This is a genomic window from Achromobacter sp. 1011791174 (genome assembly GCF_059760925.1).
Map to the genome: position 1 here is coordinate 167,685 of NZ_JCBANH010000001.1, position 42,154 is coordinate 209,838.

Annotated in this window: 38 protein-coding genes and 1 pseudogene (1 of these 39 running past the window's edge); 25 read left to right on the top strand and 14 right to left on the bottom strand. The window is 67.7% G+C overall.

Annotated elements, in window-relative coordinates:
* The 3 genes in view from AC6LJ5_RS00820 to AC6LJ5_RS00830 are tightly spaced (at most 34 nt apart) and all read left to right on the top strand, a layout consistent with a single transcriptional unit that may run on beyond the window.
* Nucleotides 1-331, top strand: the 3' portion of a protein-coding gene (locus AC6LJ5_RS00820; protein ID WP_103271699.1) for a shikimate kinase. Its footprint begins 311 nt before the window's first position; 331 of the gene's 642 nt are visible here — the last part of the coding sequence; the start codon falls outside the window, past its left edge; it ends in the stop codon at nt 329-331.
* Complete coding sequence (gene aroB / locus AC6LJ5_RS00825) at nt 328-1,404, top strand: 3-dehydroquinate synthase (protein WP_498139571.1); 1,077 nt, start codon at nt 328-330, stop codon at nt 1,402-1,404. The genes AC6LJ5_RS00820 and aroB overlap by 4 nt, the downstream gene beginning before the upstream one ends.
* 34 nt (nt 1,405-1,438) lie before the next feature.
* Entirely contained in the window at nt 1,439-2,566 is a 1,128-nt protein-coding gene (locus tag AC6LJ5_RS00830; protein ID WP_103271697.1) for a deoxyguanosinetriphosphate triphosphohydrolase, read from the top strand.
* Nucleotides 2,567-2,702: 136 nt separating this feature from the next.
* Here AC6LJ5_RS00830 and AC6LJ5_RS00835 read toward each other — a convergent pair whose 3' ends face one another.
* Nucleotides 2,703-3,896: a M20 aminoacylase family protein gene (locus AC6LJ5_RS00835; RefSeq protein ID WP_498139572.1), complete on the bottom strand. Its 1,194-nt coding sequence runs from the start codon at nt 3,894-3,896 to the stop codon at nt 2,703-2,705.
* 40 nt (nt 3,897-3,936) lie between these two features.
* Nucleotides 3,937-4,944: a tripartite tricarboxylate transporter substrate binding protein gene (locus AC6LJ5_RS00840; protein ID WP_498139573.1), complete on the bottom strand. Its 1,008-nt coding sequence runs from the start codon at nt 4,942-4,944 to the stop codon at nt 3,937-3,939.
* Between the two features lie 109 nt (nt 4,945-5,053).
* On the opposite strand from AC6LJ5_RS00840, the gene AC6LJ5_RS00845 reads away from it, so the two are divergent.
* Nucleotides 5,054-5,956, top strand: a complete 903-nt coding sequence (locus AC6LJ5_RS00845; protein WP_392411021.1) for a LysR family transcriptional regulator — start codon at nt 5,054-5,056, stop codon at nt 5,954-5,956.
* Between the two features lie 74 nt (nt 5,957-6,030).
* On the opposite strand, the gene AC6LJ5_RS00850 is transcribed toward AC6LJ5_RS00845, so the two are convergent.
* A complete protein-coding gene (locus AC6LJ5_RS00850; protein ID WP_498139574.1) occupies nt 6,031-6,660 on the bottom strand; it encodes a glutathione S-transferase N-terminal domain-containing protein in 630 nt (209 codons plus the stop codon).
* Between the two features lie 26 nt (nt 6,661-6,686).
* Complete coding sequence (gene uvrA, locus AC6LJ5_RS00855; protein ID WP_498139575.1) at nt 6,687-9,545, bottom strand: excinuclease ABC subunit UvrA; 2,859 nt, start codon at nt 9,543-9,545, stop codon at nt 6,687-6,689.
* Nucleotides 9,546-9,676: 131 nt separating this feature from the next.
* Here uvrA and AC6LJ5_RS00860 point away from each other — a divergent pair, with 131 nt between their 5' ends.
* From AC6LJ5_RS00860 to AC6LJ5_RS00895, 8 genes and pseudogenes are all read left to right on the top strand, one after another.
* The gene (locus AC6LJ5_RS00860) at nt 9,677-10,861 is read left to right on the top strand and encodes an MFS transporter (protein WP_498139576.1); all 1,185 of its coding nucleotides are present in this window, start codon (nt 9,677-9,679) and stop codon (nt 10,859-10,861) included.
* Between the two features lie 292 nt (nt 10,862-11,153).
* Entirely contained in the window at nt 11,154-11,669 is a 516-nt protein-coding gene (gene ssb / locus AC6LJ5_RS00865) for a single-stranded DNA-binding protein (RefSeq protein ID WP_103271690.1), read from the top strand.
* 337 nt (nt 11,670-12,006) lie between these two features.
* Entirely contained in the window at nt 12,007-13,017 is a 1,011-nt protein-coding gene (locus AC6LJ5_RS00870) for a hypothetical protein (RefSeq protein ID WP_498139577.1), read from the top strand.
* Between the two features lie 93 nt (nt 13,018-13,110).
* A pseudogene (locus tag AC6LJ5_RS00875) lies at nt 13,111-13,551 on the top strand (glycosyltransferase family 4 protein); the annotation flags it as partial.
* Between the two features lie 117 nt (nt 13,552-13,668).
* Entirely contained in the window at nt 13,669-14,256 is a 588-nt protein-coding gene (locus AC6LJ5_RS00880; protein ID WP_498139586.1) for a glycosyltransferase, read from the top strand.
* A 228-nt stretch (nt 14,257-14,484) separates the two neighbouring features.
* Nucleotides 14,485-14,790 (top strand): DUF4148 domain-containing protein, encoded by a 306-nt coding sequence (locus tag AC6LJ5_RS00885; protein ID WP_103271688.1) that lies wholly within the window; start codon nt 14,485-14,487, stop codon nt 14,788-14,790.
* A gap of 79 nt (nt 14,791-14,869) precedes the next feature.
* On the top strand, nt 14,870-15,175 hold the full coding sequence (locus AC6LJ5_RS00890; protein WP_498139578.1) for a DUF4148 domain-containing protein: 306 nt from the start codon (nt 14,870-14,872) through the stop codon (nt 15,173-15,175).
* 137 nt (nt 15,176-15,312) lie between these two features.
* A complete protein-coding gene (locus tag AC6LJ5_RS00895) occupies nt 15,313-15,915 on the top strand; it encodes a TetR/AcrR family transcriptional regulator (RefSeq protein WP_103271686.1) in 603 nt (200 codons plus the stop codon).
* Nucleotides 15,916-16,017: 102 nt separating this feature from the next.
* On the opposite strand, the gene AC6LJ5_RS00900 is transcribed toward AC6LJ5_RS00895, so the two are convergent.
* The 3 genes from AC6LJ5_RS00900 to AC6LJ5_RS00910 all read right to left on the bottom strand — a co-directional run bounded on the left by AC6LJ5_RS00900 (nt 16,018) and on the right by AC6LJ5_RS00910 (nt 20,133).
* Complete coding sequence (locus AC6LJ5_RS00900; RefSeq protein WP_498139579.1) at nt 16,018-16,872, bottom strand: cysteine hydrolase family protein; 855 nt, start codon at nt 16,870-16,872, stop codon at nt 16,018-16,020.
* A 248-nt stretch (nt 16,873-17,120) separates the two neighbouring features.
* Nucleotides 17,121-17,738 (bottom strand): TetR/AcrR family transcriptional regulator, encoded by a 618-nt coding sequence (locus AC6LJ5_RS00905; RefSeq protein ID WP_103271684.1) that lies wholly within the window; start codon nt 17,736-17,738, stop codon nt 17,121-17,123.
* Between the two features lie 220 nt (nt 17,739-17,958).
* A complete protein-coding gene (locus AC6LJ5_RS00910) occupies nt 17,959-20,133 on the bottom strand; it encodes a malate synthase G (RefSeq protein ID WP_498139580.1) in 2,175 nt (724 codons plus the stop codon).
* A 247-nt stretch (nt 20,134-20,380) separates the two neighbouring features.
* Here AC6LJ5_RS00910 and glcC point away from each other — a divergent pair, with 247 nt between their 5' ends.
* Nucleotides 20,381-21,145 carry a transcriptional regulator GlcC gene (gene glcC, locus AC6LJ5_RS00915; RefSeq protein WP_103271682.1) on the top strand — a complete coding sequence of 255 codons (765 nt, stop codon included), beginning with the start codon at nt 20,381-20,383 and terminating at the stop codon, nt 21,143-21,145.
* A gap of 87 nt (nt 21,146-21,232) precedes the next feature.
* Here the strand turns inward: glcC and AC6LJ5_RS00920 are convergent, their stop codons facing one another.
* From AC6LJ5_RS00920 to AC6LJ5_RS00940, 5 genes are all read right to left on the bottom strand, one after another.
* Entirely contained in the window at nt 21,233-22,351 is a 1,119-nt protein-coding gene (locus tag AC6LJ5_RS00920; RefSeq protein ID WP_498139581.1) for a saccharopine dehydrogenase family protein, read from the bottom strand.
* 223 nt (nt 22,352-22,574) lie between these two features.
* Nucleotides 22,575-22,958 carry a DUF4148 domain-containing protein gene (locus AC6LJ5_RS00925; protein ID WP_103271680.1) on the bottom strand — a complete coding sequence of 128 codons (384 nt, stop codon included), beginning with the start codon at nt 22,956-22,958 and terminating at the stop codon, nt 22,575-22,577.
* Between the two features lie 430 nt (nt 22,959-23,388).
* Nucleotides 23,389-23,787 (bottom strand): DUF1090 domain-containing protein, encoded by a 399-nt coding sequence (locus AC6LJ5_RS00930; RefSeq protein ID WP_103271679.1) that lies wholly within the window; start codon nt 23,785-23,787, stop codon nt 23,389-23,391.
* Nucleotides 23,788-23,895: 108 nt separating this feature from the next.
* Nucleotides 23,896-24,822 carry a 4-hydroxybenzoate octaprenyltransferase gene (gene ubiA / locus AC6LJ5_RS00935; RefSeq protein ID WP_103271678.1) on the bottom strand — a complete coding sequence of 309 codons (927 nt, stop codon included), beginning with the start codon at nt 24,820-24,822 and terminating at the stop codon, nt 23,896-23,898.
* 220 nt (nt 24,823-25,042) lie between these two features.
* On the bottom strand, nt 25,043-26,239 hold the full coding sequence (locus AC6LJ5_RS00940; RefSeq protein ID WP_498139582.1) for an aminotransferase-like domain-containing protein: 1,197 nt from the start codon (nt 26,237-26,239) through the stop codon (nt 25,043-25,045).
* Nucleotides 26,240-26,395: 156 nt separating this feature from the next.
* On the opposite strand from AC6LJ5_RS00940, the gene AC6LJ5_RS00945 reads away from it, so the two are divergent.
* The 12 genes from AC6LJ5_RS00945 (at nt 26,396) to clsB (ending at nt 39,827) form a co-directional block, all read left to right on the top strand.
* Nucleotides 26,396-26,881 (top strand): GAF domain-containing protein, encoded by a 486-nt coding sequence (locus AC6LJ5_RS00945; RefSeq protein WP_498139583.1) that lies wholly within the window; start codon nt 26,396-26,398, stop codon nt 26,879-26,881.
* 336 nt (nt 26,882-27,217) lie between these two features.
* Nucleotides 27,218-28,111, top strand: coding sequence for a 4-hydroxy-tetrahydrodipicolinate synthase (dapA, locus tag AC6LJ5_RS00950; protein ID WP_103271675.1), 894 nt, complete (start codon nt 27,218-27,220; stop codon nt 28,109-28,111).
* Between the two features lie 144 nt (nt 28,112-28,255).
* Nucleotides 28,256-29,032 (top strand): sterol desaturase family protein, encoded by a 777-nt coding sequence (locus tag AC6LJ5_RS00955; RefSeq protein WP_103271674.1) that lies wholly within the window; start codon nt 28,256-28,258, stop codon nt 29,030-29,032.
* The gene (locus AC6LJ5_RS00960; RefSeq protein ID WP_103271673.1) at nt 29,016-29,924 is read left to right on the top strand and encodes a fatty acid desaturase; all 909 of its coding nucleotides are present in this window, start codon (nt 29,016-29,018) and stop codon (nt 29,922-29,924) included. The genes AC6LJ5_RS00955 and AC6LJ5_RS00960 overlap by 17 nt, the downstream gene beginning before the upstream one ends.
* 28 nt (nt 29,925-29,952) lie before the next feature.
* Entirely contained in the window at nt 29,953-31,884 is a 1,932-nt protein-coding gene (locus tag AC6LJ5_RS00965) for a StlD/DarB family beta-ketosynthase (RefSeq protein WP_103271672.1), read from the top strand.
* Nucleotides 31,881-32,777 carry a DUF6999 family protein gene (locus tag AC6LJ5_RS00970; RefSeq protein WP_103271671.1) on the top strand — a complete coding sequence of 299 codons (897 nt, stop codon included), beginning with the start codon at nt 31,881-31,883 and terminating at the stop codon, nt 32,775-32,777. Before AC6LJ5_RS00965 ends, AC6LJ5_RS00970 begins: the two co-directional genes overlap by 4 nt.
* A gap of 214 nt (nt 32,778-32,991) precedes the next feature.
* On the top strand, nt 32,992-34,275 hold the full coding sequence (locus AC6LJ5_RS00975; protein ID WP_103271670.1) for a putative Na+/H+ antiporter: 1,284 nt from the start codon (nt 32,992-32,994) through the stop codon (nt 34,273-34,275).
* A 340-nt stretch (nt 34,276-34,615) separates the two neighbouring features.
* Nucleotides 34,616-34,921: an FmdB family zinc ribbon protein gene (locus AC6LJ5_RS00980; protein ID WP_103271669.1), complete on the top strand. Its 306-nt coding sequence runs from the start codon at nt 34,616-34,618 to the stop codon at nt 34,919-34,921.
* A gap of 15 nt (nt 34,922-34,936) precedes the next feature.
* The gene (locus AC6LJ5_RS00985; protein WP_103271668.1) at nt 34,937-35,584 is read left to right on the top strand and encodes a DUF502 domain-containing protein; all 648 of its coding nucleotides are present in this window, start codon (nt 34,937-34,939) and stop codon (nt 35,582-35,584) included.
* Between the two features lie 41 nt (nt 35,585-35,625).
* Entirely contained in the window at nt 35,626-37,410 is a 1,785-nt protein-coding gene (aspS, locus tag AC6LJ5_RS00990) for an aspartate--tRNA ligase (protein ID WP_392410468.1), read from the top strand.
* A gap of 345 nt (nt 37,411-37,755) precedes the next feature.
* Nucleotides 37,756-38,619 carry an endonuclease/exonuclease/phosphatase family protein gene (locus AC6LJ5_RS00995; protein WP_212312703.1) on the top strand — a complete coding sequence of 288 codons (864 nt, stop codon included), beginning with the start codon at nt 37,756-37,758 and terminating at the stop codon, nt 38,617-38,619.
* A complete protein-coding gene (gene clsB / locus AC6LJ5_RS01000) occupies nt 38,616-39,827 on the top strand; it encodes a cardiolipin synthase ClsB (protein ID WP_498139584.1) in 1,212 nt (403 codons plus the stop codon). Before AC6LJ5_RS00995 ends, clsB begins: the two co-directional genes overlap by 4 nt.
* Before the next feature lie 28 nt (nt 39,828-39,855).
* On the opposite strand, the gene AC6LJ5_RS01005 is transcribed toward clsB, so the two are convergent.
* Nucleotides 39,856-40,734 (bottom strand): DMT family transporter, encoded by an 879-nt coding sequence (locus tag AC6LJ5_RS01005; protein WP_103271664.1) that lies wholly within the window; start codon nt 40,732-40,734, stop codon nt 39,856-39,858.
* A gap of 13 nt (nt 40,735-40,747) precedes the next feature.
* Nucleotides 40,748-42,112, bottom strand: coding sequence for an MFS transporter (locus AC6LJ5_RS01010; protein WP_498139587.1), 1,365 nt, complete (start codon nt 42,110-42,112; stop codon nt 40,748-40,750).
* Nucleotides 42,113-42,154: the final 42 nt, after the last annotated feature.

Below are 42,154 nucleotides of genomic sequence, written 5' to 3' on the forward strand. Positions count from 1 at the left end.
GGAAGAGTGTACCCAACGGCGCAACATTATTCTCGCCACCGGCGGCGGCGCCATCCTGGCGCCGGAAAACCGCCAGCGGCTGCACGAGCGCGGCATCGTCGTCTATCTGAGGGCCAGCGTGGACGAATTGTTCCGCCGCACCTGCCGCGACCGCAACCGCCCGCTGCTGGCCACGGCCGATCCCAAGGGCACGCTGCGCGACCTGATGACCCGCCGCGAGCCTTACTACCGCGAAGTCGCCGACCTGGTGGTCGAGACCGGTTCCACGCCCATCCAGACCCTGGTCAAGGGTCTGTTGCCGCAATTGCAAGCTTTCGAGAAGCGCATATGAATGTAGTCGAGGTCGACACTCCCGGGGGCAGCTACCCCATCCATATCGGCCCCGGCCGCCTGGACCGCCTGGATCAATGCATCCCGGCCGACGCCACCGCCATCGCCGTGGTCACCAACCCGACCGTGGCGGCGCTGTATGGCGACCGCGCCGAGGCGGCGCTGGCGCGCACCGGCAAGCGCGTGCTGCGGATCGAGCTGCCCGACGGCGAGTCCTACAAGGACTGGCAGTCGCTCAACCTGATCTTCGACGCGCTGCTGTCGCAGCGGCTGGACCGGCGCTGCGTGCTGGTGGCGCTGGGCGGCGGGGTGATCGGCGACATGACCGGCTTCGCGGCCGCCGTCTACATGCGCGGCGTGCGCTTCCTGCAGGTGCCGACCACGCTGCTGGCGCAGGTCGATTCCTCGGTGGGCGGCAAGACCGCGGTCAACCACCCGCTGGGCAAGAACATGATCGGCGCGTTCTACCAGCCGGTGGCGGTCGAGATCGATACCGACGTGCTGAACACGCTGCCGGCGCGCGAAGTGTCGGCCGGTCTGGCCGAGGTGATCAAGTACGGCCTGATCCTGGACCCGGAATTCTGGGCCTGGTGTGAACTGAACGCGCCCAAGCTGCGCGCGCTGGATCCGGACGCCGTGACCTACGCCATCCGCCGCTCCTGCGAGCTGAAGGCGCAGGTGGTGGGCAAGGACGAACGCGAGTCCGGCCTGCGCGCCATCCTGAACCTGGGCCACACCTTCGGCCACGCCATCGAGGCGGGCCTGGGCTACGGCGCCTGGCTGCACGGCGAGGCCGTGGGCTGCGGCATGGTGCAGGCGGCCGAGCTGTCGGCCGATGTGGCGGGCTTTGCGCGCGCCGACGTCGCGCGCGTGCGCGCGCTGGTCGAAGGCATCGGCTGCCCGGTCACCGCGCCCGACCTGGGCGCCGACCGCTGGCTGGACCTGATGCAGGTCGACAAGAAAACCGAGGGCGGCTCGATCCGCTACGTGCTCATGACCCGCATCGGCGAGGCCGTGACCCGCGCGGCGCCCGACGAGGCGGTGCGCGCCGTATTGGCCCGGACCACCGGCTAGACCGACAACCGTGACAGGAGACGGTGCAGTGCAGATGAACGAATTGGCTTCCTATGCATCCGACCCGTCCCGATCGCGCGGTCGGACCCATGCCGAGCCTCCGCCGGAAAATCGGACCGAGTTCCAGCGCGATCGCGACCGCATCGTGCATTCCGGCGCGTTCCGGCGGCTGGAATACAAGACCCAGGTCTTCGTCAATCACGAAGGCGACCTGTTCCGCACCCGCCTGACCCACAGCCTGGAAGTGGCGCAGATCGCGCGCACGCTGGCGCGCAGCCTGGCCCTGTCGGAAGACCTGACCGAGGCCATCTCGCTGGCCCATGATCTGGGGCACACGCCGTTCGGCCACGCCGGGCAGGACGAACTCAACGCCTGCATGCGCGAGCTGGCGCCCGAGGCCGGCGGCTTCGAGCACAACCTGCAGAGCCTGCGCGTGGTGGACGAGCTGGAAGAGCGCTACGCCGACTTCAACGGCCTGAACCTGTGCTTCGAGACGCGCGAAGGCATCCTCAAGCACTGCTCGGCGGCGCACGCGCGCCAACTGGGCGCGGTGGGCGTGCGCTTCCTGGAGCGCACCCAGCCCTCGCTGGAGGCGCAGCTGGCCAACCTGGCCGACGAGATCGCCTACAACAACCACGACATTGACGACGGCCTGCGGTCGGGCCTGATCACGGTCGAGCAGATGCAGGATGTGGCCATCTTCGGCCGTCATCACGCCGAGGTGCTGGCGCGCTATCCCGAGCTGCCGTCGCGCCGCGCCGTGTCGGAAACCATTCGCCGCATGATCAACACGCTGATCACCGACCTGACCCGCACCTCGCTGGCGCGCATCGCCGAGCATGCGCCGGCCAGCGCCGACGACGTGCGGCGCGCGCCGCCGCTGGCCGGTTTCTCAGACGGCATCCGGCGCGAGGCCGACGAGCTGAAGAAATTCCTGTTCGACAATCTGTACCGCCACTACCGCGTGCTGCGCATGACCACCAAGGCGCGCCGCATCGTGCGCGAGCTGTTCGCGGCCTTCCTGGACGACCCGCGCCTGCTGCCGCCCGACTATCGCCGGCCGGCCTTCAATGAACAGGCGCGCGCCATCGCCGACTACATCGCCGGCATGACCGACCGCTACGCCATCCGCGAACACAAGCGCCTGTTCGAGATGGCGTAAACACACATTGGTTTCCACGGCGCGGCCGCAGCGCTTGCGACCGGTATTGTTGCATCGGGATGCCGCGGAGCCGGCTTTGCCGGTCCGCAGGCATGCCCCCTTGAGGGGGAAGCGCGTCAGCGCTTCGGGGGTGGGCCTACCCCTCCAAGAAGCGCTGCGTCAGCAGCACCCAGTACGCCGCGCCCACCGGCAGGCTGTGGTCGTTGAAGTCGTAGCCGGGGTTGTGCACCATGCAGGCGCCGTGGCCGCTGTTGAAGCCGTCCGGCGAGCCATCGCCGTTGCCGACCAGCAGGTACGAGCCGGGCACTTCCTCCAGCATGAAGGCGAAGTCCTCGCTGCCGGTCAGCGGCCGCGTCTGCGGCACGACCCGGTCCGCGCCCACCAGTTCCAGCGCCACCTGGCGCGCGAAATCGGTTTCGGCGACGGTGTTGACCAGCACCGGATAGCCGCGCTTGTAGTCGATGGTGGCGCGCACCTGGTAGCTGGCGGCCTGGTTGTGGACCAGCTCGGTGATGCGGTCTTCCAGCAGGTTGCGCACGTCGCGGTCCAGCGCGCGCACGCTGAGCTTGAGCGTGGCCGTCTGCGGAATGACGTTGTTGGCCTTGCCGGCGTTGAAGGCGCCCACCGTGATCACCGACATGTGCAGCGGATCGACGTTGCGGGCCACGATGCTCTGCAGGCCCATGACGATGGCCGCGCCGGCGACCACCGGATCGGCGGCGCAGTGCGGCATCGCGCCGTGCCCGCCCACGCCTTCCAGTGTGATGGTGACGTTGTCCGAGGACGCCATGGCCGCGCCGTCGCGCAGCAGCAGGTGGCCTTGCGGATGGCCGGGCATGTTGTGCATGGCGAAGATGGCGTCGCAGGGATACTTGCTGAACAGCCCGTCCTCCATCATGCGCTTGGCGCCGCCCAGTCCTTCCTCGGCGGGCTGGAAGATCAGGTTCAGCGTGCCGTCGAACTCGCCATGCCTGGCCAGATGATGCGCCGCCGCCAGCAGCATGGCGGTGTGGCCGTCGTGGCCGCAGGCGTGCATGATGCCTTCGTTGCAGCTGGCGTGTTCCAGGCCGGTGGCTTCCTGGATCGGCAGCGCGTCCATGTCGGCGCGCAGGCCCAGGCGCTTGCCGCCCTTGCCCCGGCGCAGCTGGCCGACCACGCCGGTGCCGCCCAGGCCGCGTTCGACTTCATAGCCCCATTGCGTCAGGCATTGCGCCACCAGGTCGCTGGTGCGGAATTCCTGGTAGCCCAGTTCGGGATGGCGGTGGATATCGCGGCGCAGCGCGACGAATTCATCGGCGCCTTGGGTGACGGTTTCAAGAATCGGATGCATGTCGGTGTGTCTCCGTTTGAGTAGGTGGCGCTTGGGGCGGTCAGGGCGCGTCAGCCAGTTTCACATGGCTGGAAATTTCGCGGAAGCGCACGGTCTCGGCCTGGTACATGGCGTCGGCCTCGGCCGGGGTCATGGGCGCCGACACCTCGATGTTCTGCGTCTCCAGGCCGCGCTTGACCTCGGCGTCCTGCATCGCGGCGTTGAGCGCGGCGTGCAGCCGCGCCACCACGTCCGCCGGGGTATCGCGCTTGACGAAGTAGCCGGTCCAGGTGGTGAAGTTGAAGCCCTTGAGCAGCTCGCCTTCGTTGACCGACGGCACGGCCGCCAGCGCGGGCAGGGCGCTGCGGCGCGGGCTGAGCGTGCCCAGCAGCTTGACGCGGCCCTGCTCGGCCAGCGCCACGTGCTGCTGCGCCAGCGGCAGGATGGCGAAATCGACCTGGCCGCCGCCCATGTCCTGCATCAGCGGCGCGCCGCCCTTGTAGGGCACGTGCATCATTTCCGCGCCGATGGTGCGCGCCATGTGTTCGCCCAGCACGTGATACAGCGAGCCCACGCCCACGCTGCCGAAGCTGAGCGGCTGCGTGGCCGCGCGCGAGCGCGCCAGCTTCACGAGTTCATCGGCGTTGTTGGCCGGCAGGTCCTTGCGCGCCACGATCACCAGCGGCGCCAGGCCGATCATCTGCACCAGTTGGAAGTCCTCGCTCTTGAGCTTGACGCTGGCGTTGGCGAGGGGCGCCAGGATCAGTTCGTTGGGCGAGCCCTGGAACAGGTAGTAGCCGTCGGCGCGGGCCGACAGCACTTTCTGCGCGCCCAGTGCGCCGCTGACGCCGCCCAGGTTTTCCACCAGCACCGGCTGGCCCAGCTGCCTGGACGTGGGCGCCGCCACGACGCGGGCGATGGCGTCCGACGCGCCGCCGGCGGGGTAGGGGACCATCATCATGACGGGGCGGCTGGGGTAGTCCGCCGCGCTCGCGCCCTGGCTCATCAGCGTGGCGCCGAGCGCCAGCATACAGCCGGCCAGGCGCAGGCATCCGGATAGCGTGCCCATACGTGTTTCCCTTGAAGTGTTATGAGTATCCGGAATCCTAGGGACAGTGCTCGCTAGTTGTCTAACGACTTGTTATTCTGGGATGTAGAAAAAATACTCATACCTGGACATGAACCTCAAGCAGCTCGAGCACCTGTTGGCCGTGGCCGAGGCCGGTTCGTTCAGCCGCGCGGCCGAGCGCCTGCATCTCACGCAGTCCGCGTTGAGCCGCAGCATCCGCCTGCTGGAGGAAGACCTGGGCACGCGGCTGCTGGACCGCATGGGCAAGCGCACCGAGCTGACGCCGTTGGGACTGACCGTGGCCAGCCGCGCGCGCCGCATCCTGTTCGAATCGGCCGAGCTGCGCCGCAGCACGGATCTGTTGACGCAAGGCGGGCAGGGCACCATCAGCATCGCGCTGGGTTCGGGGCCGGGCGTGCTGCTGCTGACGCCGCTACTGGTGCATGTGGCGCAGCAGCACCCGCAGCTGCGCATCGAGGTGATGCGCGGGTCGCAGGAAGCGCACCTGGGCATGCTGCGCACGCGCAGGCTGGATGCGCTGGTGGTGGATATCCGCGGCATCGCGCCGTCGGCGGACTTGCGCATCGAACCGGTATCGCAGATGCGCGCCGGCTTCATCTGCCGCAGCGGCCATCCGCTGGCGGCGCTGTCCAGGCCACCGCGCTTCGCCGAAGTGGCGGCGTACCCGCTGGCGTCCACCTTCCTGCCGGCAGACACCGCGCGGATCCTAATCGACCGCTACGGCATCGCCGCCGATCCCAAGACCGCCGTGCGCCTGCGTTGCGAGGAGATCGGCAGCCTGCTGGAGACGGTGCGCGCGTCGGACGCGGTGTTCCTGGGCATCGTGGCGGCGGCGCGCGAGGGCATTCTGTCGGGGGAGCTGATCGAGCTGATGCTGGATCCGCCGCTGGACAGCCATGCGCAGTTCGCGCTGGTGACACTGGCCGGCCGCACCGAGGCGCCGGCGATGGGACTGCTGCGCGCCTTCGTGAGCGACCGCCTGCGCGATTGAGGCGCGTCGGCCCGGTGCGCGAGCCGGCGCTGAGTTGCCTCGCGGCGAGGCGTCTCAGCGCGCCCGGGTTGCGGTCACGCGGCCGCTTCGGCCTGCGAGTCGCGGATCCATTCCTGCATGGCGGGGTGCGCCAGCACGGCATCCATGTAGGCGCGCGCGTCGCCGGTGACGCTGACGCCATAGGTGGTGAAGCGCGACACCACCGGCGCGTAGAACGCGTCGGCGATGGAGAAGGCGCCGAACAGGAACGGTCCGCCCTGGCCGAACTGCGCGCGCGCGTCCTGCCAGAGATCCAGAATCCGGGAGATGTCCTGCCGGACGGCGTCGGAGAATTCGGCGGCGGGCAGGCGCGCCGCCACGTTCAGCGGCATGGCCTGGCGCAGCGCGGCGAAGCCGCTGTGCATCTGCGCCGCCAGCGAACGCGCGCGGGCGCGCGCCTGGGGCTGTGCCGGCCACAGGCCGGCCTCGGGATGGCGGTCGGCCAGGTATTCGCAGATGGCCAGCGAATCCCAGATCGCGAATTCGCCATCCAGCAGCACCGGCACCAGCCCGGCGGGCGAAACTTCGCCCACGCCGCGGGCGAACGCCTCGGTGTTGAACGCCAGTTTCTGCTCGGTGAAGGCAATGCCCGCCGCGCGCAGCGCCAGCCAGGGGCGCATGGACCAGGAAGAGAGATTCTTGTTGCCGATGATCAGGGTGTACATGTGTCGCGTTCTATGAGGGTGAAAACTCAGCTGGCCGCGCGGCGCAGCACCTTGCCCAGGTAGTGGCCGGTATGGCTGGTCTTGGTGGCCGCCACGGTTTCGGGCGTGCCTTGCGCGACCACGCGCCCGCCGCCGTCGCCGCCTTCCGGGCCCATGTCGACCAGCCAGTCGGCCGTCTTGATCACGTCCAGGTTGTGTTCGATGATGAGTACGGTGTTGCCGCTGTCCACCAGTTGGTTCAGCACCTGCAGCAGCAGTTCGATGTCGCGGAAGTGCAGGCCGGTGGTGGGTTCGTCCAGGATGTACAGCGTGCGCCCGGTGCTGCGGCGCGACAGCTCCAGCGACAGCTTGACGCGCTGCGCCTCGCCGCCGGACAGCGTGGTGGCGCTCTGGCCCAGTCGGATGTAGGACAGGCCCACGTCGATCAGCGTATGCAGCTTGCGCGCGATGGCCGGCACCGACTCGAAGTATTCCAGCGCCTGTTCCACCGTCAGGTCCAGCACCTCGCTGATGTTGCGGCCGCGATAGCGGATCTCCAGCGTTTCGCGGTTGTAGCGCTTGCCGTGGCAGACGTCGCAGGGCACGTACATGTCGGGCAGGAAGTGCATCTCCACCTTGACCACGCCGTCGCCCTGGCAGGCCTCGCAGCGTCCGCCCTTGACGTTGAAGCTGAAGCGGCCCGGATCGTAGCCGCGCGTGCGCGCTTCCGGCACGCCGGCGAACAGCTCGCGGATCGGCGTGAACAGGCCCGTGTAGGTGGCCGGGTTGCTGCGCGGCGTGCGGCCGATGGGGCTCTGGTCGACGCTGATGATCTTGTCGAAGTGCTCCAGGCCCTGCATGGCCGCGTAGGGCGCGGGTTCGCTCTGCGCGTGGTACAGCTGGCGCGACACGGCCACGGCCAGGGTGTCGTTGACCAGCGTGGACTTGCCCGAGCCGGACACGCCGGTCACGCAGACCAGCCGGCCGGCGGGGATGCGCAGGTCCACGTTCTTCAGGTTGTTGCCGGTGGCGCCGGTGAGCGTGAGCCACGGCAGCTCGTCGTTGACCGGCCGGCGTTGCGGAATGGCGATGGCGCGCGCGCCGCTCAGGTACTGGCCGGTGAGCGAGGCGGGGTCGCGCTGCACCGCTTCGGGATCGCCCTGCGCCACCACCTGGCCGCCGTGCTCGCCGGCGCCGGGCCCCATGTCCACGACCCAGTCGGCCATGCGGATCATGTCCTCGTCGTGCTCGACCACGATCACGCTGTTGCCCAGGTCGCGCAGGTGCTGCAGCGTGCCGATCAGGCGGTCGTTGTCGCGCTGGTGCAGGCCGATGGACGGCTCGTCCAGCACGTACATGACGCCGGTCAGGCCCGAGCCGATCTGGCTGGCCAGCCGGATGCGCTGGGCCTCGCCGCCGGAAATCGTGTCGGCGCTGCGGTCCAGCGACAGGTAGTTCAGGCCCACGTTGTTCAGGAAGCTCAGCCGCGCCTCGATCTCGCGCACGATGCGCTGCGCGATCTCCTGCTTGGCGCCGGCCAGGCTCAGGTCGCGGAACCAGGCCAGGCAGGCCGACAGCGGCATGGCCTCGACTTCGTAGATGGCCTGGCCTTGGCGTTCGCCGCCGCGCGGATCCTGGCCGATCAGCACGTTGCGGGCCTCGGGCCGCAGGCGCGAGCCGCCGCAATCGGGGCAGGTCTTGATGTTGCGGTACTTGCCCAGCTCTTCGCGCACGGTGGCCGAATCGGTCTCGCGCCAGCGGCGCTCCAGGTTCGGGATCACGCCTTCGAAAGTGTGGCGCTTGACCGTGCTGCGGCCCTTTTCGTTCAGATAGACGAAGGAGATCTCTTCGTCGCCCGAACCGTACAGCACCTTCTGGCGCACGTCCTCGGGCAGTTCCTCGAACGGCGCTTCGATCTCGAATTCATAGTGCGCGGCCAGGCTGGTGAGCAGCGAGTGGGTGAAGGCGTTGCGGCGGTCCCAACCTCGGATCGCGCCGGCGGCCAGGCTCAGCTCGGGGAAGGCGACCACGCGCTTGGGGTCGAAGAATCCGACCTGTCCGATGCCATCGCAGCTGGGGCAGGCGCCCATCGGGTTGTTGAAGCTGAACAGCCGCGGCTCCAGTTCCGGCAGGCTGTGGCTGCAGACCGGGCAGGCGTAGCGGCTGGAGAAGACCTGTTCGCGGCTGCTGTCCATGTCCAGCGCCAGCGCGCGGCCCTCGGCCAGTTGCAAGGCGGTTTCGAAACTCTCGGCCAGGCGCTGCTTGCTCTCGGGCTTGATGCGCAGGCGGTCGATCACCACGTCGATGTCGTGCTTCTCGGATTTCTTCAGCGGCGCCATGCCGTCGATTTCCAGCAGCTGGCCGTCCACGCGCAGCCGCACGTAGCCCTGCGCCTGCAGGCTGGCGCATTCGTCCTCGAAGCTGCCTTTCTTGCCGCGCGCGATCGGCGCCAGCACGGCCAGCCGGGTGTCGGCCGGCCAGGCCATCACGGCGTCCACCATCTGGCTCACGCTCTGCGCCTGCAGCGGCAGGCCATGGTCCGGGCAATACGGTGTGCCGACGCGCGCGTACAGCAGGCGCAGGTAGTCGTGGATCTCGGTGATGGTGCCGACGGTGGAGCGCGGGTTGTGGCCGGCGGCCTTCTGCTCGATCGAGATGGCCGGCGACAGGCCCTCGATCAGGTCCACGTCCGGCTTGTCCATCAGTTGCAGGAACTGCCGCGCGTAGGCCGACAGGCTCTCGACATAGCGGCGCTGGCCCTCGGCGTACAGCGTGTCGAAGGCGAGCGAGGACTTGCCCGAACCGGACAGGCCGGTCACCACCACCAGCTTGTGGCGCGGCAGGTCCAGCGAGACGTTCTTGAGGTTGTGGGTGCGCGCACCCCGTATGCGTATCGTCGAGTCCATCGATTGCGTCCGTCGTCCTGGCATCGCAGGCCAACTTGGTACTATAGCGCGCCGAGTAGTCCCGCGTTCAAGGTTGGTCCGCCAGGTTTGCCGAGGGGCCGCTTCGAGGCCATTACCGTCCAATAATCCGCATGCCGGCAGAAACCAAACTGAAATTGACCCCTTCCGAGCGCCGCGCCAGCGTGGCGCTGGCGGGATTGTTCGCGGCGCGCATGCTGGGGCTGTTCCTGTTGCTGCCGGTCTTCGCGGTGGCGGCGCGCGGCCTGCCCGGCGGCGACGATCCGGCCCGCGTGGGCCTGGCGCTGGGCATGTACGGCCTGACCCAGGCCTTCATGCAGATTCCCTTCGGGCTGGCATCCGACCGCTGGGGCCGCCGGCCCGTGGTGATCGCCGGCCTTTTGCTGTTCGTGGCCGGCAGCGTGGTCTGTGCCCAGGCGTCGGACGTGTTCTGGATCACCATTGGCCGCGCCATCCAGGGCGCGGGCGCCATTTCCGCCGCCGTCACCGCCTGGCTGGCCGACGCCACCCGCGACGAGGTGCGCACCCGCGCCATGGCCATGGTCGGCGGCTCGATCGGCCTGTCCTTCGCCGTCTCGCTGGTGCTGTCGCCCGTGCTGGTGGGCTGGTGGGGGCTGTCGGGCCTGTTCTGGACCATCGCCTGTCTGGGCGTGGTCTGCCTGGCCGTGGCGCGCTGGGTCGTGCCGGTGGTGCCGCGCACCCAGGCCCGCGCCATGCAGGCGGCCCGGCCGCGCGAGGTGCTGCTGCATCCCGACCTGTTGCGGCTGAACTTCGGCGTGTTCGTGCTGCATCTGGTGCAGGTGGCACTGTTCGTGGTCGCGCCGGCGCTGCTGGCCAAGGCCGGCGGGCTGGACGCGCGCGAACTGTGGAAGGTCTATCTGCCGGTCATCCTGGTGTCCTTCGTGCTGATGGTGCCGGTCGTGTTCGTGGCGGAAAAGCGCCGCGCCCATCGCGGCGCGCTGCGCGCGGCCGTGGCCGGCCTGGCGCTGGTGTGCGCGCTGCTGCCGATGGCCAGCCAGAGTTTCTATGGTTTCGCCATGGCCCTGACCGGCTTTTTCGTGGTGTTCAACGTGCTCGAAGCCTTGCAGCCGTCGCTGGTGTCGCGGGTGGCGCCGGCGGCCTATAAGGGCCTGGCGCTGGGCTTCTACAACACGGCCCAGGCCGCCGGCCTGTTCACCGGCGGCGCGCTGGGCGGCTGGCTGGCCTCGCACTCGGGCGCCAATGCGGTCTTCATCACGGCGGCGGCCCTGGCGCTGCTCTGGCTGGCCGTTACCTGGGCGCTGCGGCCGCTGGCCTAGCGCCCGGGGCGGCGGATACGCCAGAAAGTCGCGGAACGCGCCGCCATCAGGCGCGAACATCAGGCAAATCGGCGGACCGCAGAGATAGATTTGTCACGAATGGCGTTGGCGCGGCAGGCGCTTTTCGTCGATAATAGCGGGATCAATTTACGGTTTCATACTGTGCCGCCGGTCATCATCATGGTGACCGGCGTGTTTCATGAAGCCGGTCTTCAACATCGTTTTTTTATGTTGTTGCCGGCGCGCTCGCGGCAACGCGTGGGCGCAAGGCCAACAACAGAGGGACATCGGCATGGCATCGGTCAACAAAGTCATACTCGTCGGCAACCTGGGTCGCGACCCGGAAGTCCGCTACAGCCCGGACGGGGCGGCAATCTGCAACGTGTCCATCGCCACCACCTCCCAATGGAAGGACAAGGCCTCCGGCGAACGCCGCGAGGAAACCGAGTGGCACCGCGTGGTCATGTACAACCGCCTGGCTGAAATCGCCGGCGAATACCTGAAGAAGGGCCGTTCGGTCTACATCGAAGGCCGCCTGAAGACCCGCAAGTGGCAGGACAAGGACACCGGCGCCGATCGCTACAGCACCGAAATCGTCGCCGACCAGATGCAGATGCTGGGCGGCCGCGAGGGCGGCGAAGGCGGCGGCGGCAGCTACGGCGGCGGTGGCGGCTTCGACGAAGCCCCGCGCCAGCAGCGCGCCGCGCCGGCCCCGCGCCCGGCGCCGCAGCAGCGTCCCGCTCCGCAGGCCGCCCCGGCCAGCAGCGGCGCCAACCTGGCGGACATGGACGACGATATTCCGTTCTGAACGTCATACGGTCGCATTCTCCAAACCCGGCAAGTCGATGACTTGCCGGGTTTTTTATTGCCCTGACGAGCGGCGGAGACTGCCTGTGCATATCCCTGTGGGCAAAGCGGTGGGTAGCCTGTGGAAACGCTGTGTATTCACTGTGGACAAGTCTGGCTCGGGTAGCCCGTATTCCCTTGCCAAAACGTAATCCCCGAGTTCGGCTCATGTCACCGGACCCTGCGTAGAGTGTTTCGGATTCGCCGGCAAGCCGGCGGCCCCCATTCGAGACTGCTACGCGTTCCATGCCTGATCCTCATGTCCTGCGCCGGCCTCGCCGCTATGGCAAGGACGGCCTGTGAAGACCTCTGCGTCGCCGGCTGCCGGGCAATCCCGGTCCATCGCGCAGCGCCTGCTGGCCAGCCGCGCCGTGGCCAGGATCCTGCGCAACCTGTACCGCTGGACCCACTCGCGCGCGCTGCGCCATAACCAGGTGCTGTGGCCGCTGTTGCGCATCGAGCGCGATGGCCAGGGAAGGCTGGCGCGTTGCGCCATGCGTTGGGGCGTCACGCCCGTCCAGACCGCCTTCTCCAGCATCCGGCGTCCCGCGGGCGATGTCGCCCACCTGATCCTGAGCGGTCCGTCGGTGGCCGATATCGGCTACTCCGAACTGGACCTGCCCGCGGTGATGGGCGTGAACGGTTCGATCGCGCTGCGGCGCAGCCATCCGCACCTGCGTTTCGCCTATTACGCGATGTTGGACGCCGGCTTCGTGTCGCGCCGCCGCGACCTGGTCGCCGACGTGCTGGCGCAAGACCTGCTGCTGTTCGTCACGCCGGAGGTGCTACGCGGGATCGCGCAGCTGTTTTCTCCGGACGACATTCGTTGCCGCATCGCGGTCTTCGAAGAAGTGCACCAGCGCGCGTACCTGCCCCGCGCGCAGCCGGAACAATTGGCGAGGACGCTGCGCGACGACCCGGATCTGGTGTTGTTCGACGCCCATGCGCCGATCCATCCGCTGGGTTTCAGCCTGGATCCGGCCCGAGGGCTCTTCGGCGGCGGCACGGTGGCCTATAGCGCCTTGCAACTGCTGGTCTGGTTGGGATTTCGCACGCTCTATCTGCATGGTCTGGACCTGCGCGGAGCGAGTGTTGCGCCGCGTTTCTACGAGTCCGCCGATGCGCGCCTGCCGAGCGCGCTGGACAGGCAGTTCGACTCACACATCCGGCCTGCCTTTCGCGACGCCAGCCGGTTGCTCGGCGCGCGCGGCCTGCGGATCTACAACCTGTCGCCCGGCAGCGCCCTGGACGAGAGCGTGTTTCCCAAGCGCCATTGGACGACGCTGAAACGGCACGCGCTTCCGTCCTGACCCGCCGCGCGGCGGCAATCCTCGTTCGTTCAAGGCCACTTCATGCGCATTCTCTATACCAATTTCCACTAGGCCGACGGCGGCGGCCATACCACCTACGTACTGTCGCTGGTGCGGGCGCTGCGGGCCGCGCACGACATCGTGGTTGCCGCGCCGGCCGGCAGCCGCCTGTTTCTGGAAGCCTCGGGCATGCCGGGCGTGCGTGTCGTGCCGATGGAGTTCAAGGGCGGATTGCTCTCTGCCTGGCCCCGGATCCGGCGCATGCGCTCGTTGCTGAAGATCGAGCGCTTCGACCTGGTGCATGTGAACGGCGCGGCCGATCATCGGCTTTGCATGCTGGCGAGCATGGGACTGCGGGGCGGGCGTCCGGCGATCGTCTACACGCAGCACACTTCGCGTTCCGGGCGCAGCCTGGGCGCGGCGTTGCGGGCTCGCCTGGCCACGGATCGCGTGATCTGCGTCAGCGAACATACCCGGCGCGGCCTGATGCGCTCTCACTACGCCGGCTGTGGCTTGCGCACGGTGAAGAACGGGGTCGACGTGGACTATTTCACGCCGGCCACGCCAGAGGAAAAGGCGCTCGCCCGCGAGCGCTGGCTGAGGCCATCGCAGGCAGGCTGCCTGGTGGTCGGCAGCAACGCCGGCACCGCCGTGTACAAGAACTGGCCGGACATGCTGGAGGCCGTGGCCATGTTGCCCGGCACGCTGCGCAGGCGGATCGTGGTGCTGATCGCGGGCGAGCCGCCCAACGAGGACCGGTTGCGTTACGTCGAGTCGCTGGGGATGCAGGATCGCGCGATCTTCGTCGGCTTGCTTGACGATGTGCGGCCATTCCTGGCGGCGTTGGACCTGGGTTTCGTATTGTCGTCCCGCCTGGAGACCATTTCCTTCGCCTGCCGCGAAATGATGGCCATGGGCTTGCCCGTGGTGGTGAGCGATGTCGGCGGCCTGCCGGAAAATGTGGAAGACGGCGTGGACGGCTGGGTCGTGCCGGCGTGCGCGCCGACAGCGGTGTCGGAGGTGCTGCGCGAGGCGCTGCGCGAACCCGAGGCGCTTGAGGTCATGGGCGAGGCCGCGCGCGCCAGGGCGCTGGCTGAGTTCGGATTGCCGCGTTTTGTCGCGCAGACGCAGGCTGTGTACCTGGAGGCGCTTGATCTGCCGCGGCCCAGCCGCCTGTGGCCCATCGGATGGTTCGCGTTGGGCGCCGCCACGTTCTGGATCCAGGACCTGTTCATCTGAGGCCTGTCTGGCGCGTCGGCATTGGTGAAATATGCTGTTTCATAATAGCTGCTTGCATCATCTATCTACTAGTAGGTAATATTCATCCATCGACGCAGCAGACTGAACAAGCCCGCAAGGTCGAATCCAGAAATACAGTGGCTAGCAGCAAATTTTTTTACCCTATTTATCTATCTATAAGTAGATAGCCGAGCAACAGCAAGACCAGATTCCAACCGGAGATTCCTCATGAAGACCCTCGTATCCGCCCTGATCCTTTCCGCTTCCTTCATCGGCGCCGCCCAGGCCGGCGAGCTGGACTATCCGCCCGCGCTGGACACGCATAGCAGCGTGACGCGCGCCCAGGTCCAGCAAGAGCTGGCCGCGGCCCGCGCCAACGGCGAGCTGGTGTCGGGAGAAGAAGGCTACGCCGTCGCCACGTTCGCCCAGACCGGCGACAAGACCCGCGCCCAGGTGCAGCAAGAGCTGGCTGCCGCCCGTGCGCAAGGCCTGACCGAAAGCGGTGAGCTGGACTACCCGCCCGTTCACGGCTGATCATTTCTCTTGATACCTATCTATAAATAGATAGTTTCATGCGCCCAATCATGCGCAACCCGCTTACCGGAGATCCCTCATGAAGACCCTTGTTTCCGCCCTGATTCTTTCCGCCACGTTCATGGGTTCGGTCTACGCCGGCGAGCTGGACTATCCGCCCGCCCCGGATACGCAGAGCAGCCTGACCCGTGTCCAGGTCCAGCAGGAGCTGGCGGCGGCCCGCGCCAACGGCGAGCTGGTGTCCGGTGAAGAAGGTTATCCCGCCACCGCCTACGCCCAAGCCGGCGACAAGACCCGCGCCCAGGTGCAGCAAGAGCTGGCTGCCGCCCGTGCGCAAGGCCTGACCGAAAGCGGTGAACTGGATTACCCGCCTGTGCAAGGCTGAGCACCATGCAAGCAAGCGCGAGCCTCGGGGGGCGGGATGGCTATCCCGGCCGGGGCTCGCGGGTGCGCTGTTTGCAGATCGAACGCGTAGCGTTTACGACGATGACGAACCGATCTATTAGTAGGTAATATTCAGCCATGGATACTCCGACCTCCGCCAAGTCTCCGGCCGCTTCCTCGGCGAATACCCGCGACCAATTGCTGGCCCACGCCGAAAAGCTGATCCGCACGCGCGGCTGCAACGGTTTCAGTTATCGCGACCTGGCCGAGCATGTGGGCGTGAAGACGTCCAGCATCCATTACTACTTTCCTGGCAAGGACGACCTGCTGTACGAAGCGGTCGAGGCATACAGCGCCCGCGCGCTGGCAGCCTTGCGCGCCATCGACCAGTCCCTGCCCGCGCGCGCGCAGCTCGAGGCCTACCTGTCGCTGATGGAGTCGCGCGCCTGTGATTCTGGCGAGTTGTGCCTGGGCGGTATGCTGGCCGCCGAAGTCATGACGCTGCCGGATCGGGTGCGGGGCGCGTTGCAAGGATTTTTCCGCGCGCACGAAGCCTGGCTGGCGCGCGTGCTGGCCGAGGGCAAGGCGCAGGGCACCCTGAAATTCAACGGCACCGCCGAATCGGCAGGCCGCGCGGTGTTCGCCACCGTGCAGGGCTGCATGTTGGTGTCGCGCCTGTTCCAGCAGCCGCCGGCATTCTGCGAGGCCATCGGCGCGCTCTACGTGCCGTGCAAGGACTGAGGCGCGGCGCGCCGCTACCGTCCCGTTCTTCCCTGATCCCGGCCGCGATGCGCATGCTCGCGGCCGTGCTCATTGGCGCTGCCGGTCCGGACGGCGGGCCACCTAGCGCAGCGATTGCAGCACGTCCGTGCTGCCGCGGGTCTGCATGCCCAGTTCGCGCATGCGCTGCAGAAAGGCGGTCTGCCCAGCGTTGAAGCCCGGTACCGGGCTCATGCAATCCGTCAGCAGCACGACGCGCGACAGCTTGCCGCCCGGCAGGTGCTGGGCCAGATCTTCGACCGTGGCCTTGACGCAATGGCTGCCCGCCTCGCCAGCGATCAGCAGCAATTCGGCGCGGTCCAGCGCATCGAGCAGGCCGCGATTGAGCTGGGTGCGCGGATCGTCCGGGTCCGGCACCTCGGCCATCAGCGCGCTGTAGTGCTCGGTCCAGGGATTGGTGCCCTTGGGCACCTTGCGCACGATGTGTTGGCCCGCGTCTTCCCAGCGGTTATAGGCCGCGCGCACGTCGGCATGGACGTTGTGGCCCCAGCTGCCGATCTCGCAGTGGATCGGCCACACCATCAGCGTGTAGCGGCCGCGTGTTTCCAGTTCCTGCAGATAGGCCAGCGTGCGCGGCAGATCGTCGTCGTGGCGGGGCAGGAAATCGCCCGCGCGCACCTGGGCGGCGGTAATGGACGTGAAGGGCGCCACCGGCCGGCCGTCTCCGGTGCGCCAGAAGGTCGGGTGCGCGATGTCCAGGCGATGATGTGAATCCAGCGTCACCGTGATGGCGGTGAGCGCGGGCGCGGCGGCATCGATGAAGCGGGCCAGCCGTTGCATGTCGGCGTGCGCGCCGGCCACGGGCAGCGCCGGTTTCACGGGCTGCCGGCTGAGCGGATCGACGGGCAGGTAGGCATCGGGAAGGTCGCAAAAATCATTTTGCGGATCGACGATCAGCAACTGTACGGAACGGGACATGACGCGGTTCGGAGGAGGAGTCCCTGCAATATAGAACGGGATGCGCGCCATGCGTCAGAACAGCACCAGGTGTTCCGGTCGATCCGGCAGCTGACGAGAGCGCGCGCGCAGCGCACGCCAGGCCTGCGCCAGCACCGCGAGGACGACGATGATCACAAGAATCCACATGGCGCTATCCTTCATAAATTCGCACGATCGTGCGAAATTGGTTGCGAGAAACGCCGGCACGGGCCGGCGCGGGTTGGGTCTTACTCGATGTAGCTGAAACTGCGATAAGTGGAGATCAATCGTTCATACGCCCTGCGCACCCGCTCGTGGGCCTGCGGATCGCGCAGGAAACGTGCGTCGTGCATCAGGCCCACCATCAGGCTGTAGATCTCGAACACCAGCTGTTCCGGGTCGGTGTCGGGCCGCAGATGGCCAGCTTCCAGCGCCTGCCCGGCGGTGCGCACCAGCGCCGCGCGCCACCGTCGCACATTGTTTTCCAGCAGCGGCCGCAATGGCGATTCGCGGTCGTCGTATTCGAAGGCGCCAGCCACGTAGATGCAGCCGGTCAGCGTCTCTACGTTGCAGGCGCGGTCTATCCAGTGCGTCACCATCGCGTTCATGCGCGGCAGGCCGCGAGGCTGTTCCAGCGCCGGGGTGAACACGGCGGCGACGAAGCGGCGGTCATATTCATCCAGCACGGCTTGCAGCAGCGCTTCGCGCGAGCCCACGCGCGAGAACACGCCGCTCTTGCTGATGCCCAGGTGCTTGGCGACCTGTCCCAGCGACAGGCTCTCCAGCCCCTGGGCGGCGGCCAGGTCCAGCGCGGCGTCGACGATGGCCGCGTAGGTGAGTTCGCTTTTTTCCGTTTTGGCAGGCATGGGCAGAATTTAGCACGACCGTGCTAAAAAAGCCGGACTTTAAATAGGGGCGGTTAGGAGCGGACAGCTGGCACGACGCACGGCCTTGGCAATGCGAGGCGCCCGGCGGGTGAGGCGGGACAGCGGAGACGCAGCGCGGCGACGATCGGCGCCGGGACGCTGGCCGACAAAAAAGCCGGACAGCTCGCGCCGTCCGGCTGTTGGGCCATTGCGCCGTCGCTCAGGCCTGCGCGGCCTTGAACTCCTGGCGGTACTTGTGCAGCAGCGGCTCGGTGTAGCCGTTGGGCTGGGTCAGCCCCTCGAAGACCAGCGCGCAGGCCGCCTTGAAGGCCAGCGAGGTATCGAAATGGCCGGCCATCGGACGATACAGCGGATCGCCGGCGTTCTGGCCGTCCACCACCTTGGCCATGCGCTGGAAGGTCTCCATGACCTGCTCGCGCTGCGTCACGCCGTGGCGCAGCCAGTTGGCGATGTGCTGGCTGGAAATGCGCAGCGTGGCTCGGTCTTCCATCAGGCCGACGTTATGGATGTCGGGCACCTTGGAGCAGCCCACGCCCTGGTCGATCCAGCGCACCACATAGCCCAGGATGCCTTGCACGTTGTTGTCCAGCTCCTGTTGGATATCGGCCGCCGACCACTTGCCGCGATCTCCGACCGGCACGGTCAGCAGTCCGCCGAGCAATTCGTCGCGCACGTCGGTCAGGCGGATGCGTTCAAGTTCCTGCTGGACGGCTTGCACGTCGACCTGGTGGTAGTGCAGCGCATGCAGCGTGGCCGCCGTGGGCGAGGGCACCCAGGCGGTGTTGGCGCCGGCCTTGGGATGCGCGATCTTCTGCTCGAGCATGGCGGCCATCAGGTCGGGCATGGCCCACATGCCCTTGCCGATCTGGGCGCGGCCGCGCAGGCCCGTGTCCAGGCCCACCAGCACGTTGTTGCGTTCATAGGCCGCGATCCAGGCGGTGGACTTCATGTCGCCCTTGCGCAGCATTGGGCCGGCTTCCATGCTGGAGTGCATCTCGTCGCCGGTGCGGTCCAGGAAGCCGGTATTGATGAAGGCCACGCGCGGCGCGGCGGCCGCGATGCAGGCCTTGAGGTTGATGCTGGTGCGGCGTTCCTCGTCCATGATGCCCATCTTGAGCGTGTGGCGCGGCAGGCCCAGCAGGTCTTCGACGCGGTCGAAGATCTCGCTGGCGAAGGCGGCTTCGACGGGGCCGTGCATCTTGGGCTTGACGATGTAGACCGAGCCGGTGCGGGAGTTGAGCTTGTTCTTGCGATCCTGCAGCGCAGCCAGGCTGGTGACCACGGCGTCCAGGATGCCTTCGGGAATCTCGCGGCCCTCGCGGTCCAGCACGGCGGGGTTGGTCATCAGATGGCCGACGTTGCGCACGAACATCAGCGAGCGGCCGTGCAGCGTCAGCGCCGAGCCGTCCGGCCGCGTGTACTGGCGGTCGGCGTTGAGCTTGCGGGTGAAGGTCTTGCCGCCCTTGCTGACCTGTTCGGTCAGGTCGCCCTTCATCAGGCCGAGCCAGTTGCGGTAGATATGGACCTTGTCCTCGGCGTCCACCGCCGCGACCGAATCCTCGCAGTCCATGATGGTGGTGAGCGCGGCCTCGAGCAGCACGTCCTTGACGCCGGCGGCGTCGGTGGCGCCGATGGCGTGGCCGCGGTCGACCTGGATTTCGAAATGCAGGCCGTTGTTCTTGAGCAGCACGGCCGACGGCGCGTCGGCCGGGCCCTGATAGCCGATGAGCTGCGACGGCGACTTCAGCGTCGTGGCGCCGCTGGCCAGCGTCACGCGCAGCTGGCCCTGGTCGATGGCGTAGCCGGTGGCGTCGGCGTGCGAGCCCTGCGCCAGCGGCGCGGCCGAATCGAGGAAGGCGCGGGCGCGCGCGATCACGGCGCGGCCGCGCTCGGGGTTGTAGCCCTTGCCGTCATCGCCGGGCGTGGCCGGAATGGCGTCAGTGCCGTACAGCGCGTCGTACAGGCTGCCCCAGCGGGCGTTGGCGGCGTTGAGCGCGTAGCGTGGATTCGATACCGGCACCACCAGCTGCGGACCGGCCTGCTGCGAGATCTCGGTATCGACGTTTTCGGTGGTGGCGCGCACCTGGGCGGGTTGCGGCAGCAGGTAGCCGATATCCTCCAGGAATTTGCGGTAGGCGGCCGGGTCGGCGATGGGGCCGGGATGCGCGCGGTGCCAGGCGTCCAGCTCGGCCTGCAGGCGGTCGCGTTCGGCCAGCAGGGCGCGGTTCTTCGGCGCCAGGTCATGCACCAGCGCCGAGAAGCCTTGCCAGAAGCTGGCGGCGTCCAGGCCGGTGCCGGGCAGGGCTTCCTGTTCGATGAACTGGTTGAGATTGGCCGCCACTTGCAGGCCGTGATGCTCGATGCGTTGCGTCATGCTGATCTCTGACTGAGGGGTATGGCTGGACGGCGCCGCGAGGGGCGCCGGACGGATCGGTCATCGCACATGATCGTCCGCGCGCGTGCCGATGTCCATACGAAAACCCGCTGGTCATACCAGTTTGTTTGCGCCAGTTTAGGCAAAAATCGATTTTTTATGGTTTCATATCAGCGACTTACAGAGGGATGATGCAAGGCGATCGTGCCGGACGATCGCTTGGTCATACCACTGGTCCGGAGTAGGCATGTACGCGGAAACCGAAGAAAAACCCCGCCAGGTGGCGGACGAAGTGGCCGAGCGCATCGAGCGCCTGATCCTGGACGGCGTGCTCAAGGCCGGCCAGGCCCTGCCGTCGGAACGGCGTTTGACCGAGAAGCTGGGCGTGTCGCGCACGGCGCTGCGCGAAGGCCTGAAGCTGCTGCGCGCGCGCGAGATCATCCATACCTCGCAGGGCAAGGGCTCGTTCGTGGCCCAGATCTCCAAGGTGGACGCCGGGCCGCTCATGCACCTGTTCAACTCGCAGCCGCGCACGCTGTATGACCTACTTGAGGTGCGTTCGCTGCTGGAGGCCGAGTCCGCCCGGCTGGCCGCGTTGCGCGGCACCGAGGCGGACTTCATCATGATCCGCCGTCGCTATGACGAGATGATGGCCTCCCAGGGCATCGAGACCGACGCCGCCACGCACGCGCATCTGGACCATGCCTTCCACCGCGCGATCTGCGAGGCCTCGCACAATCCGGTGCTGGTGCATACGCTGCAATCGCTGACCGACCTGCTGCTGGGCTCGGTCTTCGCCTGCGTCAACAATCTTTATCACCGCGAGCCGGAAAAAAAACTCATCGACCGGCAGCACGCGCGCCTGTACAACGCCGTGATCGCGCGTCAGCCCGAGCAGGCCCGGCGCGCCGCCGCCGAGCACGTGGACAGCGTGCGCCAGAGCCTGGCGGACATCGAGCAGGAAGAGCAGCGCCTGGTGCGCGCGACGCGGCGGCTGGAGGGCTGGGCCTAGGTCGGCGCGCGAAGGGTTGCGCTCCGGCTTGCGGCATTCGCCAGGCGCCGGATTGCAGCCGCCTGGCGAATGTCGTGACGCTGGATGTCAGCGGTCGTTCAATACCGCGCTGTCCAGGGCCAGGGGCTTGCCGGCATAGACGCGGCCAAAGCGGTTCTGCAGCAGGTTCTCCAGCGCGATCATCTCCTGCCCGACAAAACCGCGTTGCGGCAGCGCGCCCTGCGTCACCAGGTCCAACGCCGCGCAGATGCCGGCGGCGGTCGAGAGCTGGATGGCGCTGAGCCGGTGGCCGTCCACATCGGCGCCGAACACGCGGATCGGATACGACTCTTCTTCCAGCCGGCCGTGGCGGTGGCCGCTGGCCGAGGCCAGGATCACGATCACGTCCTGCTCGGTGGTCGGGATGGCGGTTTCGAAGATGTCCTTGAGCAGGTCGCGCCGGTCGCGCAGCCGCAGGTCGTTGAGCAGCAGCTTCATCAGGTTGCAGTGGCCCGGGTAGCGCACCGACTTGTAGTCCACGTTGCGCGCGCGGCCCAGCAGGGTGGCGGGCAGGGTGCCCAGTCCGCCGGAGGTGTTGAAGGCTTCGTACTCGACGCCGTCCAGCGCGAAGGTCTCATAGCCTTCCAGCGCGGGCACGCTGCTGAGCTGGCCGTCGACGATGGCCTCGCAGGGATTGCAGTATTCGTTGATCAGCCCTTCCGTGCTCCACGTCAGGTTGTAGCGCAGGCTGTTGGACGGATAGCGCGGCAGCGCGCCCACGCGCATGCGCAGGTCCAGCAGCGTGTCGAAACGGCGCGCCAGCGCGTTGCCGACGATGCCGATGAAGCCGGGCGCCAGGCCGCATTGCGGCATGAGCACGTTGCGCGCGTCGGCCGCCAGCGCCTGGATGGCGTGGGTGCTGGCTACGTCCTCGGTCAGGTCGAAATAGTGCACGCCGGCCTTGGCGCACAGGCCCGCGACCGCGATCGCGCGGTGGAAAGGCAAGGCGTTGAGCACCGCATGGCGGCCTTCGATGGCGCGCGCCAGCGCGTCGTCATCCGGGATCAACCGGGTTTCACAGCCCAGTTCGGCCACGGCGGCGAGCCGGGCCGGATCCTGGTCGGCCACCAGGACCGAATAGTCGCCGCTGCGTTCCAGCATCAGGGCGATGGCGAAACCGATTTTTCCGGCGCCCAGCAACAGGACGGGTTTGGTGGCGGTGGACATGAGGCGTCTCCTGCGGATAGGGAGCGGGTTGGGATGGCCTCATGCTATGCCTGGGTGCTGTCGATTTGTAGAGCACAAAATGCCGTAACGGCCATATGTAATGTTGTTTCGACGAAATCAGACATCAAATCGACAAAAACAAAGCCCTTCCGCCTTGCGGCGGAAGGGCTTCGCTGCGCCTGGGCCGGACCCGTGAGGGAAGGTCCGGCGCGCGGCGGTTGGATCAGCTGCCCAGGGGCGGGTAGTCCAGGTTGCCGTAGGTCACCAGGCCGGCCGTCTTGGCTTGGGCCAGTTCGTTCTGGACTTCGGCGCGGCTCAGCGTGCTGGCGTGCGACTGGGCGACGGGCGGGTAGTCCAGGTTGCCGAAGGTGACGACGCCGGCGGTCTTGGCTTCAGCCAGCTGGGCTTGCACCTGCTGCGAGCTCAGGCTCGACGCCTGGGCGATGGGGGCGGGGTAGCCTTCTTCGCCGAAGGTGTATTGACCCGAGACCTTGGCCTGTTGCAGCTCGGCCTGGACCTGGGCGCGCGACGGGCCGGTTTCAGCGGCTTGGGCGCCGGCGGCGATGACGGACATGGACAGCATCAAAGCGGTAGCAAGGGTTTTCATAGCAGACCTCCATTTGTCTTGAGCTTGGGATCCGAACCTCGGGCCTGATTGCGGGGGGTTCGCTTGCTGTGTCCCGATGAGATGCATTCTGTGCTCAATGTCTCCCCGGATAAACCCTGATTCCCTGAAAACATCTTTCCAAAACCTGTACTAATGAAGATAGATTTCACCAAATGGATCCATAGGTGGCGATATTTCCAATGAATGACACGTAAGGGATCCGCGATGCCGGGCGGGCCTCTGTCGTGTTGGAACGCAGGGATGGGGGGCGGGCGGCTGGATGACCGCCGGCAGGCTTCAAGCTGGCGCGACGGTCGGCGCGTTCAGCGCCGCCTTGCCTCTTGCCGCCAATGCTGGCGCGGGCGCTGCGGCAGCCATGCAGCGCCGACCGGCAATACCGGCCGGCGCCGAGCGCTGCGCGCAGTCGGGTTCAGCGGTTCAGGTCGGCCAGTGCGGCGTCGTATTCGGCGCGCGCTTCGTCCAGCTTGCGCTGGGCCTTGTCGATCTTTTCCGGCTTGCCCTTGGCGCGAGCCTGCTTGAGTTCGCCTTCGCGTTCGGCGACCTTGTTCTGTTTCTCGCGCACGTCGGCTTCGCGCTGGTTCTGCAGGCGGCTATCGGTGCAGTGCGCCTTGGCTTCGGCCAGCGCGCGGCGCAGGCCGGCTTCCTGGCGGCTGTTGCCGTGCGCCTGGGCCTGCGCGATGTCGTTTTCGATCTGGCAGAACTTGGCGGCGCAGCCACGCGCGGCCGAGCAGTCGGCCGCCTGGGCGGGGCCCGTGGCCAGCAGGGCAAGGGCGGCGGCCGTCATGAGCGTAGGGAACAGGGCACGCATGCGGAAAACTCCTGGATGATCGAAGGAGCTTTCATCATCGCGCGGCGCGAGGCGCCGGGCAATGTGCCCGGCGCAAAGCCGGCCGCGATTTCAGACGATGCTGATTGCTCAGCGGATCAAGGTGCCCGCCAGCGCGGCCGCGATCAACAGCGCGCCCAGCCACAGGTTGGCGCGGAACAGGCGGAAGTTGCGGGCGGGGTGCTGGATGTCGAAGACCTTGAGCTGCCAGGCCAGGTGCAGGGCCACGGCGGCGATGCCGACGTAATAGGCCCAGGACATGCCGATGGCGTAGCCGCCCCAGGCCCACAGCGCCACGGTGGCCAGGTAGAAGCCGCCAATCCACAGCTTGCCCTGGTCGCCGAAACGCATGGCGGTGGAATGCAGGCCCAGGCTGCGGTCGTCGCGCACGTCCACGTAGGCGTAGATGCTGTCGTAGCCGACCTGCCACAGCACCGCGCCCAGCCACATGGCCACGGCGGCCAGCGGCAGGTGGTTCTGCGTGTCGGACCAGGCCATCAGCATGCCCCAGTTGAAGCAAATGCCCAGCACCACCTGCGGCCAGTAGGTCACGCGCTTGCACAGCGGATAGACGAAGACGAAGGGCAGCACCGCCACCGCCAGCCAGCGGCTCATGTCGTTCAGGAAGAACAGCAGCGAGCCGCAGACCAGCAACTGGCCGATCAGGAACGCCACCGCCTGGCGCATGCTCAGCTGCCCGCTGGTCAGGGGGCGAAAGCGCGTGCGCTCGACGTGCTTATCGAAGTTGCGGTCGCACATGTCGTTGACCGTGCAGCCGATGCCGCGCATCAGCAGCGCGCCCAGCGAGAACACGATCAGCCGTTGCAGGTCAGGCAGCCCGCCCGCGGCCTGGACCAGCGCGGCGATGCACGGCAGCAGCGTCAGCCAGGTGCCGATGGGCCGGTCCAGCCGGCACAGGCGGGCATAGGGACGCCAGGACTTGGGCAGCCAGCGTTCGACCCAGTCGGTGAAGACGATGTCGCTGAGGTCGACGGGGGATTGGGGCGAGGCGCTCACTGTCACGGACTTGAGGAAGGGGGAAAACCGACAGCATAAAACAACAACGGCCGGGCATCCTGCCCAGCCGTGACTTCGATGCCGCGTAGCCCTGGAGTCGAGGCAGCCACGTTGCATGCAACAGGTGCTGCCCAAGATCCAGGCCGCACGGATCCGGCTCCGCCGGTCCGTAGCGGCGCCCCCTTGAGGGGGAAGCGCCGTAGGCGCCTCGGGGGTGGGCCTACCCTTCTTTCAGGATCTTGCCGAGAATGGCGATGCCCGTGCGGATCTTGTCTTCCGGCACCGTGGCGAAGCTCAGGCGCAGGGTGTTGGCACGGCCGCCGCCGCTGTAGAACGGCGCGCCCGGCACGAAGGCCACGTTCTGGGCGATGGCCTTTTCCAGCAGCTTGGCGCTGTCCATGTGCTCGGGCAGCGTGACCCAGATGAACATGCCGCCTTCCGGCTTGGTCCAGCTGACGCTGGCCGGGAATTCCTTCTGGATGGCGTCCAGCATGCAGCTGCCCTGCGCGCGGTAGATCTCGCGCACGTTGGGCAGGTGCTCTTCCAGGAAGCCGTCCTTGACGATCTCGTACACGGCCATCTGCGTCAGCGTGGGCGTGTGCAGGTCGGTCGCCTGCTTGGCTTGCACCAGCTTGTTGATGATGGGGCGCGCGGCGGCGATGAAGCCCAGGCGCAGGCCGGGGGCCAGCACCTTCGAGAACGTGCCCAGCCGGATGACGTTGGCGCCGTATTCGGCGGCCAGCGTCAAGAGGCCCGGCTGCGGTTCGCCCGCGTAGCGCAGCTCGCCGTAGGGATCGTCTTCGATGATGGTCAGGTTCAGCTCGGCGGCGCGCTTGACCAGCGCGATGCGGCGTTCCAGGTTGAGCGTGCGGCCGGTGGGGTTCTGGAAGTTGGGCAGCGCGTAGAGGAAGCGCGCGCCGCTGGCCAGCTCGGGCGTGATGGCCTCGGGGATCAGACCGCCGTCATCGGTGGGCACCGGCACGTACTTGGGCTGGTACAGGCTGAACGATTGCAGCGCGCCCAGGTAGCTGGGGTCTTCGACCAGGATCTTGCTGTCCTTGTCGATCAGCACCTTGCCCAGCAGGTCCAGCGCCTGCTGCGAGCCAGACACGATCAGGACCTGGTCGGGCGACACGTCGGCGCCGGCGCGGGTCAGGTCTTCGGCGACCCACTTGCGCAGCGGCGCGTAGCCTTCGGTCGGGCCGTACTGCAGCGCGGCGCGCCCGTTGGTGGACAGGACCTTGTCGAACGCAGCGCGTACCACTTCTACCGGGAAGCCGCCGGGCGCAGGCAGGCCGCCGGCGAACGAAATGACTTCGGGCCGCTCGGTGACCTTGAGGATCTCGCGGATGGCGGAACTGGTGAGCTGCTGAGCGCGTTCCGAAAAGGAAAACGCAGGTTCGAAAGGCTTGTCCATGGATGGGCTTCTTGACCAAGAAGGGTTGAGAAAGGGACGCCGGCACGGGCGCCGGCGAAAATCTATTGTCACACAGGCGCGCGGGCCGGCCCCGTTTATGCCGGCGGGCCCTACAATCACTTGCACCGATAAGCGCCTGTACAGTTACATTTGCCTATGTTTGAAGCCGCCCCGATTTCCGCCGATTCCAAGCCCGCCCTGTACGCCGAGCTGGCCGCGCAGGCCCGCGCGCTGCTGGAAGGCGAACACGACCGCATCGCCAACGCCGCCAACCTGAGCGCGCTGGTCTACCAGGCCTTGCCGCAGCTGAACTGGGCGGGCTTCTATCTCTACGACGGCACCGAGCTGGTGCTGGGCCCGTTCCAGGGCAAGCCGGCCTGCGTGCGTATCCCGCTGAATCGCGGCGTGTGCGGCGCGGCCGCCAGCCAGCGGCGCACGCAGCGCGTGCCGGACGTGCATGCGTTTCCCGGCCACATCGCCTGCGACGCGGCTTCGCGTTCCGAGATCGTGGTGCCGCTGGTGCGCGACGGCGAGCTGATCGGCGTATGGGACGTGGACAGCCCGGTGCCCGACCGTTTCGACGCCGACGACCAGGCCGGCATGGAAGCGTTGTGCGCGATCTTCCTGGCCAGCCTGCGCTGAGCGTCCGTTGCGCAGGGGGCGGCCGACGCCGTTGACAGCTGGCCTGCCGCCCGGTAGATTTCCGCATCCGCGCATGCCGCGCGGCGCTTTCCGATTCATGATGATCCAGGCCATTCAATCCGCTGCCCCGTTCCGCGCCCTGTGCGTGGCGCTGGCTGCTGCCGGCCTGAAATCCAAAAAACAGCCGCTCATCTGACCGGAGCATGCTGTTCCGTCAGATGGGCGACGGAACAGCGGCCTTCCCGGCGGCGCATGGCGCCGCCCGCGACCTCCCAGCGCATTCCCGAGCACTTCTGTACGGTCCAACCACGGTCCATACCGAAGGAGTGTTCTCTCATGCCGACTCAAACATCCCCGTTCCAGGGCATCTGGATTCCCCTGGTCACGCCGTTCTCGGGCGGCGCCGTCGATGGCGGCGCGCTGCGCCGGCTGGTGCGCCACTACGCCGCGGCCGGCGTTGACGGCCTGGTCGTGTGCGGCAGCACCGGCGAGGCCGCGGCGCTGGACGACGCCGAGCAGCTGGCCGTGCTGGACGCGGTGCTGAACGTCGCCGACGGCCTGCCCGTGATGATGGGCCTGGCCGGTAACCACCAGGGCCATGTGCTGCGCCGCCTGTCGGCCTTCGGCACGCGGCCGCTGGCGGGCATCCTGGCGCCCGCGCCGTACTACGTGCGGCCCGGACAGGCCGGCGCGTCCGCCTATTTCCGTTGCCTGGCCGACGCCTCGCGCTTCCCGCTGGCGCTGTACGACATTCCCTACCGCACCGGCGCGGCGCTGGACACGGCCACGCTGCTGGAGCTGGCGGCGCACCCGAACATCGCCGCCATCAAGGACTGCGGCGGCTCGCTGGAAAAGACCGTGGCGTTGATCGCCGATGGCCGGCTGCAAGTGATGGCGGGCGAGGATTTGCAGACGCTGTCGACCTTGTGCCTGGGCGGTTCCGGCATCATCGCGGCCGCCGCGCACATCCGGCCCGACCTGTTCGTGGCGCTGTACCGCGCCGTGCGCGAGCAGCGGCTGGACCAGGCCCGCGCGCTGTTCCTGGCGCTGGCGCCGATGATCCAGCTGGCCTTCGCCGAACCCAATCCCGGACCCGTCAAGGCGCAGCTGGCGCGGCAGGGCCTGCTCACCGACGAGCTGCGCGCGCCCATGCCGGCGGCCAGCGCCGCGCTGGCGGACCGCCTGCAGGCGGCGGTGGCCGAGCTGGACCGCGCGTTTCCGCCGCGTTGAGCGCGGCGCGGGCGTCTGCCGGCCGCGCGGATGGGGCGTCCGGCAGGCTTTGTCCGCTTCGGATTCATTTGGTAATACATGCCTCCCCCGGATGCTGACGGATTGCTTATGATGCGGCCATTCTCCGGGTGAAATAAAAACTCCATGGCCCAAGCTTTTCAAGCCTTGTCCGTCTGGCAGGTCATGCTGGCGGGGCTGCTGTTTTTCGGCGGTATCTACCTGCTGTTCGGCGCGGCCACCTGGCTGCTGACGCATCACATCCTGCCCGCGCTCGGCATCGGGCGCCCGCTGGATCCGCGTCCGCTGGCGCCGGGGCAGCTGCGCCGCGAGCTGGCGCAGTCCGGCGTGTCGGTGCTGTTGTTCGGCACCGGCATGGTCTTTCCCTGGGGGTTGCTGCAACTGGGCTGGGCGCATCTGGATCCGGACGCCAGCTGGCAGAAGATCACGCTGGAGATCCTGTTCCTGCTGGCCTGGAACGACGTGCACTTCTGGGTCAACCACCGCCTGTTGCACACCCGGCCGCTGCGGCGCTTTCACCTGCCGCATCACCGCTCGGTGGTGACCACGCCGTTCTCGACCTACAGCTTCCATCCGATCGAGGCGCTGATGCTGGGCAACGTGATCATGCTGCCCATGATGCTGCACGACTTCAGCTTCTGGTCGCTGGCCTCGGTGCCGCTGTTCAGCCTGTTCTTCAACTGTATCGGCCACGCCAACTACGATTTCTTCCCCAAGGTGTCCTATGCGCACTGGTTCGCCGCCAGCCGCCGGCACCATCTGCATCATGCCTGCTACAACGGCAACTATGGTTTCCAGTTCACCTTCATGGACCGGCTGTTCCGCACCCGGCTGAAGGCCGACGCGGCCGAGGCGCAGCTGCAGGCTCACCAGAAGCGAGAGTCGCTTGGCGGACGCGCGTAGCCGGCGTTTCTCGCTGCCCACGCTGCGCAACCGGCGCGACTGGCAGAGCCTGGCCTATCTGGCGGCGCTGCCTGCGCTGGCGGCCTGGCAATGGGTCCACGGCTTCTGGTGGCCGCTGTATGCGCTGATGCTGTTTCTCACGCTGGGCATCGGCGTGATCCACCACAACCACACGCACCTGCGCATGTGGCGCGGGCGCTGGGCCAACCGGGCCACGGATTTCTGGATCACGTTGCTGCAGGGACACCCCACCTTCGTGTTCTATCCGGCGCACGTGGCCAACCACCATCGCTACAAGCACGGTCCGGACGACCAGGCGCGCACCTATCGCTTCGGCGGCGACACCAATCATCTGTGGGGCTACCTGATCCATCCGGCGCAGGCGGTCTGGGTGCTGTATCCGCTGTTCTTCACCTGGCTGGGCCGGCTGCGCCGGCACTGGCCCGGCGCCTGGCGCTACTGCATGGCGCAGTACGGCGCCTGGCTGGGCCTGTGGGCGGGTCTGCTGGCGCTGAATCCGGCCAAGGCGCTGGTGTTCGTGATCGTGCCGCAGCTGCACGGCCTGCACTGGCTGCTGGCCACCAATTACCTGCAGCACGCGCACGCCGATGGCGGTCCCGGACGCGGCGCGGCGCTGAGCTACGCGCGCAATTTCGAGGGCCTGCTCAATCCGCTGCTGTTCAACATCGGCCTGCACACCGCGCATCACGAGCATTCGCGCGCGCACTGGGCCGAGCTGACCGAGCTGCACTACGGCCGTTACCGCGATCAAGTTCCCGCCGCGCTGAATGAAGGCGGCCTGGTCCCCTACATGTTCCGCGTTTTCGTGCTGGGCGCGTTCAGCCCGCGCTTCCGTACCCGTTCCCGCATGGCGGCCAAGCACATCCGCTAGGCCGCCACGCACATCACCAGAGGTCGTCATGCCCATCGCGTTTCATCGTGTCTACCTGGAAAGCGCCGGCTATTTCATGCCGGGCGAGCCCGTGTCCAATGACGATATGGACCGCTACATCGCGCCGCTGAACCGCATCTCGGGGCGCATCAAGCAGCGCATCCTGGCCGAGAACGGCATCAAGCAGCGCCATTACGCGATCGGCCCGGAAGGCGAAACCGTGTTCAGCAACGCGCAGCTCGCCGCCAACGCCATCCGTGACTGCCTTCGGCGCAACGAATCCGAGCTGGCCGATGTGTCGATGCTGGCCAGTGGCTCGTCGGGCGGCGATGCGCTGATGCCGGGCTTCGCCAACATGATCCAGGGCGAGATGGCCGCGCATCCGATGGAAACCCTGTCTGTGCATGGTATCTGCGCCGCCGGCGTGTCGGCCATCCAGGCGGCCGCGCAGGGCGTGGAACTGGGTGGGCACGCCAGCGCCCTGGCCGTGGCCAGCGAGCTGCCCTCGCGCCTGTTCAAGCGTTCGCGCTTCGCCGCGCGCGACTATGACGCCGATTTCGATGCGCACTTCCTGCGCTGGATGCTGTCCGACGGCGCCGGCGCGCTGCTGCTGGGCAACTCCGGCCGCGCGCTGCCGGGCATCTCGCGCGGCGTGCGCCTGCGGCTCAAGTGGGTGCACCAGCGCTCGTTCTCGGGCGACTATCCGGTCTGCATGCAGCTGGGCCTGTCGGCCGACCGCCAGCGCGGGCACCTGGACTACCCGTCCTGGACCGACGCCGAGGCCGACGGCGCGCTGTCGCTGCGCCAGGATATCCGGCTGCTGCCGCACCTGTTCGATATCGGCATCCACGAATACGCCAAGCTGGTGCGCGATGGCTGGGTAGATCCGGACCAGATTGACCATTTCCTGTGCCATTACTCGTCCGAGAAATTCATTCCGGTGGTGGCCGACCTGCTGGACAAGGCCGGTCTGGCCATTCCGCGCGAGCGCTGGTTCAGCAATCTGGCGTGGCGCGGCAACACCGGCGCGGCGTCCATTCTCATCATGCTGGCCGAGTTCCTGGAAACGCGCGAGATCAAGCCGGGCGAGCAGCTGCTGTGCTACATCCCCGAGTCGGGTCGCTTCATGACCGCGTACATGCTGTTCGAGGCCGAGGCCGTGCATGAACAGCCCGCGCGGGCCGTCGCGTCCGCGAGCCCGGCGGCCGCGCAGCCGCACGACGCGCACAGCGCCGACGCCGACGCCATCGCCCCGCCGCACGATCCGGACAGCGCGCCGCAGGGCCTGGGCCAGCTGCTGACCGAACTGGCCTCGATCTGGCACGACTACCGCTCGCGCGTCTGGCGCACGCCGGTGGTGCGGCGCCTGCGCGAGCGCCGTTTCCAGACCGCCGACTACCTGACCTGGATGGAAAGCTGGATTCCGCAGGTGCGCGAGGGCAGCAAGTGGATGCGCGAGGGCGCGGCCTCGCTGAGCGAGGCCTACCAGCCGCTGGCGGCGCTGATCGACGTGCATGCGGGCGAGGAACAGAATGACTTCAAGATCCTGTTCCAGGACTATCGCAACGCGGGCGGTCCGGTGGACGACATCGACGCCCTGCGCCGCAATCCGGGCGGCGAGGCGCTCAACGCCTACCTGCACAGCCTGGCCGCCACGCGCGACCCCATCGGCCTGCTCGGCGCGATCTACATCATCGAGGGCACCGGCCAGCGCATCGTGCCGGCCCTGCTGCCGCTGCTCAAGGCCAGCCTGCCGCTGCCGCCGGACGCCTTCCGCTTCCTGGAATACCATGGCCAGAACGACGAGCACCACCTGGCGCGCTGGCTGGCGGCGGTGGAGCTGGCGCTGGATTGCGACGAGGACGGCCGCGCCGAGCGGCGCATCGTGGACACCGCGCGCCGCACCGCCGCGCTCTACCTGATGCAGTTCCATCACGTGATGGAGGACGAGGCGCAATGAAGCAAGAACCCGAGTTCCTGGCCAAGGCGCACGATCCGCTGGATCCCAGCCCCTGGCTGGCCCTGTACCTGGATCGCAGCACGCCCTTGCCGGACAAGGTCAAGAAAGCCTGGCTGACGGATTCGAGCAGCAGTTCGCGCCAGTACCTGCTGCCCTTCCTGCGGCCGCTGGCGCGCGCCTTCATCGTGCTGATACAGGTGGTCAAGACCTTCGTGCCGAGGCGCTGGTCGCATTCGAAGCTGCTGCATCGCATCCTGGCCTGGGGCCTGAAGCGCTTCGTCTCGCCCGAGGCCAACTGGCTGATCCTGCGGCACTTCCACCTGGGCGCGCAGATCCTGGCCTTCATCGCCGCCAATTCGCCGGTGCCGGTCAGCACCACGCCGCTGGAGCCGCGCGAGATCGACGACCTGAAGGATGAACTGTTCGTCAAGCACGACCTGAACCTGTTTAACTTCGTCATCCGGCTCAACACCGCGCTGCGCGAGGCGGGCGTGGAGATGCATGCGCCCGAGCGGGTCGACTTCTCCATGATCCGCGATCCCGGGTTACTGCTGGACGACATGCCGCAGTCGCGGCTGAATTTCCTGGACCTGCAAAGCGCCATCGAGCTGTTCACGCCGCTGTACCAGCTCATGCTCACCGATAACGACTTCTGGCGCGCGGCCAATTCGCTGCAGCTGGACGAGACCATCGGCATCTACGCGGCCAAGCTGCTGGGCGCGCCACAGCACCTGATCCTGGTGAACAACAGCCATCCGCTGGTGCCGATGTCGACGCTGCGCGCCGGCTACCGGCTGGTGCTGCACGGCCTGTCCACCGAGATGCTGCACAGCCTGCTGATGGAGATGAAGGCGGCGCAGGAAGGCGGCGATCCGCCCGCGCCGATCGCCTGAGCGACGATGGCGCCGGTCGGACGTCCTGTCTGGCCCGAGCGCCTGCTTTGCCCTGGCGGGTGATGATGGCGTCGCGCACGGCCGGCAGGCGCGCGCGTCTTAGTAGTGACCCGGTGTCGCGGGGACGGGGGCCTACGTTATATTGCGGCCCTTGCCCTGCGTGCCTTCAGGCGGGCAGGGCGCAGTCATCGTCCCTGATCACGGAAGCCCAGCCATGCCCCAGCCCATCGAAGTCATCGCCACCCTGTTGTTCGCGGTGGCGGTCCTTCATACGTTCTCGGTGCCGTTCTTTGCGCGGCTGGCGCACAAAGGCGGGCCGCACGCGGGCTTCTGGCATCTGTTCGCCGAGGTCGAGGCGGTGTTCGGCGTGTGGGCCTTCGCGCTCATCGTCGCCATGGCGGCGCTGTCCGGGCCGTCCACGGCCATCGAGTACATGGACACGCGCAACTTCACCGAGCCGTTGTTCGTGTTCGTCATCATGGTGGTGGCGGCCAGCCGTCCGATCCTGGAACTGGTGGGACAGCTGGTGCGGCTGGCGGCGCGCGTGCTGCCGCTGCGCCGCGAGCTGGCCACGTTCTTCGTGATTATGTCGCTGGTGCCGCTGGGCGGTTCCTTCATCACCGAGCCGGCCGCCATGACGCTGGCCGCCATCCTGCTGCGCGACGCCTATTTCCGCACCAGCGGCCGGGCCGGATTCAAGTACATGACGCTGGGCGTGCTGTTCGTCAACGTGTCGATCGGCGGGGTGCTCACGTCCTACGCCGCGCCGCCCGTGTTGATGGTGGCGACCACTTTCGGCTGGGATTCCGGCTTCATGCTGCAGCACTTCGGCTGGCGCGCCGCCGTGGCCGTGTGCCTGAACGCGGCGCTGCTGACCCTGGTCTGCCGCAAGGCGCTGCTGGGGCACAGCGTGGGCACCGGTGGCGGCGTTGACGCGCCTGAAGGCGCGGACCGGCGTCCGCCGGTGCCGGTCGTGGTCATGCTGGTGCACCTGGCGTTCCTGGTCGCCGTGGTGCTCACCGCGCACCATCCCGCGATCTTCCTGGGCCTGCTGATGATGTTCATCGGCTTCACGGAAGCGTACAAGCGCTACCAGAGCCGCCTGATGATCAAGGAAGGGCTGATGGTCGGCTTCTTCCTGGCCGGGCTGGTGGTGCTGGGCGGCCTGCAGAAATGGTGGCTGCAGGACCTGCTGGGCGGCCTGCAGCCCTTCGTGCTGTTCTGGGGCGCGACCGCGCTGACGGCCATCACGGACAATGCGGCCCTGACCTACCTGGGATCGCTGGTCGAGGGCACCAGCGAGGCTTGGCGTTACATGCTGGTGGCGGGCGCCGTCACCGGCGGCGGCCTGACCGTGATCGCCAACGCGCCGAATCCGGCCGGCTTCGCCATCCTGAAGAACCATTTCCCGGACGGCAGCATCTCGTCAGGCCGGCTGTTCCTGTCGGCCCTGGGGCCGACGCTGGTGGCGGCGCTGATGTTCCTGCTGCCCGTCTAGGCGGTCCGGCGGGCGGCGCGGGACCGGCCCCAACCGGCCTGGGAACCGTCGGGAAAGCCGGCCGGCGGCTCGCGGGAAGCGGCGTGGGGCGCCCCGGGCGAGTCCGGGCGCGGCGTCCTGGGGGACCCGCCGCCCGGGCCGTCTCCGGTTGTTCATGAAAAACCGCTAAAATTCAAGACTTTCCCGTATTTTTTTGGTCTTGCCTTCAGCGCGCGGCATCCGCCGCCGCGTTCGTGGCCGGGCCATGGCCAGACCGCCGGGCCGTCTGCCCGTCGTGATTTGGCGAACGGTCTTTTGGAACGGTCTTTTGATACGCCGGGTTCGCGCCCGGGAGCACGAAATGCCCATTTACGCTTATAAGTGCAGCGCCTGCGGCCATGCCAAGGATGTGCTGCAGAAGATCTCCGACGCGCCGCTCACGGTTTGCCCCGAGTGCGGCCAGAGTGCCTTTTCCAAGCAGGTGACCGCGGCTGGCTTCCAGCTCAAGGGCTCCGGCTGGTATGTCACGGATTTCCGCGGCAACGGCAGCGGCGGCGCGTCCACGTCGGCCCCGTCCGAGAGCGCCGCTCCCGCGGCCGCGCCGGCCACGCCCGCGGCGCCGGCGGCCCCGGCCACTCCCGCCGCCACCGGGTCCGCGGCTTCCTAGAGCCACGCGATGCGAATGCGCGTCATCAAGAAGTACTTCATCACCGGCCTGCTGATCTGGGTTCCCCTGGTCATCACGGTGTGGGTGCTGGGTCTGCTGGTCGCCACCCTGGAAGGGTTCGTGCCCGGCTTCCTGTCGTCCGAATCGCTGTTCGGCGTCGACATCCCCGGCTTCCGCTTCGTCCTGGTCGTGGCGGTGGTGCTGCTGACGGGCATTTTCGCCGCCAACCTGATCGGCCGCACGATGGTCGACCAGTGGGAGGCCCTGCTGGGCCGCATCCCGTTGGTGCGCTCCATCTACAACTCGGTCAAGCAGGTCAGCGACACGGTGCTGGCGCCCAACGGTCAGGCGTTCCGCCGCGCCGTGCTGGTGCAGTATCCGCGCGCCGGCGCCTGGACCATCGCCTTCGTCACCGGCACGCCCGGCGGCGAGGTGGCGGAACAGCTGCCCGGCGAGCACATCAGCGTCTACGTGCCGACCACGCCCAACCCGACCTCGGGCTTTTTCCTCATGGTGCCGCGCACCGAGGCGATCGACCTGCAGATGAGCGTGGACGCGGCCCTGAAGTACATCGTTTCCATGGGCGTGGTCGCCCCGGCCGCGGCGATGCCTGCCGCCGACCGGCCCGCCCCGCCCGTACCGGCGCCCCACGCCGATTCGTAACCCTTTACGCTACTACCAAGCACACAACGGAGTCATCCCGCATGCGTACCTGCTATACCGGCCAGGTTTGCCGTGACCATCTCGGCCAGACCGTCACCCTGTTCGGCTGGGTGAACCGCCGCCGCGACCACGGCGGGGTCATCTTCATCGACCTGCGCGATCGCGCGGGCCTGGCCCAGATCGTGTTCGATCCGGACAACGCCGCCTTCGCCACCGCCGAGCGCCTGCGCAACGAATTCTGCATCCGCGTCACCGGCCTGGTGCGCGAGCGTCCGGCCGGCACGGCCAACGCCGAACTGGCCTCGGGCGAGATCGAAGTGCTGTGCAAGGAAGTCGAGATCCTGAACGCGTCGGTCACGCCGCCGTTCCAGCTCGATGACGACAATCTGTCCGAGACCACCCGCCTGACGCACCGCGTGCTGGACCTGCGCCGCCCGCAGATGCAGCGCAACCTGATGCTGCGCTACCGCGTGTCGATCGAAGTGCGCAAGTTCCTGGATCAGCTGGGCTTCATCGACATCGAAACCCCGATGCTGACCAAGAGCACGCCCGAAGGCGCGCGCGACTACCTGGTGCCCTCGCGCGTGAACGCCGGCCACTTCTTCGCGCTGCCGCAGTCGCCGCAGCTGTTCAAGCAGATGCTGATGGTGTCGGGCTTCGACCGCTACTACCAGATCACCAAGTGCTTCCGCGACGAAGACCTGCGCGCCGACCGTCAGCCGGAATTCACCCAGATCGATTGCGAAACCTCGTTCCTGAGCGAACTCGAGATCCGCGAGATCTTCGAGAACATGATCCGCCACGTGTTCAAGGTGGTGCAGGACGTGGACCTGCCGTCGCCGTTCCCGATCATGACCTGGACCGAAGCCATGCGCCGCTACGGCTCGGACAAGCCGGACCTGCGCGTGAACCTGGAATTCACCGACATGACCGACGTCATGCGCGACGTGGACTTCAAGGTCTTCGCCGCCGCCGCCACGGCGCCGGGCAGCCGCGTGGTCGCCCTGCGCGTGCCGGGCGGGGCCGAGATGTCGCGCAGCGAGATCGACGCCTACACGCAGTTCGTCGGTATCTACGGCGCCAAGGGCCTGGCCTACATCAAGGTCAACGAAGTGGCCAAGGGCCGCGACGGCCTGCAATCGCCCATCGTCAAGAACCTGCATGACGCCGCGCTGGCCGAGCTGATCAAGCGCACCGGCGCCCAGGACGGCGACATCATCTTCTTCGGCGCGGACCGCGAGAAGGTCGTGAACGACGCCATCGGCGCGCTGCGCGTGAAGATCGGCCACAGCGAATTCGGCAAGAAGACCGGCCTGGCGATCGCCGGCTGGAAGCCGCTGTGGGTCGTCGACTTCCCGATGTTCGAATACGACGAGGAAGACGGTCGCTACACCGCTGCCCATCACCCGTTCACCAGCCCCAAGGACGGCCACGAGGACTTCCTCGAATCCGATCCGAGCAAGGCCTTCGCCAAGGCCTACGACATGGTGCTGAACGGCTGGGAAATCGGCGGCGGCTCGGTCCGTATCCACCGCGAGGAAGTGCAGAGCAAGGTGTTCCGCGCGCTGAAGATCGGCGCCGAGGAAGCCCGCGAGAAGTTCGGCTTCCTGCTGGACGCGCTGCAGTACGGCGCGCCGCCTCATGGCGGCATCGCCTTCGGCCTGGACCGCATCGTCACCATGATGACCGGCGCCGAGTCGATCCGCGACGTGATCGCTTTCCCGAAGACCCAGCGCGCGCAGTGTCTGCTGACGCAGGCGCCGTCGGAGGTCGACGAGAAGCAGCTGCGCGAGCTGCACATCCGGCTGCGCAATGTAGAGAAGTGACCCACCCCCGAAGCGCTGCGCGCTTCCCCCTCAAGGGGGCGCGGCTACGGACCGGCGGAGCCGGATCCGTGCCGCTGCGCTTGTGGGGCGCTGGTGGCTTGCGGGGAGGGTGCCTCGATTTTCTGGTGCCTTCTTTTCAATAGCCGCCACTGGTTATTCGCAGTTTCAGAGAACGCCCTGGACTTGTCCGGGGCGTTTCTGTTTCTGGCTGCGTCGGGGGCGGTAAACGGCAACTGAAATGCGGTAATCTGGCAAGCGCCGCCGGGTGTGGCGGCGTCGGGTCGGGGTGCGCTTGCGGGCGTCCGGGCCGGCGGGTTCCGTGTCTTTAAAGGCGCCATCGCTTCCATGTCGCTCATCCGTGTCGTCAGCTACAACATCCATAAAGGCCGCTCGGCGCTGGGCCGGCGCGACTCCCTGAACGAGCTGCGCCTGGGCCTGTACGGGCTGCGTCCCGATCTGGTCTTCCTGCAGGAAGTGCAGGGGCGCAACGAGAACAAGTCGCTGCTGGACGCGCAGCATGAATCGCTGGCCGCGGCGCTGCGGCTGGACGTAGCCTACGGGCGCAACGCCATCCGCCACCAGACCGACCATGGCAACGCGCTGTTGTCGCGCTTTCCGATCGTCGAGCACGAGAACCAGGACATCTCCGACCATCGCCTCGAACAGCGCGGCCTGCTGCATGCCCGCATCGAGCTGGACGGGCGCGCCGTGCATTGCTTCGTGGTCCACCTGGGCCTGTTCGCCGGCAGCCGCAGCCGCCAGATCCTGGCGCTGACCGAGCGCATTCGCCGCCTGGTGCCCGAGGGCGATCCCATCCTCATCGCTGGCGATTTCAATGACTGGGGCGACCGGCTGGCGCCGCTGTTCGTGCAGCAGCTCGGCCTGTACGAGGTGTTCTCGCACGCGCCGCGCAGCCATGGCGGCGAGCTGCCGCGACTGCGCGACTCGGTCAAGCGCCTGACCAACGCGCTGCGCGGCGTGCCCAACGGCATTTCGGTCATGGAGCGCACCAACCAGCTGGGCATGGACGGCAGCTCGCGCCTGCTGCTGCCGCCGCCGCGCACCTTTCCCGCCGTGTTCCCCTGGTTCCGGCTGGACCGCATCTACCAGCGCGGCTTCGCCGTGCGCAGCGCGCGCGTGCTGCGCGGCCGGGAATGGGCCCGGCTGTCCGATCATTCCCCGCTGCTGGCCGAGCTGGAACTGCCGTGAAGCGCGAGCCGGTCAGGCTGGACTGGACGGATGGCAACGACATCCGGCTATTGCAGAACGGCGCGGACTTCTTCCCGTCCCTGTGTGCCGCCATCGATGCCGCCACGGTCAGCGTGCACCTGGAAACCTATATCTTCATGCTGGACCGCAGCGGCGAGATGGTGCTGCGGTGCCTGGCCGAAGCCGCGCTTCGCGGCGTCAAGGTGCGGGTGGTGCTGGACGGTTTCGGCAGCGCCGCCACCGCCGACGAGGTCCGAGTCAGGCTCACCAACGCCGGCGCCCAGTGCCGCATCTTCCGGCCCGAGCCGCGCTGGTTCGCCAAGCTGATCCCGTCGCGCAGCCGCCTGCGGCGCCTGCATCGCAAGGTCAGCGTGATCGACGGGCAGATCGCCTATGTGGGCGGCATCAACATCGTTGACGATTACGATGACCTGGATCCCACCGACGGCCTGACCGCGCCGCGCTTCGACTTCGCCGTCAAGGTGCGTGGGCCGGTGGTCACCGACGCCGCCTACGCCCAGGACCTGCTCTGGGTGCGGCTGAACTGGGCGCGCCTGCGACGCCATCCGCGCGACTGGAACCGCATGCGGCTCACCAAGCCGCATCATGTCGCCGTGGCGCCTTGCGGCCAGATGCGCGCCGCGCTGGTGCTGCGCGACAACCTGCGCTTTCGCCAGACCTTCGAGCGCGCCTATCTGCTGGGCATCACCGAGGCGCGGCGCGACATCCTCATCGCCAACGCCTATTTCTTTCCCGGCGTGCAATTCCGCCGCGCCCTGGCCAGGGCGGCCGCGCGCGGCGTGCGCGTGCGTCTGCTGCTGCAGGGCAAGGTCGAATACCGCATGCAGTACCACGCCACGCGTTCGCTATACGACCAGCTGCTGCGCGATGGCATCGAGATCTACGAATACATGCCCGGCTACCTGCATGCCAAGGTGGCCGTCATCGACAACGTGGCCACCGTGGGCTCGTCCAACCTGGATCCCTTCAGTCTGCTGCTGGCGCGCGAAGCGAACGTGGTGATCGACGACCAGCCCTTCGCCTGGGACTTGCAGGAACGGCTGGAAACCGCCATCCGCGAGGGTGGCCGCTTCATCCGGCCGCTGGACTACCAGCGGCGCGGGCTGTTGCGGCGCTGGGTGGATGCGGCGTCCTATGTGCTGCTGCGGATCGGTGTGGCGTTGACGGGAGCCTCGGACAAGTACTGAGCCCATTTCCATCGCGGCGCCGCGCGTGCTACGCGGGCTTGCGCCGCGCGCCGATCAGTCCCAGCGCCAGCGCCGTGCCCACCAGGATCACGCCGGCACCCGCCAGGATGGGGCCGGTGATCGTCTCGTTCAGGAACCATGCGCCCCACATCACGCCGAAGATCGGCACCAGGAAGGTGACGCTGACCGCGCGGGTGGGGCCGACGTTGGCGATCAGGCGAAAGAACACGATATAGGCCGCGCCGGTACAGACCACGGCCAGCAGCGTGGTGGCGCCCCAGGCCATGGCCGAGACCGGCGCCTGCGGCCAGGTCATCACGGCGGCCGGCAGCAGCACCAGCGAGGCGGCGACCATGCTGCCGGTGGCATTGGTCAGCGCGTCCACGCCGGTCAGAAAGCGTTTGGTCCAGTTGGCCGCGATGCCGTAGAACACGGGCGCGGACACGGCGGCCAGCACGGCCGGGCCGGTGCCGCCGGAGGTGAAGCTGAGCTTGTCCCAGACCAGAACCACGATGCCCAGCAGCGCGATCAGCAGGCCCAGCGAGCGCGACCAGGCCAACTTGTCCTTGAGCCAGAGCCAGCCGATCACGGCCCCCCAGACGGGCGTCACCGCGTTGGACACCGACAGGAAGCCCGCGCCCAGCGATTGCGCCGAATAGGCATACAGGACGAAGGGCAGGGCGGCGTTGAGCGTGCCCACCACCAGAATGGCTTTCCAGTGCCGCGCCATCAGCGGCAGCCGGCCGCGCCAGATCGCGGCCGGCAGCAGGAACAGCGCGGCCAGTCCGACGCGCAGCTCGATCAGCGGCACCGGCCCGAATTCGGGCACGGCGATGCGCATGAACAGGAACGAGCCGCCCCATACGGCGGCCAGGACCAGCAGGTCCAGCAGATCGCGACGACGCATGTGCAGTCCAGTCTCAGGAGGGTTTCCGGGCAGAAGCCAGGTTCTTCATCTTCACCCGGTGCGCGAGCACCGCGCAGGTCAGGGACAGGACAATACACAAGCCCAAGCCAGTCCGCACTCCGTTTAGTACGGAACTATGCGAAATCAGGATACCCACCAGCGCCGTGCCCAGCGCGCTGCCGATCGCGCGCGTGGTCTGGACCAGGGCCGAGGCCACGCCCACGTCGCGTCGCTCGCTGAGCATCTGCATGAACAGGGTCAGGTTGGGCAGCAGGAAGCCCAACGCGCAGCCGTTCACGAAGAAGGCCGACAGAATCCACAAGGCCGAGGTGCCGGGCGAGATCAGCAGCACCATCAAGGTGCCGGCAGCCAGCAGACAGGCGCCGAAGACCATCAGGCGCTGGGGTTCGGTCTGGCGGTGGAACAGCCGGCCGTTGATGATGCTGCCTACCGAGATGGCCGCCACCAGAGGCGTGAGCAGCAGCCCGGCCTGGCTGGGCGTATAGCCCAGGACCTGCTGCAGCAGCAGCGGGCTGTAGAAGATCAGCACGAACATCACCGCGCCCACGGTCATTGCCGCCAGATTCAGCAGTTGCGGTTCGCGGCCCGCCAGCACGCGCAGCGGGAAGATCGGCGAAGCCACGCGCCGTTCGATCGGAACCAGCAGGGCGATGGCGGCGGCGCCCGCCACGGCCAGGCCCAGCGCCAGGCCGGGGTGGGCGTGATCGCCGCTGGCAAAGCCCAGCTCCAGCGCCGCCAGCGGCGCGCCCACCGCCACGACCAGCAGCAGGGCGCCCAGCCAGTCGATGCGGCGCTCGCCGGTGTGGACGGGTTTGATGCGGGGGAAGTAGCGCGCCAGCAGGAACAGCGCGACGGCGGCGGCGATCGGCGATATGAAAAAGGCGGCGCGCCAACCCAGCGCCTGGGTTGCCGCGCCGCCCAGAACCGGGCCGATGCCGCTGGCCATGGCGAAGGCGGCCGACACCAGCGCCATCCAGCGCACGCGCTGCTTGGCATCGGGGAAAAGATCGGCGGGCGCGGCGAAGGCCGTGGCGATCATCATGCCGCCGCCGATGCCTTGCAGCGAGCGGAACAGGATCAGCTGGCCCATGCTCTGCGACAGCCCGCAGGCGATCGAGCCCAGCGCGATGATGAGCACCGACACCAGCATCAGCGGCTTGCGCCCGAACATGTCGCCCAGGCGGCCGAAGATCATGATGGAGGCGGCGGTGGCGAGCAGGTAGCCGGTGCCGACCCAGGCGTACAGCGCCATGCCGTTCAGCGCCTCGGCCACGCGCGGCAGGGTGGTGCTGATGATGGTGGAATCGAAGGCGGCCAGCACGACAGTGGCCGAAACGCCGGCCATGGCCATCAGCAGGTCGCGGCGCGATGGCGGCGGGGTGGCGGGCTGAGCAGGGGG

Excerpts from the sequence above, each read along its gene's own strand:
- AC6LJ5_RS00945 (WP_498139583.1), top strand. The coding sequence starts at position 26,396 with ATGTTTGAAGCCGCCCCGATTTCCGCCGATTCCAAGCCCGCCCTGTAC.
- AC6LJ5_RS00845 (WP_392411021.1), top strand. The coding sequence starts at position 5,054 with ATGAACCTCAAGCAGCTCGAGCACCTGTTGGCCGTGGCCGAGGCCGGT.
- AC6LJ5_RS00905 (WP_103271684.1), bottom strand. The coding sequence starts at position 17,738 with ATGCCTGCCAAAACGGAAAAAAGCGAACTCACCTACGCGGCCATCGTC.
- dapA (WP_103271675.1), top strand. The coding sequence starts at position 27,218 with ATGCCGACTCAAACATCCCCGTTCCAGGGCATCTGGATTCCCCTGGTC.
- AC6LJ5_RS01005 (WP_103271664.1), bottom strand. The coding sequence starts at position 40,734 with ATGCGTCGTCGCGATCTGCTGGACCTGCTGGTCCTGGCCGCCGTATGG.
- AC6LJ5_RS00910 (WP_498139580.1), bottom strand. The coding sequence starts at position 20,133 with ATGACGCAACGCATCGAGCATCACGGCCTGCAAGTGGCGGCCAATCTC.
- AC6LJ5_RS00940 (WP_498139582.1), bottom strand. The coding sequence starts at position 26,239 with ATGGACAAGCCTTTCGAACCTGCGTTTTCCTTTTCGGAACGCGCTCAG.
- AC6LJ5_RS00860 (WP_498139576.1), top strand. The coding sequence starts at position 9,677 with ATGCCGGCAGAAACCAAACTGAAATTGACCCCTTCCGAGCGCCGCGCC.
- AC6LJ5_RS00930 (WP_103271679.1), bottom strand. The coding sequence starts at position 23,787 with ATGCGTGCCCTGTTCCCTACGCTCATGACGGCCGCCGCCCTTGCCCTG.
- AC6LJ5_RS00890 (WP_498139578.1), top strand. The coding sequence starts at position 14,870 with ATGAAGACCCTTGTTTCCGCCCTGATTCTTTCCGCCACGTTCATGGGT.
- ssb (WP_103271690.1), top strand. The coding sequence starts at position 11,154 with ATGGCATCGGTCAACAAAGTCATACTCGTCGGCAACCTGGGTCGCGAC.
- AC6LJ5_RS00900 (WP_498139579.1), bottom strand. The coding sequence starts at position 16,872 with ATGTCCCGTTCCGTACAGTTGCTGATCGTCGATCCGCAAAATGATTTT.
- AC6LJ5_RS00920 (WP_498139581.1), bottom strand. The coding sequence starts at position 22,351 with ATGTCCACCGCCACCAAACCCGTCCTGTTGCTGGGCGCCGGAAAAATC.
- AC6LJ5_RS00895 (WP_103271686.1), top strand. The coding sequence starts at position 15,313 with ATGGATACTCCGACCTCCGCCAAGTCTCCGGCCGCTTCCTCGGCGAAT.
- AC6LJ5_RS00830 (WP_103271697.1), top strand. The coding sequence starts at position 1,439 with ATGAACGAATTGGCTTCCTATGCATCCGACCCGTCCCGATCGCGCGGT.
- AC6LJ5_RS00970 (WP_103271671.1), top strand. The coding sequence starts at position 31,881 with ATGAAGCAAGAACCCGAGTTCCTGGCCAAGGCGCACGATCCGCTGGAT.
- AC6LJ5_RS00840 (WP_498139573.1), bottom strand. The coding sequence starts at position 4,944 with ATGGGCACGCTATCCGGATGCCTGCGCCTGGCCGGCTGTATGCTGGCG.
- glcC (WP_103271682.1), top strand. The coding sequence starts at position 20,381 with ATGTACGCGGAAACCGAAGAAAAACCCCGCCAGGTGGCGGACGAAGTG.
- AC6LJ5_RS00885 (WP_103271688.1), top strand. The coding sequence starts at position 14,485 with ATGAAGACCCTCGTATCCGCCCTGATCCTTTCCGCTTCCTTCATCGGC.
- AC6LJ5_RS00835 (WP_498139572.1), bottom strand. The coding sequence starts at position 3,896 with ATGCATCCGATTCTTGAAACCGTCACCCAAGGCGCCGATGAATTCGTC.
- uvrA (WP_498139575.1), bottom strand. The coding sequence starts at position 9,545 with ATGGACTCGACGATACGCATACGGGGTGCGCGCACCCACAACCTCAAG.
- aroB (WP_498139571.1), top strand. The coding sequence starts at position 328 with ATGAATGTAGTCGAGGTCGACACTCCCGGGGGCAGCTACCCCATCCAT.
- AC6LJ5_RS00975 (WP_103271670.1), top strand. The coding sequence starts at position 32,992 with ATGCCCCAGCCCATCGAAGTCATCGCCACCCTGTTGTTCGCGGTGGCG.
- AC6LJ5_RS00985 (WP_103271668.1), top strand. The coding sequence starts at position 34,937 with ATGCGCGTCATCAAGAAGTACTTCATCACCGGCCTGCTGATCTGGGTT.
- AC6LJ5_RS00850 (WP_498139574.1), bottom strand. The coding sequence starts at position 6,660 with ATGTACACCCTGATCATCGGCAACAAGAATCTCTCTTCCTGGTCCATG.
- AC6LJ5_RS00965 (WP_103271672.1), top strand. The coding sequence starts at position 29,953 with ATGCCCATCGCGTTTCATCGTGTCTACCTGGAAAGCGCCGGCTATTTC.
- AC6LJ5_RS00995 (WP_212312703.1), top strand. The coding sequence starts at position 37,756 with ATGTCGCTCATCCGTGTCGTCAGCTACAACATCCATAAAGGCCGCTCG.
- AC6LJ5_RS00955 (WP_103271674.1), top strand. The coding sequence starts at position 28,256 with ATGGCCCAAGCTTTTCAAGCCTTGTCCGTCTGGCAGGTCATGCTGGCG.
- aspS (WP_392410468.1), top strand. The coding sequence starts at position 35,626 with ATGCGTACCTGCTATACCGGCCAGGTTTGCCGTGACCATCTCGGCCAG.
- AC6LJ5_RS00925 (WP_103271680.1), bottom strand. The coding sequence starts at position 22,958 with ATGAAAACCCTTGCTACCGCTTTGATGCTGTCCATGTCCGTCATCGCC.
- AC6LJ5_RS00980 (WP_103271669.1), top strand. The coding sequence starts at position 34,616 with ATGCCCATTTACGCTTATAAGTGCAGCGCCTGCGGCCATGCCAAGGAT.